Source organism: Gordonia sp. QH-12, from assembly GCF_001578675.1.
Classification (GTDB): Bacteria; Actinomycetota; Actinomycetes; order Mycobacteriales; family Mycobacteriaceae; genus Gordonia; species Gordonia sihwensis.
The window spans coordinates 1-43,561 of record NZ_KQ969305.1 but is presented as its reverse complement, the minus strand read 5'-3'; the positions used below and the strand labels follow the sequence as shown (position 1 = coordinate 43,561).

The 43,561-nt window shown below is 68.6% G+C and carries 34 protein-coding genes, 2 pseudogenes and 1 riboswitch; of the genes and pseudogenes, 18 read left to right on the top strand and 18 right to left on the bottom strand.

Annotated elements, in window-relative coordinates; translation table 11 throughout:
- Both Y710_RS16980 and Y710_RS16975 read right to left on the bottom strand, forming a co-directional pair.
- Positions 1 to 221: pseudogene (locus Y710_RS16980) on the bottom strand (HNH endonuclease); the annotation flags it as partial.
- A gap of 115 nt (positions 222 to 336) precedes the next feature.
- Complete coding sequence (locus Y710_RS16975; protein ID WP_045537523.1) at positions 337 to 1,542, bottom strand: CaiB/BaiF CoA transferase family protein; 1,206 nt, start codon at positions 1,540 to 1,542, stop codon at positions 337 to 339.
- Positions 1,543 to 1,832: 290 nt separating this feature from the next.
- Between Y710_RS16975 and Y710_RS16970 the strand changes: the two genes are divergently transcribed.
- Together Y710_RS16970 and Y710_RS16965 are read left to right on the top strand one after the other, a co-directional pair.
- Positions 1,833 to 3,101: a hypothetical protein gene (locus tag Y710_RS16970; protein WP_045537521.1), complete on the top strand. Its 1,269-nt coding sequence runs from the start codon at positions 1,833 to 1,835 to the stop codon at positions 3,099 to 3,101.
- The gene (locus Y710_RS16965) at positions 3,098 to 4,444 is read left to right on the top strand and encodes a lipase family protein (protein WP_045537519.1); all 1,347 of its coding nucleotides are present in this window, start codon (positions 3,098 to 3,100) and stop codon (positions 4,442 to 4,444) included. The genes Y710_RS16970 and Y710_RS16965 overlap by 4 nt, the downstream gene beginning before the upstream one ends.
- 282 nt (positions 4,445 to 4,726) lie before the next feature.
- Here Y710_RS16965 and Y710_RS16960 read toward each other — a convergent pair.
- The 6 genes and pseudogenes from Y710_RS16960 to Y710_RS16935 form a co-directional block, all read right to left on the bottom strand.
- A pseudogene (locus Y710_RS16960) lies at positions 4,727 to 5,578 on the bottom strand (hypothetical protein).
- Positions 5,579 to 5,583: 5 nt separating this feature from the next.
- Positions 5,584 to 6,744: a galactokinase gene (galK, locus tag Y710_RS16955; RefSeq protein WP_062367990.1), complete on the bottom strand. Its 1,161-nt coding sequence runs from the start codon at positions 6,742 to 6,744 to the stop codon at positions 5,584 to 5,586.
- Complete coding sequence (galT, locus tag Y710_RS16950) at positions 6,737 to 7,873, bottom strand: galactose-1-phosphate uridylyltransferase (protein WP_045537515.1); 1,137 nt, start codon at positions 7,871 to 7,873, stop codon at positions 6,737 to 6,739. Before galT ends, galK begins: the two co-directional genes overlap by 8 nt.
- 100 nt (positions 7,874 to 7,973) lie before the next feature.
- A complete protein-coding gene (locus tag Y710_RS16945) occupies positions 7,974 to 9,521 on the bottom strand; it encodes an MFS transporter (protein ID WP_045537513.1) in 1,548 nt (515 codons plus the stop codon).
- On the bottom strand, positions 9,521 to 10,069 hold the full coding sequence (locus tag Y710_RS16940; protein ID WP_045537511.1) for a TetR/AcrR family transcriptional regulator: 549 nt from the start codon (positions 10,067 to 10,069) through the stop codon (positions 9,521 to 9,523). Before Y710_RS16940 ends, Y710_RS16945 begins: the two co-directional genes overlap by 1 nt.
- A gap of 81 nt (positions 10,070 to 10,150) precedes the next feature.
- Positions 10,151 to 10,708: a TetR/AcrR family transcriptional regulator gene (locus tag Y710_RS16935; protein ID WP_045537509.1), complete on the bottom strand. Its 558-nt coding sequence runs from the start codon at positions 10,706 to 10,708 to the stop codon at positions 10,151 to 10,153.
- A 49-nt stretch (positions 10,709 to 10,757) separates the two neighbouring features.
- On the opposite strand from Y710_RS16935, the gene Y710_RS16930 reads away from it, so the two are divergent.
- The 7 genes from Y710_RS16930 to Y710_RS16900 all read left to right on the top strand — a co-directional run bounded on the left by Y710_RS16930 (position 10,758) and on the right by Y710_RS16900 (position 16,987).
- Positions 10,758 to 11,558, top strand: coding sequence for an acyl-CoA thioesterase (locus Y710_RS16930; protein ID WP_006897939.1), 801 nt, complete (start codon positions 10,758 to 10,760; stop codon positions 11,556 to 11,558).
- Positions 11,559 to 11,596: 38 nt separating this feature from the next.
- Positions 11,597 to 11,783: riboswitch (cobalamin riboswitch) on the top strand.
- Positions 11,784 to 11,810: 27 nt separating this feature from the next.
- Positions 11,811 to 12,776: an ABC transporter substrate-binding protein gene (locus Y710_RS16925; protein WP_197078052.1), complete on the top strand. Its 966-nt coding sequence runs from the start codon at positions 11,811 to 11,813 to the stop codon at positions 12,774 to 12,776.
- A gap of 7 nt (positions 12,777 to 12,783) precedes the next feature.
- Positions 12,784 to 13,824 (top strand): FecCD family ABC transporter permease, encoded by a 1,041-nt coding sequence (locus Y710_RS16920; protein ID WP_045537507.1) that lies wholly within the window; start codon positions 12,784 to 12,786, stop codon positions 13,822 to 13,824.
- The gene (locus Y710_RS16915) at positions 13,821 to 14,633 is read left to right on the top strand and encodes an ABC transporter ATP-binding protein (protein ID WP_006897942.1); all 813 of its coding nucleotides are present in this window, start codon (positions 13,821 to 13,823) and stop codon (positions 14,631 to 14,633) included. Before Y710_RS16920 ends, Y710_RS16915 begins: the two co-directional genes overlap by 4 nt.
- On the top strand, positions 14,633 to 15,367 hold the full coding sequence (locus Y710_RS16910) for a (2Fe-2S) ferredoxin domain-containing protein (RefSeq protein ID WP_006897943.1): 735 nt from the start codon (positions 14,633 to 14,635) through the stop codon (positions 15,365 to 15,367). The genes Y710_RS16915 and Y710_RS16910 overlap by 1 nt, the downstream gene beginning before the upstream one ends.
- Before the next feature lie 86 nt (positions 15,368 to 15,453).
- Positions 15,454 to 16,155 (top strand): hypothetical protein, encoded by a 702-nt coding sequence (locus Y710_RS16905; RefSeq protein ID WP_045537505.1) that lies wholly within the window; start codon positions 15,454 to 15,456, stop codon positions 16,153 to 16,155.
- Positions 16,156 to 16,261: 106 nt separating this feature from the next.
- Positions 16,262 to 16,987 carry a hypothetical protein gene (locus Y710_RS16900; protein ID WP_231650068.1) on the top strand — a complete coding sequence of 242 codons (726 nt, stop codon included), beginning with the start codon at positions 16,262 to 16,264 and terminating at the stop codon, positions 16,985 to 16,987.
- A gap of 61 nt (positions 16,988 to 17,048) precedes the next feature.
- Here Y710_RS16900 and gdhA read toward each other — a convergent pair whose 3' ends face one another.
- Positions 17,049 to 18,392 carry an NADP-specific glutamate dehydrogenase gene (gdhA, locus tag Y710_RS16895; RefSeq protein ID WP_006897947.1) on the bottom strand — a complete coding sequence of 448 codons (1,344 nt, stop codon included), beginning with the start codon at positions 18,390 to 18,392 and terminating at the stop codon, positions 17,049 to 17,051.
- A gap of 229 nt (positions 18,393 to 18,621) precedes the next feature.
- Positions 18,622 to 19,299, bottom strand: coding sequence for an MspA family porin (locus Y710_RS16890; RefSeq protein ID WP_006897948.1), 678 nt, complete (start codon positions 19,297 to 19,299; stop codon positions 18,622 to 18,624).
- 190 nt (positions 19,300 to 19,489) lie between these two features.
- On the opposite strand from Y710_RS16890, the gene Y710_RS16885 reads away from it, so the two are divergent.
- Positions 19,490 to 23,245, top strand: a complete 3,756-nt coding sequence (locus Y710_RS16885) for an NACHT and WD repeat domain-containing protein (protein WP_062367989.1) — start codon at positions 19,490 to 19,492, stop codon at positions 23,243 to 23,245.
- A 10-nt stretch (positions 23,246 to 23,255) separates the two neighbouring features.
- Here Y710_RS16885 and Y710_RS16880 read toward each other — a convergent pair whose 3' ends face one another.
- Together Y710_RS16880 and Y710_RS16875 are read right to left on the bottom strand one after the other, a co-directional pair.
- A complete protein-coding gene (locus Y710_RS16880) occupies positions 23,256 to 23,735 on the bottom strand; it encodes a TY-Chap domain-containing protein (protein ID WP_006897950.1) in 480 nt (159 codons plus the stop codon).
- Positions 23,736 to 23,794: 59 nt separating this feature from the next.
- Positions 23,795 to 24,382 carry a DUF2812 domain-containing protein gene (locus tag Y710_RS16875; RefSeq protein ID WP_006897951.1) on the bottom strand — a complete coding sequence of 196 codons (588 nt, stop codon included), beginning with the start codon at positions 24,380 to 24,382 and terminating at the stop codon, positions 23,795 to 23,797.
- Positions 24,383 to 24,584: 202 nt separating this feature from the next.
- On the opposite strand from Y710_RS16875, the gene Y710_RS16870 reads away from it, so the two are divergent.
- From Y710_RS16870 to Y710_RS16850, 5 genes are all read left to right on the top strand, one after another.
- Positions 24,585 to 25,733: an N-acetylglucosamine-6-phosphate deacetylase gene (locus Y710_RS16870; RefSeq protein WP_062367991.1), complete on the top strand. Its 1,149-nt coding sequence runs from the start codon at positions 24,585 to 24,587 to the stop codon at positions 25,731 to 25,733.
- Between the two features lie 131 nt (positions 25,734 to 25,864).
- A complete protein-coding gene (locus tag Y710_RS16865; RefSeq protein WP_062367988.1) occupies positions 25,865 to 26,428 on the top strand; it encodes a Rho termination factor N-terminal domain-containing protein in 564 nt (187 codons plus the stop codon).
- A 36-nt stretch (positions 26,429 to 26,464) separates the two neighbouring features.
- Positions 26,465 to 27,553, top strand: coding sequence for an S-(hydroxymethyl)mycothiol dehydrogenase (locus Y710_RS16860; RefSeq protein ID WP_062367987.1), 1,089 nt, complete (start codon positions 26,465 to 26,467; stop codon positions 27,551 to 27,553).
- The gene (locus tag Y710_RS16855; protein WP_006897955.1) at positions 27,550 to 28,215 is read left to right on the top strand and encodes an MBL fold metallo-hydrolase; all 666 of its coding nucleotides are present in this window, start codon (positions 27,550 to 27,552) and stop codon (positions 28,213 to 28,215) included. Before Y710_RS16860 ends, Y710_RS16855 begins: the two co-directional genes overlap by 4 nt.
- The gene (locus Y710_RS16850; protein WP_006897956.1) at positions 28,205 to 29,899 is read left to right on the top strand and encodes a SulP family inorganic anion transporter; all 1,695 of its coding nucleotides are present in this window, start codon (positions 28,205 to 28,207) and stop codon (positions 29,897 to 29,899) included. Before Y710_RS16855 ends, Y710_RS16850 begins: the two co-directional genes overlap by 11 nt.
- Before the next feature lie 55 nt (positions 29,900 to 29,954).
- On the opposite strand, the gene Y710_RS16845 is transcribed toward Y710_RS16850, so the two are convergent.
- Together Y710_RS16845 and Y710_RS16840 are read right to left on the bottom strand one after the other, a co-directional pair.
- The gene (locus Y710_RS16845) at positions 29,955 to 31,097 is read right to left on the bottom strand and encodes an SLC13 family permease (protein WP_062367986.1); all 1,143 of its coding nucleotides are present in this window, start codon (positions 31,095 to 31,097) and stop codon (positions 29,955 to 29,957) included.
- Positions 31,098 to 31,183: 86 nt separating this feature from the next.
- Positions 31,184 to 31,576 (bottom strand): YccF domain-containing protein, encoded by a 393-nt coding sequence (locus Y710_RS16840; protein WP_039868053.1) that lies wholly within the window; start codon positions 31,574 to 31,576, stop codon positions 31,184 to 31,186.
- A gap of 34 nt (positions 31,577 to 31,610) precedes the next feature.
- Here Y710_RS16840 and Y710_RS16835 point away from each other — a divergent pair, with 34 nt between their 5' ends.
- Positions 31,611 to 31,874 carry a hypothetical protein gene (locus Y710_RS16835; RefSeq protein ID WP_045538737.1) on the top strand — a complete coding sequence of 88 codons (264 nt, stop codon included), beginning with the start codon at positions 31,611 to 31,613 and terminating at the stop codon, positions 31,872 to 31,874.
- A gap of 40 nt (positions 31,875 to 31,914) precedes the next feature.
- On the opposite strand, the gene Y710_RS16830 is transcribed toward Y710_RS16835, so the two are convergent.
- The 4 genes from Y710_RS16830 to Y710_RS16815 form a co-directional block, all read right to left on the bottom strand.
- Positions 31,915 to 32,478 carry a LemA family protein gene (locus Y710_RS16830; RefSeq protein ID WP_006897960.1) on the bottom strand — a complete coding sequence of 188 codons (564 nt, stop codon included), beginning with the start codon at positions 32,476 to 32,478 and terminating at the stop codon, positions 31,915 to 31,917.
- A 70-nt stretch (positions 32,479 to 32,548) separates the two neighbouring features.
- Positions 32,549 to 34,321: a DUF2207 domain-containing protein gene (locus tag Y710_RS16825; RefSeq protein WP_062367985.1), complete on the bottom strand. Its 1,773-nt coding sequence runs from the start codon at positions 34,319 to 34,321 to the stop codon at positions 32,549 to 32,551.
- Positions 34,322 to 34,403: 82 nt separating this feature from the next.
- The gene (locus Y710_RS16820; protein ID WP_006897962.1) at positions 34,404 to 35,858 is read right to left on the bottom strand and encodes a catalase; all 1,455 of its coding nucleotides are present in this window, start codon (positions 35,856 to 35,858) and stop codon (positions 34,404 to 34,406) included.
- A gap of 129 nt (positions 35,859 to 35,987) precedes the next feature.
- Positions 35,988 to 36,980 carry an alpha/beta hydrolase gene (locus tag Y710_RS16815; protein ID WP_039868056.1) on the bottom strand — a complete coding sequence of 331 codons (993 nt, stop codon included), beginning with the start codon at positions 36,978 to 36,980 and terminating at the stop codon, positions 35,988 to 35,990.
- A 211-nt stretch (positions 36,981 to 37,191) separates the two neighbouring features.
- On the opposite strand from Y710_RS16815, the gene gltB reads away from it, so the two are divergent.
- Positions 37,192 to 41,826, top strand: coding sequence for a glutamate synthase large subunit (gene gltB, locus Y710_RS16810; protein WP_062367984.1), 4,635 nt, complete (start codon positions 37,192 to 37,194; stop codon positions 41,824 to 41,826).
- A complete protein-coding gene (locus Y710_RS16805; protein ID WP_062367983.1) occupies positions 41,819 to 43,273 on the top strand; it encodes a glutamate synthase subunit beta in 1,455 nt (484 codons plus the stop codon). The genes gltB and Y710_RS16805 overlap by 8 nt, the downstream gene beginning before the upstream one ends.
- Positions 43,274 to 43,561 lie beyond the last annotated feature (288 nt).

Here is a 43,561-nt window from a genome sequence, read left to right as displayed (position 1 = left end):
ACCTCCACCAGCAGCGCAGCGGAGATGCCGTCCCAGCGGCGCCGGATGCGTTCGGCGGTCTGTGTGTGGGCCAGCAGTTCCGGTTCGGTCTCCGGTGACAGGGAGGTCTCGGCGAGTTTGACCGCCGCGGCATCGATCAGGGCGAGTAGTTCGGCGGGCTGCTCCGGCAGCGCACCGGTGGCGACGACAGTCGCGATCGGATCGGTGATCGGATCGGTCATCGCTGCCACCTCCCCCGAGTGTTTCAGCTGGTCACACCATGTTTTCTTGACCTACCTGAAAGCTATCACCCACCTATGACAAACAACATTGACGCGATCGACCTACGTTCGATTCTCAGTCGCCGACGCGAACAACACCGGCGGCCGACATCCGCTGCACGTCCTGCTCGTCGTAGCCGAGTTCCGCGAGCAGCGCGGCTGTATGGCGGCCGAGTGCCGGAACGTCGCCCATCGCCGCCTCGACGTCATCGAATGTGACCGGCGGAAGTAGTGCCTTGACCTGCGCGAACTCGGTACCGACAGTGCGCCAGCGATCCCGTGCGGAGAGCTGCGGATGCTCGGCGACCTGTTCGAGCTCGTTGATCTGGGCTGCCGGAACACCCGCGGCGGAAAGCTTCGCGTCGAGCTCCGCAGTGGTCCACAGCCTGGTCCGTTGCGCCACTGCGGCGTCGCACGCCGCCCGGTTCTCGACTCGCTTCATATTGGTGGAGAATCGCGGGTCGGTCGTCAGCTCGGGGACGCCCAACACTGTGGTGAGCGCCTTCCAGCCTCCTTCACTCTGAACGCCGATCAAGATCTGTCCGTCGCTGGTGGGGTACGAGTCGTACGGCGCGATCGACACATGACTCACGCCCATCCGCGGCGGCTGCACGCCCGTGTACATCTGCGTGTAGAGCGAATGTCCCATCCATTCGACGGTCGATTCGAGCATCGAGACCTCGACCGCCGCTCCGACTCCGGTGCGGCAGCGACGCAGGAGCGCCGCGAGAACCGCCTGTGCGCAGTACATACCGGAGGCGATGTCGGCGGTCGGAATCCCGGTCTTGGCGGCATGCTCCGGTGTACCCGTGATGGAGATGAGGCCGCTCTCGGCCTGAATGAGCATGTCGTACGCCTTGCGCTGCTCGAACGGACCGCCTCGGCCGTAGCCCGACAGATCGACCGTGACCAACTCGGGGTGACCCTCGCGCAACTCATCGGCCCCCAGGCCGAGCCGCGCCGCTGCGCCCGGCGCCAGGTTCTGCAGAAAGACGTCCGCGTCGCGGATCAGCGCACGGACCACCTTGCGCCCCTCGTCCGACTTCAGGTCGACGGCGATGGATTCCTTCCCGCGGTTCAGCCACACGAAGTGCGCGCCGGTGCCGTGCACGGCGTCGTCGTAGGCGCGGGCGAAATCGCCGCCGTCGGTCCGTTCCACTTTGATGACGCGGGCGCCGAGATCGGCCAGATGGCGGGACGCGAGCGGCGCGGCGACGGCCTGTTCGAGAGTCACGACCGTGTAACCGGCGAGGGGGAGGAGTTGGTCGGGACGCAGTGCCATACACTCCACTATCGCACCGCGGCGATGGGCGGCTCCGGCGGGCGGCGTGTCACCCGATCGAGCGATTTGTGGTGTGACGACCGGCTCCCGCGACCCGCCCGAATCCGTCGTTCGGGGCCGCTGCACACGGTTTGGACCTGCACCGTTATCAGATTCATCGCGCTCTGACCTGCAGGTCGAGACGGATCGTGCCATTTGTCGTTGTGACAACGCGGTGATTCACTATCCCGGACCAGCGAGCCGGACAGGCTCGCGTGATCGGTGCGGCCTCGAGTCGCAGGAGGTGACCGATGCGTTCAATTCGCACGATCGGCTGGAGGGCCGTCGTTCTGACGGCAGCGGCTCTGGTGGTGGCCCTGGCCGGATCGGCCGTCCTTGCGCCGCCCGCGTCGGCCGCCGGAGAGTTGGATCGGTACCTGGATCTGCCGTTGGTCAATCGCCATGCGGATCACGGTCCCGGCGGGGTCAACCCGGCACTCCCCACCGACCCGAAGGTCCTCAAGAACCTGCTCGACGAGGCGCGTGAACGAGGGGTCGCGCCTACGTCGTACCAGGCCCTGTTGCTTCAGTACTGGCTGGCCGACACCACAGTGGCGGCGGGAATCGACCTCAAGTCGTGGAACCCGCGCGCGGGAGTGACTGCGAACCGCGGAAACCTCACGAAGTCGTACCAGTTCTACAAGAACCTGCAGCTCAAGCACCGCGAACTCCAGTGGGCCGGGATGGGCGGGCTCGTCGGTGCCGATTTCGGCGGCGGGCTCCTCGACTTCGAGCTGGCCACCGACGTCTACGAGTTCACGCGGTTGGCACCGGTGGCGAACGCCATCGTCACCGAGACCAACAGGGCGTTCGGACCGACGATGATCGACAAGCTCCCCAAGGGTCTGCGCGCGCTGGCCCGCGTCGGCGCCACCCTCACGCCGGCCGACCTCCAGTACGTGCAGGGCTCGATCCTCGTGATGCAGAAGAACATCTTCAGCGACCTGATGCCGATGCACCGCGCATACGTGACCGGCGGACTGTCGGCACTGCGAGAGATGTACCGAGCGGGACTCTTCCCCGCCGACGTCATGAAGGCGTGGGAGGATGTCGCGAGCAAGACGCCCGACGGGATCGCGGCGGGCAATGCGCGCCTGCTGAGGCGTGAGCAGGGCGAGATCATCAACGAGCAGTGGGACACGGTCCGCGCCTACCGCGGGGACGTCGGTGAGGCGATGACCTACGCAAGCACCCTCGCCGGGTCGCCGTCGGTGGCCGGAGTCCTTCCGCTGCGCTCGTACAAGCCGCTGAAGCTGACGGGGACCACGCCCGACGGGCGGACCGTCACCGCGACCGTGCCGCTGCCGTCGTGGAACTGGTCGGTCTTCGACGAGCGATGGGATTACATCACCCACGAACTGCTGCCGAAGTACCGATTCCAGGTGGAGAACCGCTGGCCGGACCTGCGCCGAGAACTGGTGATGCCGGCCGATCCGCAGATGGAGCAGCACCGCCCCATCTTCAATCTCCTGCCGATGATGCAGTCGGCGCTCGACACGCTGAAGGTGGAGGTCCGATGAAAGCGCAGCGTTGGATCGTCGCGGCGGTCGCACTGCTGAGCGCCCTGACCGTCGGTGCCTCCCTCACGGCCGCGCCGGCCGCGGCCGGACCGCCGAACCGCACTCCCCAACTCGGCGAGGTCTTCAACGGTTTCGTACTCGGGACCTTCCAGCACGGCAGGATGGGTACGCCCGACGAGATCCTCAAGCCGCTGCAGTCCACCGACCCGTTCTACAAGGAGCCGCGACTCACGGGATCGGAGAAGGCCGGGACGCTGCTGAAGGCCGAGCCCGTGGCCGTCCAGTTCGCCGGCTTCCGCCCGGGCGACGTGGATGCGTACAAGATCATGTACGTCACCACGGCGCTCGACGGTGAGCCCGACATCAGCACCGGGCTGATCATGATCCCGCGCGACGGCCGCAAGAACGCCACGCGGCCGATCGTCAGCTACCAGATGGCCAACGACAGCGTGGGCGCCAACTGCCATCCGTCGGTGATGTGGACCGGTGGCGATCCGATCGACGGCGCCTCGTGGTCGGCCCTCGGGCCGCTGGCACAGTTGTTCGGCAAAGGGTACGCCGTCGTGATGTCGGACGTCGGTAACAACGGCGACCCGCGTCCGCACGGCGTGTTCGCCGGAAAGTACAACGCCCGCACCAGTCTCGACGCGGTGCGCGCCGCGCTCGCGGTCCGCGATGCCGGTCTGTCCGCATCGTCGCCGATCGGCATGTTCGGCATCGCCGGCGGCGGTGTCGGCACCGGTCACGCGTTGGAGATGAAGGATCAGTACGCGCCGGAACTGAACATCAAGGCCGCGGTGCTCGAGGGAATGGTTCCGAACTACCGGAACTTCATCGCGACCGCCGACGGCTCCGTCGGTTCGGGTTTCGCGATGGCGACCCTTCTGGGCCTGGAGCCGCACTACCCGGACATGCGGATCGACGACCACCTCACGGATGCGGGACGCGCCGTGGCCGATTACTACCGGACCCAGTGCCAGACGCCCGCGTACTTCACATTGCCGCTGGTACCGCTGAACACGCTGTTCAAGGGGAATGAGTCGCCTGCGACGATCCCCGCGTTCCAGCGCGCCTACCGGGACAACGTGATGGGGCAGGGGACGGCAGCGAAGGGCGTGCGCACACTCGTCGCGTCGTGCGTGGCCGACGACTCGCCGATGTCGCTGGTACCGGCTGCCGATTCGCGCAAGCTGGTCCGAGCGTGGCGCAGCCGAGGCGCTCGCGTCGACTACCAGCCGACGGACTGCAGCATGGTCAAGTTCATCACCGACATGTACGGCTGGGGCACTGACCTGTTCGGCATGCAGACCGTCGACTGGCTGGCGGCGAATCTGAAGGGGTAGAGGGGGTTTCGACTCGCTTCGCTCGCTCAACGAGCCTGGGGAGGGATGCTCGCTCAACGAGCCTGCGGGGTGCGCTGGGCGGGGTCTGGGGTTTCGACTCGCTTCGCTCGCTCAACGAGCCTGAGGAGGACGCTCGCTCAACAAGCCTGCGGGGGTGCGCTGGGCGGGGTCTGGGGTTTCGACTCGCTTCGCTCGCTCAACAAGCCTGGGAGGGATGCTCGCTCAACGAGCCTGGGGAGGACGCTCGCTCAACCAGCCTGGGGAGGGCCTGGGAGGCGCTCGTCAGGACTTCTTCGACGTACCGGGGAGCACGCCGGCGTCGAGCACCGGCTTGACGAAGGGGCGAGTGCGCTCGATGAGGTCGGCGACGTCGGTGCCCAGACTCGCGCCGGTCAGTAGGTCGGTGCGTGCTTCGATGTCCTGATACAGGTCGAAGCCCGCCGAAGTGAGGCGGTGTCCGTCGTCGCCGATCTCGACGAGACCGCGCCGCGCCAGTCGGTCGACGGAGGCGTCCCAGTCGTCCTCCGACCACCCGCGGGTGAGTAGGAAGAACCGATGCCCCATCACCCGTCGACGGACGGTCGGGTCGGGCAATGCGGCCTCGTGGAAGACGCCGGCGTCGATCCCGTCCAGACCGTGGCCGATCAGCTCGGCGATGTGGTTGTCGCCGCGCCATTCCCGGAGTACCGACAAGTGACGCCAGAGGGCGAGGTGCGGCGCGTCGGGAATCGGGGTGGACGCCCATGCCGCGCCCAGGGGCCGACCGGAGACGGGCAGTCCTCCGACCGCCTTCTCGTACTCGGGCAGCAGCGGCGTGATCCGCTCGCACGCGGCACCCGGATGGCGCGGTACTGCTCGTCGAGCATCGCGTACCGCCGTTCGGCGACCTTCTCGAGGCCGACGGCCCGAGCGCGGTCCCATGCGGATTCGACGAGCGCGGGTGAGAAGTTGTAGAAAGCGGCGGCTACGACCGCTCCCGTGGCATCGCCCATCGGGGCGCCGGTAGAAGGCGTGGCCGTCGAGCCCGAGGTCGGTCTGGGCGTCGCCGAGGCCCGGATTGAAGTAGGCGAGGACGTGGAAGGGTTCAAGAGTCTCGTAGGCGCGGCGCGCGATCGCCGCCTGTTCGGTGCTCATGAGTGTCACTGTGCCATCACCGGACCGGCTCCCGCGCCCGGACGGACACGGATCACCGTCGGACGCGGATCGCCGGCATCGGCGACGAGACCCGGCAACGTGCTCTCGATCCGCATCGCGGCCTCGGCCGGTGCCAGGGCGACGACGCTGCCGCCGAATCCTCCGCCGGTCATCCGGGCCCCGAAGGCGCCGAGGTCGCGGGCGGTCTCCGCGATGCGGTCGATGCGGGGTGTGGTGATCTCGAAGTCGGTGCGCATCGAGTGGTGCGACTGATTCATCAGTTCTCCGAAACGCGTGCAGTCTCCGTCGCGCAACGCCTGTGCTGCGTCCCGGACCCGTCGGTTCTCGGTGAGAACGTGCCTGGCGCGGCGCCGCAGTTCGTCGTCGCGGAGTGCTCGCCAGCCGTCGTCTCGGACATAGCGCAAGCTGGGCGCCGACAGGCGGCGGGCGGCGTCCTCGCACGCCGCTCGTCGCCTCCGGTACTCGCCGTCGGCGTTCCGGTGCGGGGACCGCGAATCGATGACGAGGAGCACCGCGCCGCCCAGAGCCACCGGCACCGGCGTCACCTGCAGTGAGCGGAAGTCGAGGAGCAGAGCGGTGCCGTCGGCGCCGAACAGACTGCTCAACTGGTCGAGCAGACCGGTGGGGGCGCCCACGTATCGGTTCTCGGCGCGCTGGGCGATCAGCGCGAGGGTGCGCCGGTCGACGGTGGCCCCGGCCGCGGCGGCCAGCGCGTGGAGCACCGCGCACTCCAGAGCAGCAGACGACGACAGTCCCGCTCCGACCGGCACATCGGAGCGGATCTCCATGCGCCCGCCGGGCACCCGGACACCGTGTTCGCGCAGCGCCCAGACACAGCCCGCCACATACGACGCCCAGCCGGTCACCCGGGTGCCGTGCGCCGCGTCATCGTCGGGAGCGGTGTCGATGGGCACGCCGGCCCGGCCGGGCGCGAGGTCGGAGGAGACGACGACCGATTCGGCGGCCGGGTCCGGCCGGAAGCTCACCGTGGTCCCGAGCTGCAGCGCGATCGACAGCGCCAGCCCGTCGTTGTAGTCCGTGTGCTCACCGATCAGATTGACGCGGCCCGGCGCATATGCGCGCACCTCCGGCTCCCGCGACCGCGGTCCGGGAGACGAGGTGCTGCCGGCCGATCCCTCAGGCATGTCTGCCATGGTCCGCCTGTCGGCCGAGCGCCGCACGCAATTGCTCGGCGATGTCCTCGGGGGTCTTGTCCGTGATGAAGGCATCGCGCGCCGACTCGGACCCGGCCAGGTATTTGAGTCTGTGGGCGCTGCGGCGGATCGAGAAGATCTCGGCGTGCAGGTAGCCCTCGGCCGCGTCGGCCGGATACTGATGCCACGACGCGACGTAGGGCAGCGGGGCGTCGTACAGGGCGTCGCAGGCTCGAAGGACCGCGAGCTGGGTCCGCGCGAGGTCGTCGGCCTCCCGGTCGGTGAGTTCGCCGAGACCGCGGACGTGCCGGTTCGGGTAGACGTGCACCTCCACCGGCCAGCGCGCCGCGAACGGTACGAACGCAGTGGTGTGCGCGGTCGACAGGAGAATTCGCTCGCCGTCTTCGAGTTCGCGGGCGAGGATCGCTTCGAAGAGGTCTGCGGAGTGCTCGCGCCGGTACCGACCGGCCGACCGCAGCATCGATTCGGTGCGGCGGGTACGGAACGGGTAGGCGTAGATCTGGCCGTGCGGGTGACCGAGGGTCACGCCGATCTCCTCGCCGCGATTCTCGAAACAATGGACCTCGCGCACGCCGTCCAACGCCATGAGCTCGGCGGTCCGGTGCGCCAGAGCGTCGAGGACCAGGCGGGCGCGGCGTTCGGGGAGTGCGCCGAACGAACCGTCGTGGTCGCTGGTGAAGCAGACCACCTCGCAGCGGCCGGTGCCCGGAATCTCGGTCCGCAGCGGATCGTCGCTCGCCGGCGGCGACGCTCCGGCACCGGCAGGCTCCGGTGGTGCGGCGAGCGACGGGAAGCGATTCTCGAACACCGCCACCCCGTAGTCCGACGCTGGGATCTCGCTTCGGAGACCCTCCGGGTCGGGGCACAGCGGGCACTGCCGCCGCGGCGGCAGATGGGTACGGTCCTGGCGCGCGGGCGCCACGATCACCCAGTCGTCCGTGACGGGGTCTCGGCGGACGGTCGTCGCACCGCGATCCGTCGGCAGGTCGCGGCGGTCGGGGCGCAGGACGGAGGCCTCGCCGTCGTCGAACAGCAGTATCTCGCGTCCGTCACTGAGCCGTCCGCGGACCGGTTCGGGGAGAGACCTCGCCGTCGACACGCGGCGAATCTACCATCGGGCTCCGGTCGCGACGACCTTCCGCGACCGGAGGCCGGCACGCGTTTTCAGATCGTCACGGGGAGACGACCCCGGGTCCGGCTCATCCCTCGACCACCTCGGCGTCGATACGCGTACCCGCAGGGACCAGGGCGTACACCGCCGCGGCGACCGCCAGCATGATGAGACCGCCGGTGAGGCTGGTGATCTGCAGCGAATCGGTGAACGCGGTACCGGCTTGCTGTGCCAGGTTCGGCATGTGCAGCTGATCGGCGACGCCCGCCGCGGACCCGATCGACTCGCGGGCCGCGTCGTGCAATCGGGGATCGAGGTCGTCCAGCGCGCCGGACTCGTCGAGCCGGCTGCGATAGAGCACCGCGGCGACGCTGCCGAGGAGCGCGACACCGATGACGCTGCCGAGTTCGTAGGAGGTCTCCTCCATCGCGGCGGCGTTGCCCGCGCGGTTCTCGGGGCTGCCCGACATGATCAGCGCCGAGCCGATCGCCAGCGATCCGATGCCGACACCCACCAGGATCAACGACACGACGGCCGACGCGTAGTGCAGCTCTCCGGGGATCAGGTACACGGCGATCATGCCGATGCCGGCCACCGCGATGCCGCCGGCAATGACGATTCGCGGACCGATGCGTTCGGCCAGACGCGGTGCGGCGAGCGACGCGGCGGCCGAGGCGACAGCGAGCGGGACCAGCTGCAGGCCGGCACGGATCGGTGAACTGCCCTCTACCGACTGCAGCCACTGGGCGAGCAGCAGCAGGGCCGCGGCCATCGCGAACATCGAGCCGAGGGCGCCGGCGATACCGCCGGTGAAGACGCGGCTGCGGAACAGTCCGACGTCGAGCATCGGCCGGTCCTGGCGCAGACTGCGGCGGACGAAGACGGTCAGCAGCAGCACTCCTGCGGCGAACGCGGCCCAGCCCTCGGGGACCAGCAGACTCGATTCGGCACCGAAGTGCTTCACCGACCACATCAGGAGCACCATGCCGGAGAACGAGAGGGCGATGCCCAGCCAGTCCCAGACTCCCGGGTCGGCCGACCGCGACTCGGGGAGCAGGAAGACCCCGGCGACCACGGCCAGCGCCATCAGCGGAGCGTTGACCAGGAAAGCCGACTGCCAGGAGAAGTGCTCCACCAGGAAACCGCCGACCAGCGGGCCGATCGCCGCACCGAGACCGGCGACCGACGACCACACCGCGAGTGCGCGCGCCCGCCGGCGCGCGTCGGTGAACAGGACGCGGATCGTCGACAGTGTGGTCGGCATGATGAACGCGCCGCCGGTGCCGAGGAGGGCGCGGATGGCGATCACCGCGGTCGCCGACTCGGCGACCAGGACGAGCAGCGATGCGGCGCCGAAGACGGCGTACCCGGCCAACAGCATCCGCTTGCGTCCCCAGCGGTCGGCCAGCGATGCGGCCGGGACGAGCAGCCCGGCGAGCACCAGCGAGTAGACGTCGACGATCCACAGCAGCTGGGAGGCGGTGGGCTCCAAGTCGGCCGACATCGCGGGAAGAGCGATGTTCAGGATCGTCATATCCATCACGATCACGAGCAGGCTCGCACTCAACACAGCGGTCGCGAGCCAGGCGCGGACGGTGGAGTAGCCGGTGCTCCCCGTGGTGGGTGAGGCAGTCATCACGGTTGTCTTTTCTGCGCCATGAACGGCGCGACGAGAGTGTGCAGGAAGTCTTTGGAGACGACGGTGTTGTGCAATGCCGCGTGCATCACGACACCGTCGGAGACGATCGCGAGGGCGAGCGCGTTGTCGGGTCCGACGTAATCGCTCAAGATCTCGACGAGATTGGTCTGCCAGCGGAGCGACAGCGCGCGCAACTCGGGATCGAACAGGCCCGCCGATATCAGCGAGACGTCGGCCGCGACGGCGCGGCTGTCGGCGAGGTAGTCGTGAATCTGATCCACCAGCGCTTCCGCTGACCCGCCGGCCGCGACCAGGCTGCTCCGCACGGCGGCCAGGTCTTCGTCGACCTCCGCGGCGAGCCGCTCCAGGGCCTGGGTGCGCAGGTCGTCGATGGAGGTGAAGTACTGGGTCGTCGATCCCAACGGCACACCCGCACGCTCGGCGACGCGGCGGTGCGTCAGCGCGGCCGGTCCGAGTTCGATCACCAGATCCGCCGCCGCGGCGAGAATCGCCGCCCGCCGTGCCTCCGGGTCGTGCTTGGCCATGACTCCATCGCAATTCTGTACGAATGTACATGTACTTTTGTACAGGGTTGGCGGAGGTCTGTCGACCGAATATCGGAGGGCTCAGCCCCACGTCTCGCGGATGTGTGACGACAAGGCGTCGAGCGGTGCGGTGGAACGGGTGGCGCGAGAGGTGATGATGGCGCCTTCGAGGGCTGCCACCAGCATGTCGCCAGCCCGTCGGGCGGCGTCCGCGGCCAGTCCGTCGGCCTCGAAGGATGCGGCGATCTGGCCCGCCAGCGTTTGGAAAGCCGTGGCGGCGCGCTCGGCCGCACCCGGGTACTCCGCGGCGGAGGTGGAGGCGGCAACCAGGGGGCAGCCGAGGCGGTAGTCGTGGCGCACCAGGGTCTGCTTCCACTCGTCCACGATGACGATCAGACCCTCCACAGCGGTCCGGCCGTACAGTGCGGCCGCGAGGCGCGACGAGGCGTGCCTGCCCGCCTCGTCGGTGGCCTGCTCCAGCAGTTGCGCCTTGCCGCGGGGGAAGTGCTGGTACATCGAGCGCCGCGCCACGCCGCTGTGCTCCATGAGCTCCGACATTCCGAATCCGTCGGCTCCCTTGCTCCGGAGCAGCTGAGTCGCCGACAGGAGCAGTCGGTCGCGGACGGGGAGTGTTGCCATGCACTCAGGGTACGCGTGAGTAGAACGATCGTTCTGTTACCGTCGACGCATGACTCACGTTTTCGATGAGGCCATCGCCCTCACGCCCACGGCGTCGGACCATGTGGTCCGCGCGCAGACGCATCCCGCGTACAACAACATGGTCGGCCCGTTCGGCGGCATCACGGCCGCGACCGTCGTCAACGGCATCCAGCAGCGGCCCGACGTCCTCGGCGATCCGCTCGCGCTGACCATCAATTACGCGGCACCGATCGCCGAAGGACAGTGGGATCTCGACCTGCGGCCCGTCCGGACCAACCGCACCAATCAGCACTGGGTGGTGACGATCAGCCAATCCGGACAGGTGGCGGCCACCGGCACCGCGGTCTTCGGCGTCGCCCGTGACACCTGGTCCGACACCGAGCCGACGCCTCCGGCCGCACCGCCCGCCGAGGAGGTCGAGGTCAGCGAGTACGTGGACTTCATCGCCTGGGCCAAGAACTACGACAAGCGGTTCGTCGCGGGCGGCATGGACGGGAGGAACGACGCCGACTCGACGTCGACGCTGTGGCTGCGCGACCGGCCCGAGCGGCCGCTCGACTTCCCGGCGCTCACCGCGATGACCGACGTGTTCTACCCTCGTGTCTTTCTCCGGCACGGAACCTACATGCCGGCGGGCACCATCACCCTGACCACGTATTTCCACGCCACCGCGCAGGAACTCGAGGCGCATGGAACCGGACACGTCCTCGCGACGGCGCGCGCCGCCCGGTTCGGGCACGGTCATTTCGACCAGTACGGACAGCTCTGGTCGGGCGAGGTGCTCCTCGCGACCACGCACCAGCTCGTGTACTTCAAAGACCCCGCCTGATTCGAGGTCGCCCGAGTGTCCCGGCCGTGCCCGGATACACTCGGGCGATACGTCACGGTGCTCGGGAAGTCCGGTGAGAAGCCGGCGCGGTACTCGCCACTGTGAACAGGTCCGGAAGTCGCCGGGAGTGCAGGACTCCAGCCACTGGGTGCTCGTCATCTGGGAAGGTGTGACCGCCGGCAGTCCTGTGTAGCCAGGAGACCGGCCGCGGCGTACCCCGAAGTTCCACGAGTATCTGGAAAGGGGGTCGCATTGCGCACCCTGAAGAACGCGGTGATCCTGGCCGTCGCCGGCACCGTCCTCACCGTCTCTGCCTGTTCCGGCGACGATCCCGCATCCGGCGCCGACGGCTCGGCGATCAGCCTGCAGAACTGCGGCCGCACCGTCACCCTGAAGAAGCCGGCCGACGCGGCCATCACCGTCAACCAGGGGGCCACCGAGTCGGCCCTGGCCGTCGGCGCCGGCGGGCAGCTGGTCGGCACCGCCTACCTCGACAGCGCCATCGCCCCGCAATGGGCCGCAGCCTACGGCGAGATCCCGGTGCTGTCGGAGAAGTACCCCACCCGCGAAGCGGTCCTCGAGAAGCACCCCGACCTGATCGCCGCGTCGTACAGCAGCGCCTTCGACGACAAGGCGCTGGGAAGCCGGCAGTCGTTCGACGACCTCGGTGTGGCGACCTACGTGTCGCCCTTCGGCTGCGAGGACAAGTTGAAGCGTCCGGCCTCGTCCTGGGACGCGGTGGCCGGTGAGACCAGCGACTACGGCGTGCTCTTCGGACGGACGGCCGATGCCGACCGGGTGAACGCCGACATGCGCGCGAAGCTCGCCGACCTCACCGCGAAGTCGGCCGGACGGGGCAAGACGGTTCTGTGGTGGGATTCCTCGACTGACAAGCCCTTCGTCGGTGCCGGCGACGGCGGGCCGCAATTGGTCATCGACGCCGTCGGCGCGAAGAACGTCTTCGGAGATCTCTCCGGCAACTGGGCCGAGACCGGCTGGGAGGCGGTGCTCAAAGCCGATCCGGACGTGATCGTCCTGGTGGACGCCGACTGGGATCCGGCCGCCGCCAAGCGGAAGTATCTGGAGTCCGACCCGGCGCTCAAGGACCTGAAGGCCGTCGCGAAGGGATCGTTCGTGGTGATCCCGTTCGCTGAGAGCACCCCCGGTCCGCGGCTGATCGACGGCGCCGCCAAGCTGTCGGACGCGCTCGCGAAGTAGTCGGCGCGTGCGCGAACGGCTCCGCGGTACACCGGCCCTGGCGGGTTGGCTGGCCGGACTGACGATCCTGCTGCTGATCAGCATGGCGCTCGGAATCGTGGTCGGATCGGCCGATCTGCCGCTGGGCACAGTGGTGCGAGCGCTCGGCAGCAGCGTGGGCATCGGCACGTCCGATGTGCTCGACGAGAACATCGTCGTTCAGCTGCGGCTGCCGCGGGTGGTCGGAGCGGCACTCATCGGTGCGGGCCTGGCGGTCTGCGGCACCGTCCTGCAGTCGTTGACGGGCAACCAGCTGGCCGACCCGTACATCCTCGGGATGTCTGGCGGTGCGTCTCTCGGCGCCGTGGTGGTGTTGAGCACGGGAGTCGGCATGGGCAGCATGGCCGGTGGCTCAGTGGTCTCCGTCGCAGCGTTTCTGGGGGCGATGGGTGCGCTGCTGCTGGTGTTCGCGATCGCGGTCACGCGCGGGGGCGCGCTGCTTCCGGGCAGACTGATCCTGGCCGGCGTCGCCGTCGGGCAACTCGCCGCGGCGCTGAGTTCGGCGTTGATCTACTTCGGCCCGCACGGCACCGCCGACCGCGTCATGTTCTGGTCGATGGGGTCGGTGGCCGGCATCCGCTGGAACACCCTCGCGCTGACCGCGATCGTCACCGTGTGCACGATCGTCGCCGTGCTGGCCCACGCCCGAACGCTGGACGCCTTCGCCTTCGGTGAACGCGCCGCCGCGAGCCTGGGCACTCACGTGGCCCGCACTCGCTGGGTGCTCTACGCGCTGGTGTCGCTGTGCACCGCCGTCCTGGTGGCGCTGTCGGGGATCATCGGGTTCGTGGGGCTCGTGGTGCCGCACATGGTTCGCTTTCTCGTGGGCCCGCTGCACTATCGGGTCCTGCCGGTGGCGGTGGTGCTCGGGGCATTGGTGGTGGTCTGGGCCGACATCATCGCCCGCGGCGTGATGCCGTCGCGGGAACTGCCGCTCGGGCTCGTCACCTCGGTGATCGGCGTGCCCGCCTTCATCTACCTGCTCCGGCGACAGCGAGGCACCGAATGACCGGTACCGAGACCGGGATGCCCGGCATCGAGATGCGGGCGGTGAGCTTCGCCCGCGGCGAGCGGAGAATCCTCGACGACGTCACGGCCCGGGCGCCCGCCGGCCGATTCACCGGCGTGATCGGCCCGAACGGGTCCGGAAAGTCGACCCTGCTGTCGATGGTGATGCGTTGGCAGCGGCCCGACGCCGGACAGGTGCTGCTGGGCGGCACCGACGTCCGGGAGTTGGGCCGCCGCGAGTTCGCGCGCACCGTCGCCGAGCTGGAACAGCACTCGGCGACCGTCCTGGAACTGTCGGTGGAACAGATTGTGGAGCTCGGCACCATCCCGCACGCCGGCGGATGGGCCAGGCCGCTCGGAGACGCCGCGCACGAGGCGCATCAGGCCATCGGAACGCTCGGCATCGAGCATCTGCGGCACCGCACCTGGCAGACCCTGTCCGGCGGCGAACGGCAGAAGGTCCAGATGGCGCGGGCGCTGGCGCAGCGCCCGAAGGTCCTCGTCCTCGACGAGCCGACCAACCATCTCGATGTGGCGGCCGGGCTTCACCTGCTGCAGCTGGCCCGGGATCTCGGCCTCACCGTCCTCGCTGCCCTGCACGATCTGCAACTCGCCGCGATGTACTGCGACCACCTCGTCGTGCTCGACGAGGGCCGCGTCCGTGCGCAGGGCAGCGCCTCCGAGGTGCTGACGCCCGAGTTGCTGGCGGACGTCTACGGCCTCGACGCGCAGGTGCTTCGCCATCCGGTCACCGGCGGGCCACTGATCGTCATGTGCGGCGTGGTTTCGGCCACAGGAGGGGAGAAGTGATGATCGACGCCGACTGGGTGATCGTGACGGCGCCGACGGATCGCGGCGCGGATGTGCACGGCGAACTCGCCCGTGCGCTGGGAGAGCTCGCCGAACGCCATCCGGGCACGGTCTTCCGCTCCGCCGTCCTGGGCGGTGAGTCCGACACCGTCACCGAGGTGCTCGACGAGGCGGCCCGCGAGGGCGCCGACTCGGTGGTGGTGCTGAGCGGTCAGACGCTCGCCGACCGAAAGATGGACGCTTGGTTCCGCCGCGTGATCGGGCACTGGCTGCGGAACCGCCCGGCGGGCTCCGCGCCGGATATCAGAATCGGCGGATCGCTTTGCCAGACAACGGATTACGCGAATCTGATCGAGCGGGCTGCCGCCGACGGCGGGGCCCCGGCCCGCGATACCACCGCCCCGCTCGCGACGAAGGCCTGGGACGCGGTTCCCGGGTTCGCGCGACACGTGCTGGTCTGCCGCGGTCCCCGATGCTCGGCGCGAGGGGGCGCCGAGACGCAGTCGGAACTCTCCGCCGAACTCGACGCCCGGCGGCTCGGCGACGACGACGTCCTCATCACGCTCACCGGGTGCCTGTTCCCCTGCTCGCAGGCGCCGGTGGTCGCGGTCTACCCGGACGACGTCTGGTACGCCGGACTCACAGCGGCGCGAGTCGCCGATGTGGTGGAGCGGCACCTGGTGGGAGGTGAACCGATCCGGGAGTGGTTCGGAGACCGATCGGCGAGCCGGTGAACCGGACGCCCGAGCGGAGACGGCCGGGGACGGCCCGGATGTCCGGCAAGTACATTCAGTACTGAAACCACAGTCGAAGGGGACACATGGCGGGCAGGGCGATCCGGATGTCGGTGGCGATGCTGGCGGGTGGCGCAGTGCTCGCCTCGGTGGGATGCAGCACCGACGGCTCGTCCACCGCTGCCGAGCGCGAGGCCGCCGAGCTGCCGCTGACACAGGCCGAACTGCCCGCCGGTTTCCACACCGCCCGGCTCAGCAAGGACGCCCTCGCGCAGATGACGGAGCAACTCTCCGATTCCACCGCACACGTCGACATCGCACCCGCGCAGTGCGCGGCATCCGGAGCGATGGTCACCACGATCGACCCGAAGAGGGTCGGCGTGATGGCGGCGACCGATGGCGACGATGCGATCAGCGAGTCGGTGCAGCCCGTCGCCGAGATCGACGGCGGCGTCGACCTCGAGGCTGCGCGCAAGCAGGTCACCGGCGACTGCGGCGTCGTCCGGGTGCACGTGAAGGCCGGCCCGGTCAAAGGTTCGGAGATCACCGTCACGCACACCGTGATCGACGTACCGCGCGGGGCCGCCGACCAGGTCCTGGCGGTGGAGAGCCGGAGTAGGACGGTGAACGGTTCCAAATCCGGTGAGACGAGTCTGCTGGTAGGAAACGCCCTCGTCAACGGTTACGCGGTCACCGTACAGATGAGCGCCGTCGACCAGACCGCCGATCTGAATCGTGCAGTTTTCGAGGACGTCTTCGCCAGGGCGATCGCCAAGGCCGCGCGCTGACCGCCGCCTCGACGGGATGCCGGTGCCGCGCCCGGATTCCGCATCGGTCAGGATTGTCCCGTCTACTCAGTATCACCAGATAGGGATGAAGACCGACGTGATGACAATGAAGAGGATTGCCGGCGCCGCCGCTGCCGCGAGCGCGGCATTGCTGCTCGTGACCGGCTGCAGCTCGACCGAGGACGGCGCACCGGTGCCGGGTGCCGCATCGTCGGCCGCCGCACCGTCCGCCGATGCGGGCAAGGCGCCGACGCTGGTGATCGGCAAGGCCGAGTTTCCGGCCGGGTACCAGGTGACCCCGGTTCCGCGAGACCAGATCCAGAAGGTCGCCGATTCCGTCCTCAGCTCGACGAAGAGTGCCAAGGTGACGCCGGCGAACTGCATGCAGCTGAGTGCGTTTCCAGACAAGATCGACCTCGCCAAGACCGGCTTCGTCATCGCGATGAAGGGCACCTCCGTGCTCGCTGAGACCGTCTCCGTGGTCGACCACTCCGTGGAGGACTTCCGCAAGGCCGTGACCGGCGACTGCGGCAAGATCAAGGTCGAGATCACCGAGGGCCAGGCCGCGGGCGCGAAGGGCACGGCCGTCTCGAAGGTGATTCCGGCGCCGAAGACGAAGGCGGACGACGCGATCGTCGTGCAGCAGAGTTCCACGATCGACTTCAAGGGAACCACCACCAAGACGTCGATGATCGTCGGTTACGCGATGGTCAACGGCTACCTGGTCAGCGTGCAGGCCAGCGACGCCTCCCCGCAGTCGACTCCCGACCTGGCAGCGTTCAACAAGGTCTTCACCAAGGCCGTCGATCGGGTGGCCACCGAGACCGCCTGACCACTCCCGGACAATGAGAAAGGCCCGCCGACGGCGGGCCTTTCTCATATGACTGCGTCGGTCAGATGACGCCGAGCGCGTTCATCGCGTCGGCGACCTGAACGAAACCGGCGACGTTGGCGCCCAGGATGTAATTGCCCGGGTCGTTGTACTCGTCGGCGGTCTGCAGGCAGGTGTGGTGCAGGGTGCGCATGATGGAGCTCAGACGCTCCTCGGCGTACTCGAACGTCCAGGAGTCGCGCGAGGCGTTCTGCTGCATCTCCAGCGCGGAGGTCGCCACACCGCCGGCGTTGGCGGCCTTGCCCGGCGCGAAGCCGACGCCCGCAGCGAGCAGGACCTTGGTGGCCTCCGGTGTGGTGGGCATGTTGGCGCCCTCGGCGACCACCTTGCATCCGTTGCGGACCAGTGCCTCGGCGTCCTTCTCATCCAGCTCGTTCTGCGTCGCACACGGCAGCGCGATGTCGGCGGGCACCTGCCAGAGGTTGCCCTCGGTGACCAGGCGGGCACCGCCGCCGCGCAGTTCGACGTACTCGCTCAGGCGGGCCCGGCGGACCTGCTTGACCTCCTTGAGGATCTCCAGGTCGATGCCGTTCTCATCGACGACGTAGCCGGAGGAGTCCGAGCAGGCGATGACCGTGCCGCCGAGCTGGTGGATCTTCTCGATCGCGTAAGTGGCGACGTTTCCGGAACCGGAGACGAGGACCTTCTTGCCCTCGAAGCTGTCGCCCTTGGCCTTCAGCATCTCGTCGACGAAGAAGACAGCGCCGTAACCGGTGGCCTCCGGGCGGACCTGCGAACCGCCCCACGACAGTCCCTTGCCCGTCAGGACGCCGGACTCGTAGCGGTTGGTGATGCGCTTGTACTGGCCGAACAGGAAGCCGATCTCGCGGCCGCCGACGCCGATGTCGCCGGCGGGAACGTCGGTGTACTCGCCGATGTGGCGATACAGCTCGGTCATGAACGACTGGCAGAAGCGCATGACCTCGAGGTCGGAGCGGCCCTTGGGGTCGAAGTCCGAGCCGCCCTTGCCGCCTCCGATCGGCAGGCCGGTCAGAGCGTTCTTGAAGATCTGTTCGAAGCCGAGGAACTTGACGATCGACAGGTTCACCGACGGGTGGAACCGCAGGCCGCCCTTGTACGGGCCGAGGGCCGAGTTGAACTCGACGCGGAAGCCGCGGTTGATCTGGACCTGGCCGGCGTCGTCGATCCACGGCACGCGGAAGATGATCTGACGCTCGGGCTCGCACATCCGGGCCAGGACGTCCTGGTACTCGGGGTGCTTGACCATGACGGGGCTCAGCGACTCGAAGACTTCCTGAACGGCCTGGTGGAACTCGGGCTCACCGGGGTTGCGGTTGATAACCATGTCGTAGCAACCCTGGAGATCGCTGTCCCATGCGGTCATGTGTAGTACTCCCAACTGGTGCGCTGGACGAGGCGGGCTCGGCGCACACCGCAAATTCCGGTCCTCTCGGGCCAATTTCCGTTGGTCACTCTATCGGCGCAGCGGGTGCGGCATGAAACCGGATGCTCGTTTCGTGTGGTTGACCACTGCATTACATGCTTATTACGGCGCAGCCGCCACGACGACGGGGCCGGCGCGCGATGCACCGGCCCCGTCGCGGGAGAGCGGGTCAGATCCGGCTGGTCTTGCCGTACGCGTAGTAGACGTAGACGCCGGTTTCGGTGGTGACGGAGATCTTCGTGAACGGACGCACCGAGATCGGGCCGAGCGCGTTGGTCGCGTGAAGCTCGACGCCGGACAGCACGATGTCGGCCGTCGGCTTGGTGAGCGCGATCTTCGCGAGCGAGACAGTGGTGATCTTGCCCGCGGCCACCTCGAACTCGAGGTCGGTGGCCGGGATGATCGTCGACTCCGCGCCCAGGCTGACACCCACGTCGCCGACCGAGCCGCCGCCACCGGTACCGGAGACGGTGACGTTCGGGTTCACCTTCGCGTCGACGCCGCCGGTGAGCTTGAGATCCGGGGTGTGCGCGGTGATCTTGACGCCACCGGGTGCGATCGAGACCGGATACCCGATCTGGTAGCCGACCTCCAGCGTGGCGCTGACCTTCTTGTCCTTGATGCCGGTCAGCGCGGCGTGCACGTCGGACGAGAGCAGGGCCTCGGCCGAGGTGGGAGAACCGTCCAGCGGCGGAATCCGCTTGGCCGAGAGCTGGCCGGTGGTCAGCTCCACGGTGACACCCTCACGGGTGTGGTGGGTGGCCGCCGTTGCGGTGGCCGGAATCAGTGCGGCGGTCGCGAAGAACGCGACGAGCAGCGTGAACGCTGTGATCAGACGCTTGGTCATGTGTTGATTACCCCGACGGTAGAAGAGAGAGACCCGCCCGGCGGCGAGTCCATATCACAGTAGGAATCCGCGATGTGCCGATTCAACGAATCTCTCGCCGATGTCCGCATCGTCACTGGTCACAGGTGTGGATGAGTTATCCGGACCGGAGAAATTCCCCGGAATCCGGTGCTCGGATAACCTCACAGTCGTGACCTCGACGCCGCCGGAGAGCGAGTTCGGTCCGGCGCTCGCGAGACTCTTCCGCCAAGCCGGTAAGCCGACGCTGCGTGCGGCATCGGAGGGAATGGCCAGATTCGGTCGCGCCGAGGCCACGCCGCAGCGGATCAGCGACTGGCGCAACGGCAGACACGTCCCGCGGGACTTCGACACCGTCCTGCCGCTGATCATGTGGCTCAACCGGCGGGCGCTCGACGCCGGTGCCGACGACCTCGTGTCCATGCCCGAATGGAGACGGCTCTGGGAACGCCACCACGACCCCGCGTCGGGCGCCAGGCTGGACACGCCCTTTCCCGGACTCGCCTCGATGGGTGCCCGCGACCGCGACAGGTACTTCGGACGCGACGACACGATCGCCGCCCTCTCGGGGCTGCTTTCCGAGGCACGGGACTCGGCGGGCAATCGGGTCGTCGTGGTGACCGGAGTGTCGGGGGCGGGCAAGTCGTCACTGCTCGGTGCCGGGCTCGCCCGCGCCGGTGAACCGTGGAACACCGCGATCGCGCTGCGCGTGGGGCCGTCCGGACTCGTCGGAGACGAGGTGGCCGCCGGTGCGGCGCTGGTGGTGATCGACCAGTTCGAAGAGGTCTTCGCGCTCGACGACGAGACGCGGCGACGCGCCGTGCTCGATCGGGTGCAGGAACTCTCGGACGCCGGGAGCGTGGTGGTCCTGGGTATCCGCGCCGACTTCTTCCGCGCCTGCGTCGAGTACCCGATGCTCGCCCGAGCGTGGCAGGACCGTTCGATGATCCTGTCCGAGATGTCCGACGACCAGCTCCGTCAGGTCATCATCGAGCCGGTGCGGATGGCCGGCGGCCGGATCGACGAAGGTCTGGCGGATCTGATGATCGACGATCTGCACCAGGCCTCCACCGAGGGCGATCGCGCGGGACGGCTCCCGCTGCTCGCCCACGCTCTCCAGGTGATGTGGGCGAAACGGACCGGGAACCGGCTGACGGTCGGGTCGTACCGCGCCGCGGGCGGGATCACCTCGGCGCTCGCTGAGACCGCGGAACGCACCTGGGCCGCACTCGACCCGGCCGACCACGAGGAGGCCAGGGCACTGCTGCTGGCGCTGGTCCAGTTCGGTCCTCGCCGGACGCCGATGCGCAACGCCGTCGCCCCGAGTGATCTGCGGGAGCGCTTCCCGGAATCGGCCACGCGGATCATCGACGCCTTCTCCGACGCCCGATTGCTGACGGTGAGTTCGGAATCGGTCACCTTCATCCACGAGGCGGTCATGTCCGCATGGCCGCGGATGGCCGACTGGATCGCGGAAGACGCGGATCTGATCCAGTGGATGCAGCAGTTGGCGGCGGACACCGACGCGTGGAACGAGAGCGGCCGCGCAGCGGACCACCTCTACAGCGGAGCCCGGCTGGCGACCTCGCAGGCCAACCGCGCCGAACTGGGCGCTCACCGTCAGGTCCTGCTGCCGGCCGGTGCCGCGGAGTTCCTCGACGCCGCAGGCAGGCAACGGACCGTCCGCAAGCGCCTCCGGTTCGCTTCGATCACGTTGGTGGTGGTCCTCGGCCTGGCGTCCGCGATCACCGCGATCATCGCCACGCGGCAGGCGAGCGATCTCGCACGGCAGCGCAACAGCGCCGAACACGCGGCCGTCATGTCCAGCATCGAAGGACTGGTGAGTTCGGATCCGTCGCTGGCCGCGCGGATGCTGGCGGTGGCGGATCAGCACTACGCCGACGACACCGAGGTCAGCAGTGGCTTGCTCGCGGCATACACCTCACCGCTCGCACGCTCGCTCGACGGGCACACCGGCGCGGTCTACGACGTCATGTTCTCCCGCGACGGACGGCTGCTCGCGTCGGCGAGCAACGACCGCACGGTCCGCGTGTGGCAGCGCACCGACGGTGCGGTGAAGCCCTTCCGCGAGGTGGCCCGGTTGGGCGGCTTCGGGTCGTTCGTCACCTCGGTGGATTTCGATCGCTCCGGCCGGCTGCTCGCCGCGGCGAGCGGCGACGGCACGGTCCGGCTGTGGAACGTCGCCGATCCCGGGTCTCCTCGGGAGATCGCGACATTGAGGCCCGGCAGCGGCGCGGCGTATCTCACGCGCTTCAGTCCCAGCGGCGCTCACCTGGCGGCCTCGTCCGACGACGGAACGGTCACCGTGTACCGCGTCGACGGCGACCGTCCGCCGACGCAGACCGCGGTGCTGCGCGGCCACACCCGCGCGGTCCGCTCGCTCGCGTTCAACTCCGCGGGCACGGTGCTGGCGACCGGCGGGGAAGACCAGACGGTACGGCTCTGGACGGCCGCCGACACCGACACCCCGCGGCCCGCGGGCGAACCGTTGCGCGGATTCCCCAGCATCACCCACGCGCTGGCCTTCACCCGCGGTGACTCGGTGCTTGCCGTCACCGGCGACAGCGCCAACGTGCAGTTGTGGAACGTCACCGACCCGGCGGCGCCCCGGCCGGACACCACGTCGCTGGCCGGCGTCACCGGCGGCTCGTGGTCCATCGCCGCCAACCCGGTGCGCCCGCTGCTGGCCCGCGCCGGGACCGACGGGATCGTGCATGTCTGGAACACCACGTCGATCTCCGATCCGTTGCCGCTCTGGGAGCTGCAGCGATCGGCCGCACCCGGAGCGGTGCGCATGGTCAGCACCGTGTTCAGCCCCGACGGTCAGGAACTCGCCGTCGGGCGGTCGGACGGCGAGGTGGACCTCTGGACCCTGCCGCCGGGCCTGCTCCCGGACCGCGGCGCACTGATCAGCGGCGTGGGCATGGACGCGTCGGGCCGCCGGCTGGTGACGGTCGGTTCCGACGCCCGGCTGAACGTCTGGACCCGGGACGACGGGCAGTGGCACCAGCGGGGCGGTGTCGACATCGACCGCCGGGCCAACAACCGGCCCAGCGTCGCGGTGACCACCGACGGGATGCTCGCCGCGACGGCCAACAACAACGGCGGCCTGGTGGAACTGTGGGATCTCGGCGATCCCGATCGCCCGCGCCGGGTGGGCGAACTCCGAGTCGGGACCCGATACACCAATGCGCTCGCCTTCGCTCCCGGCACGCGGGAACTCGCCGCCGGGATCGACGACCGGCGCGTGCAACGTTGGGATCTCACCGATCCGGCGGCGCCGCGACCGGTGGGCGATCCGCTCGGCGGGCCGGGGGATCTCATCCGCAGTGTGAGCTATGCGGTCGACGGTTCTCGGTTAGCCGTCACCGCCGACGACGGCAACGGCTACGTGTACCGGCTCGACCGGGCCGATTCCCGACCGCTGGTGCTGCCGATGGGCGAGGAGGTGGCCGACGCGACGTTCGCCCGCGACGGCAGGTACGTGGTTCTGGCGGCCGGTGATCTGGCGGTGTGGCGCATCGACGACGGCCCGCCGACGGTGGTCAGCAGGGTCAGCGACCTGCACGCCGAGTCCATCGGCCGATCGGGAGGCCGGCTGATGATCAGCACGGGGACGCGGGAGGTGGTGGACTTCGCCCTGGGCGCCGACGGCTCGCTCACTCAGGGGGCGGCGGTCTCTCCTGTGCTCGGCGGGTCGCGGACGGTGTCGAACTGGGTGCTGCCGACCGATGCCGGTTCGGGTCCCGGGTATCCGGTCGCCGGCGACGGCACCGGCGTCGTATACTTGCAGACCACCGACCGCGAATCCGCGCGCCGCTGGGTGTGCACTGCCACCGACCCGCTCTCGGGTGCGGAACGCGACCGCTATCTCGGCAGGCTGTCGGCGGACGACGGCTGCCCGTGACCCATCGGGTTCAGCGCATCTTGGGTTCGCGCGCGGCGGCGTCCGACGTGATGAACGTCCGCAGCACGTCGTCCTGGTCCGCCACCAGATAGCTCGGATCGGGCACGCCCCACACCTCCCGCAGGGCGTACTGTGCGGCCATCGCCGCGGCGTCGACTCCGCGCCGGGCGAACTCGACGATGCACGTCTGGTCGCGCAGCGAGCGCCAGCCCCGGTCGGTCAGCATGGCCACCCGCTGCCGGTCCTCTGGCCCGTACGGATACAGATCGCGATGCGCGACGGTCAACCGCAGGCGGGAGTTCAGCGTGTGGGTGAATACGACGGTGGGCTGCGGGCCGAACAACTCGGTCCAGAGTGCGAACACGGTGACGGGGTGGTCGTGACTCATCCGGTCGAGTTGGTCGGCCAACTCACACCGGAATCTGACCCAGACTCGATCGATCGCCGCGTCGAACGCGGCCTCGGAGAAGACGCCGGATGAACTGTCCATCGTGACCTCCTGAGCGGATGGCCCTACGGTAACAGCGGACACCGACAGATCGGGCGCGCTCAGCCGCCGATCTCGGCGCGTTCGCGCGTGGCGGTCTCGCCCGGCGCGGTGCGCGCGGACGCCTTGCGGCCCGAGACCGCGAGCACGACGCCGGCGGTCACGGCGAGCACTCCCACCACGGCTGCTGCGACGGCCGGAGCCCAGAACTCCACCGAGTTCGTCCACTCGAAGGCCGCCAGACCCGCGACGGCGCCGAGAGCCAGGGCCACGGCGAGGGCCAGGACTCCGATCACTCCGAGCCCGATCGCGAGCGCGGAGGCCCGGCGGCCGAGATCCTCGCCGATGAACCCGGCCGGGCGCTCGCCGGTGTACGGGCGCTTCCAGATGTGGAAGTCGGCGGCCTGACCCACGTGCTCCCAGCCCTGCGCTTCGCGGAACCGGAAGTAGTCGACGGGTGCGGGGACGGCGCGCCGCTCCACCGCGTACCGGACCCGGGCCGGAGCGGACTCGGTGAACCGCATTCGCAGCGGACTGAGCAGCGAGTAGTCGGTCAGCACGCGGCCGTCCGCCGCCTGGGCTTCGAGCCACAGTTCGAGATCGGCGGGCGACGGGTGCCGGAGCGCGACGAACCATGATGAGGAGCTCATGAGAACCTCCTGGGGAGAGCTGCCTGAGTAGAGCTTGCACTCCACTGTTCCGCCGGTCGGACGACCCGGTCAAGGAATTTGAGACTGAACTCACCAGTCGTCTCTTCCTGCAGTTTGGCGCCGATCCGCGGCGTCGCCGGCGATACACTCCGAGCCACTGGCGTCGAGTCGATTCGCGGAAGGGAGTCCCTTGAACGAGACGATGATCATCGCCGCGGGCACGCTCGTCGCCGACGGCGTGGTCCACCGGCCGGGCTGGGTGGAGATCGCGCAGGGCTTCATCACCGGTGTCGGCGCGGGTCCGCCGCCGGCCGCGGCGAGTGCGACCTTCGCCGACGGAGTGATCGTGCCGGGTTTCGTCGACATGCACGTCCACGGCGGCGGGGGATCGTCGTACACGGACGGGATCGGCGACGACGTGCGGGCCGCCGCCCGATTCCACCGGGAGCACGGAACCACGACGACGGTGACGAGCACGGTGAGCGCTGGTCGCGCCGAGCTCCGCGACATCGTCGCGCGTCTGAGCGTTCTGGTAGGCGAGGGGATCAGCGCGGGCATCCATCTCGAGGGACCCTGGATCAGCGGTGCGCGGTGCGGGGCGCACGACCCGGACGTGCTGCGCCCGCCGTCGCCGGGCGAGATCGACGAACTCCTCGAACTGGCCGACGGCGCCGTCGTGATGGTGACGCTGGCTCCCGAGCTTCCCGGCGCGATGGAGGCGATCGACCGCTTCGTGAGTGCGGGTGTCACGGTGGCCGTGGGGCACACCGACGCCACCTACGACCAGGTCCGAGAGGCGATTGCGCGGGGAGCTCGGGTCGCAACGCATCTGTTCAACGCGATGGCGCCGCTCGGCCACCGCGAACCAGGACCGCCGCTGGCCCTCATGGAGGATCCCCGCGTGGTGGTCGAGCTGGTGGCCGATGGGGTGCATCTGCATCCGGCCCTGGTGCGCGACGTGCAGCGTGCCGTCGGCTTCGACCGCGTCGCGCTCGTCACCGATGCGATGGCGGCCGCCGGCATGCCGGACGGCGCGTATCGACTGGGTGCTCTGGACGTCTCCGTCGCCGACGGCGTCGCGCGGGTCGCGCGGACCGGCGCGATCGCGGGAAGCACCGCCACCATGGCCGGATTGTTCGCGCGGACGGTCGCGGGCCTGCGCTCCGACGCCCCGGGCGTGCGAGACCGCGTCTCCGACGAGATCCTGCTCGGGGCGGTGGCCATGACCTCGGCCAACCCCGCCCGCGTTCTGGGGCGCGCGGACATCGGCGCCCTGGCATCGGGCCGCCGCGCGGATCTGGTGGTGCTCGACGCCGACCTGCGTGTGGTTCACGTTCATTCCGCACGCTGACCCCGCTGTTCGGATCTGCGGCGACGCATGCTACCTGCGAGTCGCATCGCGGGGTTTGCTCACAGTAGGGTCACAATTGGCCCGGTCGGGCACTCCGGCTGGAGCCACAGACATATGGAGGTACACCAGTGATGAGTGGCAAGAAGAGCTTGATCAAGCGACTGGAGAAAGAGGTCAAGCGCCTCTCCGCCGAAGTTGTCGCGCTCCGCGACACGATGCTCGCCCGTTCTCCGATGCTGCCGAAGAAGCCTGAGATGCCCGCGCCCGCGTCCAAGGCACCGACCGCCGTGAAGCCGGCGCAGCCCAAGCCCGCCGAGCCGAAGGCTGCTGAGCCCAAGTCCGCCGCGAAGCCGGCGACTGCGAAGCCCGCGACTGCGAAGCCCGCCACCCCCAAGACCGCCGAACCCGGCGCCAAGACCACCGGCGCCACCGCCAAGCCGGCCACCGCCAAGCCGGCCGCCGCGAAGGCCGCCACCGCCAAGTCCGCCACCGCCAAGTCCGGTGCTGCCAAGCCGAGCGCCGCGAAGACCGCCGCCAAGTCCGGTGCCACCAAGCCGGCTGCTTCCGCCAAGCCCGCGCCGAAGTCGGGAACCGCGTCGAAGACGGTGGCGGATCTGCGTGCCGAGGCCAAAGCGGCCGGAATCAAGGGATACTCGACGATGAAGAAGGCAGAACTCATCGCCGCTCTCGGCTGAACGCGTCGAAGTGCGGCCGTCCGACTAGGAGAACACGTGCCCATCGTCGTCAAGGGAGTCGTCTCCCGCAGCAAGAACGCGCCTACCGAACTGGTCGACATCACGATCCCGGATCCCGGACCCAATGACGTGGTGGTCAAGATCAAGACGTGCGGCGTCTGCCATACCGACCTCGCCTACGCCACCGGCGGCATCAACGACGAGTACCCGTTCCTGCTCGGACACGAGGCGGCGGGCATCGTCGAGACGGTCGGCGACGCGGTGACCCACGTCGCGGCCGGCGACTACGTGATTCTGAACTGGCGTGCCGTGTGCGGCGAGTGCCGCGCCTGCAAGCGCGGTCGGCCCTGGTACTGCTTCGACACCTTCAACGCCAGTAAGCCGATGACCCTCGCCGACGGCACCGAACTGACTCCGGCGCTGGGCATCGGCGCCTTCGCCGAGAAGACGCTCGTCCACGAGGGACAGTGCACCAAGGTCGACGAAGCCGCGGATCCAGCCGTCGCCTGCCTCCTGGGCTGCGGGGTGATGGCCGGGCTCGGCGCCGCGATGAACACCGGGGAGGTCGGTCGCGGCGATTCGGTAGCGGTGATCGGCTGCGGTGGAGTCGGCGACGCGGCGATCGCCGGGTCGCGCCTGGCCGGTGCCACGACGATCATCGCCGTCGACCGCGACCCGAGCAAGCTCGACTGGGCCAGAGAACTGGGCGCCACCCACACCATCGACGCGTCGGCGATCGACGACGTCGCCGAGGCCGTCAAGGAACTGACCGGGGGATTCGGCGCCGACGTGGTGATCGACGCCGTCGGCCGCCCCGAGACCTACCGGACGGCGTTCTACGCCCGCGATCTCGCCGGTGTCGTGGTGCTGGTCGGTGTGCCGACGCCGCAGATGCGCCTCGAGATGCCGCTGGTCGATTTCTTCAGTCACGGCGGGGCGCTCAAATCGTCCTGGTACGGCGACTGCCTGCCCGAACGCGACTTCCCGATGCTCATCGACCTGTTCCTGCAGGGCCGTCTTCCGCTCGACAAGTTCGTCACCGAGCGCATCGGCATCGACGGTGTGGACGACGCCTTCAAGGCCATGGAGGAGGGCCGCGTCCTGCGTTCGGTGGTGGAGCTGTGAGCACCGAGTCCACCGGACCCGAAGGATCGGTCCCCGCCGGTCTGCGGATCGACCGAGTCGTCACTTCCGGAACGTTCTCGCTCGACGGCGGCACCTGGGACGTCGACAACAACGTCTGGGTGGTCGGCGACGACGACCAGGCCGTCATCATCGATGCCGCGCACGACGCGGCGCCGATCCTGAAAGCCGTCGGCGACCGCGACGTGGTGGCGATCGTCCTGACCCACGCGCACAACGACCACATCGGAGTCGCCCCGGAACTCGCCGAGGCGACCGGCGCACCGATCCTGCTGCATCCGGCCGACGAGATGCTGTGGGACCGGACTCACCCGGGAGTGGCCCACGACGAACTCTCGGACGGACAGCGGATCGTGGTCGGCGGCCACGAACTCGAGGTGATCAACACGCCGGGCCATTCCCCCGGCTCGTGCGTGGTGTGGGCGCCGTCGGCGAACGTGCTCTTCAGCGGCGACACCCTGTTCCAGGGCGGACCGGGCGCCACCGGGCGTTCGTTCTCCAGTTTCGACGACATCATCGCATCCATCCGCGACCGAATCCTGGTGCTCGACCCGCAGACGCGCGTGTGCACCGGGCACGGCGACGAGACCACCGTCGGTGCCGAGGCAGGTGACCTCGACGAGTGGATTCGTCGTGGCCATTGACCGGCTGACGCGTCTTCGCCCGCCCGCGCTGAGCGGCTATCAGCGCTCCTGGCTGCGGGCCGACGTCCTCGCCGGGGCGTCGCTCGCAGCCGTCGCGATCCCGGAGGCGATGGGCTACAGTTCCATCGCCCATGTCCCGATCGGCGCCGGCTTGTACTCGCTGATCGTGCCGGCGGTGGTCTTCGCGCTGATCGGTGCGTCTCGGCTGCTGGTGGTCGGAGCGGATTCGGCCACCGCGGCGCTGCTCGCCTCGGGCATCGCGGGTCTCGGAGTGGTCGGGTTGCGGCCCGACACGGAGCAGTGGCTCGCCTGGGCCGGCCTCATCGCACTGGTGACCGGCGTGATGCTGCTGGTCGCCCGAGTTCTGCGCCTGGGCTTCCTGGGCGATTTCCTGTCGACCTCCGTGCTCGTCGGCTTCCTGGCCGGCGTCGGCGTGCTCGTGGTGACCGAGCAGATCCCCGGTATGCTCGGCGAACCGAAGCGCGACGCCGGCCACACTCTCGAGAAGTGGGCGCACGTGATCGGGGACGTCGACCGAGTGCACTGGCAGTCGATGCTGTTCGCCGCGGTGACGCTGGCCGGCCTGCTCGGCGTCCGACGGCTGCGGCCCAGCCTGCCGACGCCGATTCTGATCGTGATCGGGTCGATCGTCGCCGTGGCGGTATTCGGCCTCGATCGCTGGGTGCCGACGGTCGGGCCCGTCGACGCCGGTCCGCCGTCGATCGACTTTCCACCGATGAGCGAGGTGCTCGGGCGCCTTCCCACCGTTCTCACGGTCTCTTTCGGGTGCGTCTTGGTGATCTTGGCGCAGAGTGCGGCGACGGCACGCAGCTTCGCTCAGCGCCACGGAGATCGGATCGACGTCAACCGCGACATCCTCGGGCTGTCGGCGGCGAACGTCTCCGCGTCTCTCACCGGCTCGTTCGTGGTGAACGGCAGTCCCACCAAGACCGCGATCCTCGACCGTCAGCGCGGCCGCACTCAGGTCGCGAACATCACGACCGCCGTTGTGACGCTCGTGGTGGTGGTTGCCGCGTCCGGTCCGCTCGGTGATCTCCCGGAGGCGGTGCTGGCAGCGATCGTGTTCATGGTCGGACTCGATCTGATCGACTGGGCGGGGTTCGCGCACATCTGGCGGATCCGGCGCGTGGAGTTCGCCATCGCGGTGCTGACGACCGTGATGGTGGTGGTCTTCGGCGTGTTGACCGGCATCGTCGCCGCGATGGTGATGTCGGTGCTGCAGATCATTCACCGTCAGTACCGCCCGGAGCGGTTCGTCGTCGGGGTCGGCCGGAACGGGCAGCGCGAGTACGAGAGCGCCCGACCCGGGCATCAGACCCTGCCGGGACTCATCGTCTTCCGTTACGACGCGGACCTCTTCTATGCCAACGTCGGACGGTTCACCGACGACGTGACCGCGCTGATCAAAGCTGCGCCCGACCCGGTGCGATGGCTGGTGCTGGACTGTTCGGCGATCTCGGACGTCGACTATTCGGCGGCGAAGGCACTGCGCGATCTCATCGACTACGTGCATTCGGTGCATGCGAGGTTCATCCTCGCCGGTGTGACCCCGGAATTGCGGGGCGCACTCGAGACCGCGCAGTTGCTCGCCGATCTGGCACCCGACAGCGTGTATCCGAGCGTCGGCTCGGCGGTTCGCGCGTTCGAGCAGTCACCGCACTGAGCCGGTCCGGGCCGAGTCGTCACGCCGCGCAGGCGCCGTTCCGCCGGCCGCCCAGTCAGGATGTCGCCGACAGCGTCAGCGTGGCCGCCGCGACGATGGCCGGAGCGGCGACAGCACCGACGAAGACGTATCTGCGCCAGCCGAACTCGACTCCTTCGTCGACCAGCCGCTGATGCCAGAGCAGCGTCGCCAGCGAGGCCCACGGCGTCACCAGAGGTCCCGCGTTGACTCCGATCAGCAGTGCCGCCAGGGTGATCGGCGAGGTGGTCGCCGGTTCGAGGAGCAGGAAGCCCGGCAGATTGTTCACCAGGTTCGCGCCGACTGCGCCCGCCCCCGCGAACGCCCAGACACTCGCCGTGCCGTGTTCGGAGAGCCGACCGAGGGGGTCGAGCAGGCCCGAGGCCTCGACCGCGCCCGCCACCAGGAACAGGCCGCCGGCGAACAACAGAAGCCACCACGGAATCAGGCCGAACTGCAGCGCCTCGGGTCGGCGGAGGGCGAACGTCGCCGTGAGGGCGAGCGCGGCGAGGCAGGCAGGCACCCACGGTGCGGGCATCACCACCAGCAGCGGGATGAGAAGCAGGAGTATCGACGAACAGATCCGAAACAGTGTCTGGTCGCCGACGTACGGGACCGGCGACGCACGGAATCGGCCGCGGAGCTCGCGTCGATGCAGCAGCCACAGGACCCCGACCGTCGCGGCCGTTGCGCACACGGCCGGCAGCCCGAGCAGGGAGACGAAGCCCGCGGCGCCGTGAACGTTCAGACGGTCCAGTGCCAGCAGATTCGTCAGGTTGGAGACGGGAAGCAACAGCGAAGCGGTGTTTGCGAGCCACACCGTGGTCAGCGCGAACGGTGCGGGCGCGACGCCCGCGACGCGCGCCAATGCGAGTACGACCGGTGTCAGCAGGACCGCGGTGGTGTCGAGCGACAGGAAGGCCGTGCAGACCACGGCCAAGAGGACCGTCAGCAGCCACAGGCCGAAGACCCGGCCGCGGGCCAGAACACCGAGCCGCGCCGCGACCACTTCGAACACCCCGGCTTCCGCGGCCAGTTGCGCGACCACCGTGATCGCTACGACGAACAGCAGCACCGGCCACGCTCGGTCGAATGTCGCGGCGGCGTCCGCGGCGGGCAGAGCTCCCGTCACCAGGGCCGTCGCACCGGCGAGCACCAGTGCGCCGCCGATCCACGCCATCGCCACGGATCAATGATGCCCGGCCGAACAGCGACCCGCGGGACCGGACACCGCCGGCCGCCTGCACCGCCCCGTCACCGGTCGGTTCAGTACGCCGCGCGCGGATCGTTGGTCGAGACGATCTCGGCGCCGAGCGGTACCAGGGAGATGGGGATCATCTTGAAGCTCGCGACACCCAGCGGGATGCCGATGACGGTGATGCACAGGGCGAGGCCGGTGGTGAGGTGGCCCAGCGCCAGCCAGATACCCGCGACGATGATCCAGATGACGTTGCCGACCGTCGACGCGGGGCCCGCGGTCGGCTTGCGGACCACGGTGCGTCCGAAGGGCCACAGCGCGTAGTTCGCCATGCGGAACGACGCGATACCGAAGGGGATCGTGATGATGAGGATGCAGCAGACGATGCCGGCCAGTACATAACCGATCGCCATCCACAGTCCGCACAGGACCAGCCACAACACGTTCAGTATCGTCCTCATGGCCCCATTGTCCTGCGTCGCCTACGCTTTCGGAATGGGTATTGACCCCGAACCCGGAGCCGGTCGCCGAGCGATCTGGTCGGCGGCCGCGCTCATCGTCCTCACCGTCCGAGTCCTGGCGACCATCGCGACCGTCTTCTTCACGATCGCCTGGCTGGTCGCCGCGGTGCGTTCGAGCCTGCTCAACGGCTGGCTGTGGTGGGCCGCCGGCGCGGCCATCGCCATGGCGATCAGTTGGTATCTGTACAGCTACCTGCGGGTCCGCTATCCGAGCACGAGCCGCCGGTGGGAGCCCTGATGAGGCCTTCCCTCCCGGCGGCTCGCGAGTGCGCTGCTGCTCAGAACTGAACCTGCGGCGGCTGCTCCTGTCCCGCCGGGGCCTGGTAGAACTCGCGGACGCGAACCCCGGCCATGCCGGAGAACAGCATCCACGGGATGGTCTGCACCGCCTGGTTCAGGCGCGAGACGGCGTCGTTGTAGTACTGGCGCGCGAACGAGAGCTTGTTCTCGGTTTCTCCGAGTTCGGTCTGCAGCGCCATGAAATTGGGCGCTGCCTGCAGCTGCGGGTAGTTCTCAGCGACAGCGAACAGCCGCCCGAGGGCTCCGCTCATCTGCGCCTCAGCGGCGGCCTTGTCGGCCACTGACGCCCCCTGCGCCGCCTGCTGCATGTGAGCGCGGGCCTCGGTCACCGCCTCCAGCACGCCCGACTCGTGGGCCGCGTACCCCTTCACCGTATTCACCAGGTTGGGGATCAGATCGGCGCGCCGAGTGAGCTGGACGTCGATACCGCCGAGCGCTTCCTGAGCGGTGATGTCCGCCTTGCGGAGTTTGTTGAAGCCGACCATCACGAAGACGGCCAGCAGGACGAGCAGGACAACGATGACGATCAGTGCCCAGATCACGATTGGTGCCTCTTTCTATTAAGGGACGTGCACAGAGAATGGCATGGAGGGACGGCCGGCCGCGACGGGCTCACCACGAACCGCCTCCTCCGCCACCGCCGCCTCCGCCGCCGAAGCCGCCGCCGAATCCTCCGCCGCCGCCTGAGGACGACTGCGACGAGCTGTACGCCGACAGGGACGACGAGAGGCTCGATTCGAAGCTGTCCATGCCGGAGCCGGCGCCGCCGAACAGGGCATGCGAGCTGCCGATGTAGAAGCCGGGGAACCAGATCGGGTCGGGCGGTTCCTGCCCGGTCGCATAGCGATACTTGGCAGCCCACGCGTCGGCGCAGTCGAAGGCCATCGCGTACGGAATGTAGCTGGTGAAGAGGTCCTTGCGGGCGGAGAAGTCGAGTCTTTCCCGGTTCGACGTAGTCGACAGGAGCCGCTCGAAACCGCCGGCCCGCGACCACACCTCACGGCCCAGCCGCGTACGCCGGGTGCCGACCCCCGCCACGTAGAGTCCGGCGCCGCCGACCGCGAACGCTGCGAACGGCAGCGCCATGATCGTGCCCGGGAGGAGTTGGAAGATCATCAACACGGCTGCGACGACCACCGCCGCCGCTACGACCACGCGCCCAGCGAGTTCCGAGCGGCTGACCCGCAGCGCTCCGCTCCCGGTGCCCCAGTTGGCGGTCGCGGCGTCCATCTCCTTGGTCGCCGTGGACAGCCGCAGTCCGGCGTTCTTGGATCCGTCGGCGGTGAAGGTCGAGCCCTCGTGCGACAGGCCCAGTGCCGCGACCACCGCGTTGGCGGCGGGATCGAGTGAGGCGAACCGCTCCGGCGTGAGCTGCGAGATGACGGTCCAGTCCTTGTTCGACGTCCGGTCGAGCCGGACGTGTCCCTGCTCGGCGAGGTGGAAGAGGGTGGAGACCAGCGCCTTCTTGGGCATGTCCTCGTATGCGACGTAGTAGGTCTGGACCGGTCCGAGCTTGCGGCTCTGATTCTGCGGGTCGGCCGGCGGCTCGTACATGACCGGCAGCAGCGGCGCGTGCTCCCGGCTGCGCCACATCCAGTAGAAGCCCCCGGCGAACGTCAGAAGCGAGAGCAGAACGATGACGATCGGCATGGCCTTCGAGGTGCCCAGAATCGGGTCCATCGACACCGACCACGGCAACTGTGCGCGGCCGGGACCGGGGAAGGGCAGGTCGGCCTTCACCGCGACGCCGACGTTCGGTTCCAGCGGGCCGGTGGTGACCACTCGCGTGGCCGGGTCCGGTTCCGACACCTGGCACGCGGTTCCGTTGTTGGTGCTGCACGCGAACGACGTCGGCGCCTCGGGGAAGTGGACGGTGCTGGTGGAGCGCTCCATCCGCATCCGCCAGCCGTTGCCCACCACGCGCCAGATGAAGCGGCCCGGGTCGCCGTCCGCGATGGTGTCTGCGATCCGGTACGACACCCGGTACACGTGCTCGCCGGGTGAGACGAGGGTGTCGGCGTCGCCGATCCGTGCCGTCTCGAACTTGCCGCCCTCCTCGGAACCCAGCTCGAACGGAACCGCCTGCCCGTCCATCGTGATCCGGATGTCGCGGGGTTCGTAACGCACGCCCTTGTTCTCCGGGTCCGCGTCGGAGACATCCCAGAATTGGAAGATCCCGTGCTTGCCCTCCGGCAGATCGACCGTCAGCGTCTCGTCCACGGCCAGTTCGCCGTCGCGCGCGAGGGCGTAGTCGGCGCGGTAATCGGTGATCACGGCCGTGTCGACGGTCTCGTCGCCCGACGACGCCGAGTTCGCGACCAGCGGCCAGAAGACGCCGATCACGGTGGCGATGAGCGCCACCAGCGACAGCAGGAATCGTTTCATGCGGCGATCCTATGCGCCGCCGGCCGAGTTCTCTGTTCGATGAATGACTCGGCCGGCGACGCCCAGGATTACCGCGACGGCATCACTGTGCCGCGCGCACTCCCGCCTCGATCGCCGCACCGGTGTCGGCGTCGATGTTCCGCCAGTACTCGAAAGCCCTGGACAGGACCGGCTCGGAGACACCGTCGAGCAGGTGACCGACCACGTTGTCGACCAACCGGCTTCGCGCGGCGTCGTCCATCACGTCGCGGACGAGTGTTCCGGGCTGCGTCACATCGTCATCCTCCGGGTGATCGACGTAGGCGCTGCGCACGATCTCACCGTCGGCCGCCCACTGCGGTTCGGCCTGTCCGGGGTACACCGCGGCCGGACCGCCCTTCGAGTTGGGCGCGTACACGGGGTCGGTGACCGGATCGATCCGCATCGCCCCGTCCTTCGAGTAACTGCGCACCTCGTTGCGCGGACGGTTGACAGGGATCTGCTTGTAGTTGGCTCCCAGCCGTGCGCGGTGTGCGTCCGAGTACGAGAAGACCCGGCCCAGGAGCATCCGGTCGGGGCTGAAACCGATTCCCGGGACCACGTTGCTCGGCTCGAAGGCCGCCTGCTCGATCTGCGCGTGATTGTCCGTCGGATTGGTGTGCAGGGTCATCTTCCCGACCTCGTGCAGCGGATAGTCGCCGTGCGGCCACACCTTCGTCAGATCGAACGGATTGAAGCGGTAGCCCGCGGCGTCGTCGAACGGCATCAGCTGCACCTTCAACGTCCACGTGGGATGATCGCCGCGATCGATCGACTCGTACAGATCCCGCATGTGGTAGTCGCTGTCCTGCCCGGCGAGCCGGTCGGCCTCCTCCTGGGTCAGGAACTCGATGCCCTGATCGGTGATGAAGTGGTACTTCACCCAGTGCTTGACGCCCTCGGCGTTGACCCACAGGTACGTGTGGGAGCTGTAGCCGTTCATGTGCCGCCAGGTGCGCGGGATGCCGCGATCGCCCATCAGCCAGGTGACCTGGTGTGAGGACTCGGGCGACAGCGTCCAGAAATCCCACTGCATGTCGTGGTCGCGGAGATTGTTGTCGGCACGCCGCTTCTGCGACCGGATGAAGTGCTGGAACTTCATCGGGTCCTTGATGAAGAACACCGGCGTGTTGTTGCCGACCATGTCGTACACACCCTCGTCGGTGTAGAACTTCAGGGCGAATCCGCGGGGGTCGCGCCAGGTGTCGGGGCTGCCCCGCTCGCCCGCGACGGTGGAGAAGCGCGCGACCATCTCGGTCTTCACTCCCGGCTGGAACAGCGAAGCGCAGGTGTAGGGCGAGACGTCGGCGGTGGTCTCGAAAGTGCCGAACGCGCCGCTTCCCTTGGCGTGGGGCTGGCGCTCGGGGATGCGTTCACGATTGAACTGGGCCATCTGCTCGAGCAGATAGTGGTCGTGCAGAACGATCGGCCCTCCGGGGCCGACGGTGAGCGAGTGCTCATCGCTGCCGGCCGGAGCGCCGGAGTCGGTAGTCGTGTAGTTGGTGGTCTCCTCGGACATATCACCCTCCCAGGAAGGTTGAGTGCGGGCTGTACGGGGCTCGGCGCCTGCCGAGGCCCCGCCTTCGACACTATCGCCCGTCCGGCAGACGTGCCCGACAAACGGACATCGGTCGCCGCGTGGCGTCCGCTATCGGCGGCGCTGCCGCGAGATGAACTCAGCGGCCGCGCCCACGGCCCGCTCCGACTCGGGGGAGAAGTACGGGAACATCTGGAAGACGTGCCCCTGACCAGGCCACTCCTGCAGCTCCGACAGTCCACCGGCGTCGAGCAGCCTGCGGTGGACGGTGCGGGCGTCGTCGGCCATGATCTCTCGCGCGCCCACCTGGATGAGGGTCGGTGGCAGGTCCATCGCGGGGGAGAGCTTGATCCGCATCCGCGGATGGTCGGGATCGGCGCCCGCGGTGTAGAGACCGAGGAAGGTCACCGCCGCGCCGACGTCGATGATCGGGTCTCGGACGCCGCGGTCGGCCAGATCTCGTGCGAGCTGGAAAGTGGGGTCGTACAGCGGCGAGAACAGTGCCATCGCCCGCGGTTGCGGCACGCCGTCGGAGTGATTGGCGGCCAGGAGGTCGAGCGCCAGGTGGCCGCCGGCCGAGTCGCCGGCCACGATGATCTGCCCGGCGTCGAACCCCTGATCGAGCAGCCAGCGGTATCCGCGGACGGTGTCGTCGCCGCCGCTGGGCCAACGATGCTCCGGACCCAACCGGTAGTCGAGGCTGAACGCGCCGATCCCCGCGCGCCCGGCGAGCCGTGCGACCAGCCCGCGATGGGTGCGCGCCGAGCAGATCACGTATCCGCTTCCGTGCAGGTAATAGAGAATCGTGTCGTCGGTCGACGGTGCCGGGACGTCGGCTCGCCCGCGCCCGTGAACCCACTCGCCGCGGACCTGCCCGGAGTCGGTGAGTTCGCGGACCGGGGTGATGCGGGTGCCGCGCGGAACCGGGCTCAGCAGCGACAGGCCGCGGTTGACGCCCGGGCGGGTCATCGTCAGGAGCCGCGGACTGGCCAGGACACTCCGCCCCGCCGCGGCCATCAGCGGTCGCGAGGCGAACGTCGACCTCGAGAAGGCGCGGGCACGCAGTGACGCGCGACTTTCACCCGCGTGTGACGTGGTGTACACAGTGGGACTGTATCCACTTTTTGCCTCAGCCGGGCCCGAGTGGAATACTTGAAGTACTGCGCTTTGCGTCGAGGGGTCACCCCCTGCGACCTGAGCGGGCCAGCAATGAAGCTGAATCCCCGGGCGGTGCGCTGGTTCGCACTGACCTCTGACCCGGGACTCTCTCCAGTACGTATCAGTACGCAGCGTCGCGTGCGGAGTAGGCAGATTCATGAAGCACTTGCCGGGGCCCGTCGGGCTCTACGATCCGATCAACGAGCATGACGCGTGCGGCGTCGCGTTCGTCGTCGACATGCACGGTCGCCGCAGCCGCGACATCGTCGAGAAGGCCATCACCGCCCTGGTGAACCTCGAGCATCGCGGTGCGGCCGGTGCCGAGCCCAACACGGGCGACGGCGCGGGCATCATGATTCAGGTCCCCGACCGCTTCCTGCGCGAGGTGGTGGACTTCGACCTCCCCGCCGAGGGCTCGTACGCCACCGGCATCGCCTTCCTGCCCCAGTCGGCCGGCGACGCCGCCGAGGCGGTCGAGGGCGTCGAGGAGATCATCGCCGCGGAGGGGCTCACTCTCCTCGGATGGCGCGACGTGCCGGTGGACGAGAGCTCGCTCGGCGCACTGGCGCGCGATGCGATGCCGACCTTCCGGCAGGTCTTCCTCGCGCTCGCCGGGAGCGAGGCGAGCGGGCGCACACCGTCCAGCGCGGAGATCATGGAACTCGAGCGCAAGGCCTACGTGGTCCGCAAGCGCGTCCAGTACGAGCTCGGCGAGAAGGGCGCCGGCCAGGACGGCCCCGGCCGCGACACCGTCTACTTCCCGAGCCTGTCGGGGCAGACGTTCGTCTACAAGGGCATGCTGACCACTCCTCAGCTGCGTGACTTCTACCTGGACCTGCAGGACGAGCGTGTGGAGAGCGCGCTCGGCATGGTCCACAGCCGCTTCTCGACGAACACCTTCCCGTCGTGGCCTCTCGCCCACCCGTTCCGCCGAGTCGCGCACAACGGCGAGATCAACACCGTCAGCGGTAACGAGAACTGGATGCGCGCCCGCGAGTCGCTCATCAAGACCGACGTCTTCGGCGACAGCCTCGACAAGGTGTTCCCGGTCTGCACTCCCGGCGCGTCGGACACCGCACGGTTCGACGAGGTCCTCGAGCTGCTGCACCTGGGCGGACGCACCCTGCCGCACGCAGTGCTGATGATGGTCCCGGAGGCCTGGGAGCGCAGCGAGGACATGAAGCCCGAGCATCGGGCGTTCTACGAGTACCACTCGGCACTGATGGAGGCATGGGACGGACCGGCGTCGGTCTGCTTCACCGACGGCACTGTCATCGGCGCCGTCCTGGACCGGAACGGACTGCGTCCGTCCCGCATCTGGGTCACCAAGGACGGGCTCGTGGTTCTGGGGTCGGAGGTCGGCGTCCTCGACATCGACCCCGCCGATGTGGTCGCCAAGCAGCGACTCCAGCCCGGAAAGATGTTCCTGGTCGACACCGCGCAGGGCCGCATCGTCGCCGACGAGGAGATCAAGGACTCGCTGGCCGGCGAGCAGCCGTACCGGGAGTGGCTCGACGCCAACCAGGTCGCACTGTCCGACCTGCCCGCGCCGCCGCACAAGCACATGGCGCACGATCGCGTGACGCTGCGTCAGCAGATGTTCGGCTACACCACCGAGGATCTGAAGCTGCTCATCTCGCCGATGGCCGCGACGGGCGGCGAGGCGCTGGGCTCGATGGGCACCGACACCCCGGTCGCCGTCCTGTCGAACCGGCCGCGGATGCTCTTCGATTACTTCCAGCAGCTGTTCGCCCAGGTCACGAACCCGCCGCTCGACGCCATCCGCGAGGAGGTGGTCACCAGCCTCGGCGGCCGCATCGGCGGTGAGCGCGATCTGCTGAACCCGGCCGCGGGTTCGGCCAAGCAGATCGTGCTGAGCCAGCCGATTCTCGACAACGACGATCTGGCGCGGCTCGTGGAGATCGACCCGGCCACCGGCTTCCCCTCCGTGCACATCCACGGTCTGTACCCGGTCGCCGAGGGCGGCGAAGGTCTGCGTCGGGCACTCGACGGAGTCCGCAGCAAGGTGTCGGCGGCCATCGCCGACGGCGCCCGCATCATCGTGCTCTCCGACCGCGAGTCGGACGAGACCCTCGCGCCGATCCCGTCGCTGCTGCTGACCGCGGCGGTTCATCACCACATGGTGCGTGAGCGGACCCGGACCCGGGCCAGCCTCATCATCGAGTCGGGCGACGCCCGCGAGGTGCACCACATGGCGCTGCTCGTCGGCTTCGGCGCCAGCGGCATCAACCCCTACATGGCCTTCGAGACCATCGAGGACATGCTCGAGTCGGGCAGCCTCGACGTCCCGGGGACCGAGGACATGAGCCACGAGGCCACCTTCGCCGTCGCGCGCGCCAACTACATCAAGGCGGCGGGCAAGGGCGTCCTGAAGGTGATGAGCAAGATGGGCATCTCGACGGTGCCGTCGTACACCGGCGCTCAGCTGTTCCAGGTCATCGGCTTGGGGCAGGAGGTCGTCGACGAGTTCTTCACGGGTCTGAACAGCCAGCTCGACGGCATCGGGCTCGACGAGATCGCCGACGAGGTGGCCCAGCGTCACGCCCTCGCGTTCACCAAGCGTCCCGCCGAGCGCGCTCATCGCGAACTCGAGGTCGGTGGCGAGTACCAGTGGCGCCGCGAGGGCGAATACCACCTGTTCAACCCGGACACGGTGTTCAAGCTTCAGCACTCCACCCGCACCGGTCAGTACTCAGTGTTCAAGGAGTACACCAAGCTGGTCGACGACCAGGCCGCCAAGCTGGGCACACTGCGCGGTCTGTTCGACTTCAACTTCGGCGACCGCGACCCGATCCCGATCGACAAGGTGGAGCCGGCCAGCGAGATCGTCAAGCGTTTCTCGACGGGCGCGATGAGCTACGGCTCCATCTCGGCGGAGGCGCACGAGACGCTCGCGATCGCGATGAACCGTCTGGGTGGCCGGTCGAACTCGGGTGAGGGCGGCGAGGACCCGCGCCGCTTCGTCCACGACGAGAACGGCGACTGGCGCCGCAGTGCGATCAAGCAGGTCGCCTCCGGCCGCTTCGGTGTCACCAGCCACTACCTGAGCAACTGCACCGACATCCAGATCAAGATGGCGCAGGGCGCCAAGCCAGGCGAGGGCGGCCAGCTGCCTCCGCACAAGGTGTACCCGTGGGTCGCCGAGGTGCGCGGCAGCACGCCCGGCGTCGGCCTCATCTCGCCGCCGCCGCACCACGACATCTACTCGATCGAGGATCTCGCTCAGCTGATCCACGACTTGAAGAACGCGAATCCGCAGGCGCGGATCCACGTGAAGCTGGTGTCGGAACTGGGTGTCGGCACCGTCGCCGCGGGCGTCTCCAAGGCGCACGCGGACGTCGTCCTGATCTCCGGACACGACGGCGGCACCGGTGCGAGCCCGCTGACCTCGCTGAAGCACGCCGGCGCCCCGTGGGAGATCGGCTTGGCCGAGACCCAGCAGACACTGCTGCTCAACGGTCTGCGCGACCGCATCGTGGTGCAGGTCGACGGTCAGCTGAAGACGGGCCGCGACGTGATGATCGCCGCCCTGCTCGGTGGTGAGGAGTTCGGTTTCGCGACCGCTCCGCTGGTGGTCTCGGGCTGCATCATGATGCGCGTGTGCCACCTCGACACCTGCCCGGTGGGCGTCGCCACGCAGAACCCGCTGCTGCGTGAGCGGTTCTCCGGCAAGCCGGAGTTCGTCGAGAACTTCATGCTCTACGTCGCCGAGGAGGTGCGCGAACTGCTCGCGCGCCTGGGTTTCCGCACCCTGCAGGAGGCCGTCGGACGGTTCGAGGCGCTCGATACGCGCAAGGCGCTCGAGCACTGGAAGAACCACAAGGCCGGCAAGCTCGACCTGACGCCGATTCTGACGATGCCCGAGTCGCCGTTCATGAACCAGGACCTGTACTGCTCCGGCACGCAGGACCACGGCTTGGACAAGGCCCTCGACAACGAGCTGATCGAGAAGGCCCGGGCCGCGATCGAGTCCGGCACCCGCGTCACGCTGGCGTCCCCGATCAGCAACGTGAACCGGACGGTCGGAACCATGCTGGGCCACGAGGTCACCAAGGCCTACGGTGCCCAGGGACTGCCGGAGGGGACGATCTCCATCGACTTCACCGGTTCGGCGGGCAACAGCTTCGGCGCCTTCGTCCCGCGCGGTATCACCATGCGCATCGAGGGCGACGCGAACGACTTCGTCGGCAAGGGGCTCTCGGGCGGCAAGATCGTCGTTCGGCCGCCGCGCACCGCGCCCGCCGAATTCGTGGCCGAGGACAACATCATCGGCGGCAACGTGATCGCATTCGGCGGCACGGCGGGCAAGATCTTCCTGCGCGGTGTGGTCGGCGAGCGGTTCTGTGTCCGCAATTCGGGTGTCCAGGCGGTCGTCGAAGGCGTCGGCGACCACGGATGCGAGTACATGACCGGCGGTACCGCCGTGATTCTGGGACGTACCGGACGGAACTTCGCGGCGGGCATGTCCGGCGGCGTCGCATACGTCTACAACCCGCACGGTGAGTTCGAGGCCGATCTGAACACCGAACTGGTGGAGCTCGAAGAGCTCGACGCCGACGATCTGACCGTGCTGTCGGGCCTGCTCACCGAGCATCGCGACGAGACCGGTTCGCCGGTCGCCGCGGCGATCCTCGACGACTGGGACGTCGCCCGCGGGCACTTCGTGAAGGTGATGCCCCGCGATTACAAGAAGGTGCTCGTCGCCATCGACGCCGCCGAGCGCTCCGGACGAGATGTGAACGAAGCGATCATGGAGGCGGCACGTGGCTGATCCGAGAGGTTTTCTCAAGCACCCCGAGCGGGAGACGCCGGTCCGCCGGCCCGTCGAACTGCGGCTGCTCGACTGGAAAGAGGTGTACACCGAGTTCGACAAGGGCACCCTGCAGACGCAGGCGAGCCGCTGTATGGACTGCGGAATTCCGTTCTGCCACAACGGATGCCCGCTCGGTAACCTGATCCCCGAGTGGAACGGTCTGGTGTACCGCGACCAGTGGGACGCAGGCATGGACCGACTCCACGCCACCAACAACTTCCCGGAGTTCACCGGGCGGCTGTGTCCGGCGCCCTGCGAGGCGTCGTGCGTGCTGGGCATCAATCAGCCCGCCGTGACCATCAAGCAGGTCGAGGTGGAGTTGATCGAGAAGGCCTGGGGCGACGGGACGGTGACTCCGGTGATCCCCACGCAGCGCACGGGCAAGAAGGTGGCCGTGGTCGGTTCGGGACCCGCCGGACTGGCGGCCGCACAGCAGCTCACGCGTGCCGGCCACGATGTGACCGTCTTCGAGCGCGCGGACCGGATCGGCGGTCTCCTCCGATACGGGATTCCCGAGTTCAAGATGGAGAAGCGGTTCATCGACCGCCGGCTCGCGCAGATGGAGGCCGAAGGCACCGTCTTCCGTACCGGAGTCAACGTCGGTGTCGACGTCACGGTGGAGCAACTCCGCGGCGACTTCGATGCGGTGGTCCTGGCCAACGGTTCCACCATCGGCCGTGACCTCCCGATTCCGGGACGCGAGCTCGACGGCATCCATCAGGCGATGGAGTTCCTGCCGCAGGCCAACCGCGTCCAGCACGGTGACGTGGTGGACGGCCAGATCACGGCGGAGGGCAAGCACGTCGTGATCATCGGCGGCGGAGACACCGGCGCGGACTGCCTCGGCACCTCGCTGCGCCAGGGTGCCGCGCAGGTGCACCAGTTCGAGATCATGCCCAAGCCGCCGATCGAGCGTGCCGAATCGACTCCGTGGCCGACGTACCCGCTGATGTACCGGGTCTCGTCCGCTCACGAAGAGGGCGGCGAGCGCGTGTACAGCGTGAACACCGAGGAGTTCGTCGGAGAGAACGGCAAGGTCACCGCGCTCAAGGCCCACGAGGTCAAGATGACCGGCGGCCGCTTCGAGAAGGTGGAGGGCACGGACTTCGAATTGAAGGCGGACCTGGTGCTGCTCGCGATGGGCTTCGTCGGCCCGGAGCGCGGCGATCTGCTCGACAAGCTCGGAGCCACCTACGACGCTCGAGGCAATGTGGCCCGCGGAGGCGATTTCGGTGCGGTCGGACTCCCCGGCGTGTTCGTCGCGGGCGATGCCGGACGCGGACAGTCGCTGATCGTCTGGGCGATCGCCGAGGGACGGTCCGCCGCCGCCGGCGCCGACGCGTACCTGATGGGTTCCACCCAGCTCCCGTCGCCGATCCTCCCGACGACGGTCGCGCAGCGGTAGCGACGCGGGGCCGGTCATACGTCCAGACTCATCGAACTTCTCCGAGGCTCGTCGAATCTCCTTCCAGGCCCATCGAATGTCCTTCTAGGCTCATCGAGTAAGCGGAGGAGCGAAGCGGGGGAGCGCATCGAGATTCCCCCACCAAAACACCCCCACAGGGCGGTCCGGCCGAAAGCCGGGCCGCCCTGCGCCGTTCCCACCACCACTGCGCCAAGTACTTGTCGCAGGTCACACCTGCGCCGATTTGACCTCACGTCCATCTGTGCGTAACTTATTCGGAGTCAGAGC

What these genes read in the sequence shown, in the direction of transcription:
- Y710_RS16975 (WP_045537523.1), bottom strand. Translation starts at nt 1,542, where the DNA reads ATGGCACTGCGTCCCGACCAACTCCTCCCCCTCGCCGGTTACACGGTC.
- Y710_RS16970 (WP_045537521.1), top strand. Translation starts at nt 1,833, where the DNA reads ATGCGTTCAATTCGCACGATCGGCTGGAGGGCCGTCGTTCTGACGGCA.
- Y710_RS16965 (WP_045537519.1), top strand. Translation starts at nt 3,098, where the DNA reads ATGAAAGCGCAGCGTTGGATCGTCGCGGCGGTCGCACTGCTGAGCGCC.
- galK (WP_062367990.1), bottom strand. Translation starts at nt 6,744, where the DNA reads ATGCCTGAGGGATCGGCCGGCAGCACCTCGTCTCCCGGACCGCGGTCG.
- Y710_RS16945 (WP_045537513.1), bottom strand. Translation starts at nt 9,521, where the DNA reads ATGACTGCCTCACCCACCACGGGGAGCACCGGCTACTCCACCGTCCGC.
- Y710_RS16940 (WP_045537511.1), bottom strand. Translation starts at nt 10,069, where the DNA reads ATGGCCAAGCACGACCCGGAGGCACGGCGGGCGGCGATTCTCGCCGCG.
- Y710_RS16935 (WP_045537509.1), bottom strand. Translation starts at nt 10,708, where the DNA reads ATGGCAACACTCCCCGTCCGCGACCGACTGCTCCTGTCGGCGACTCAG.
- Y710_RS16930 (WP_006897939.1), top strand. Translation starts at nt 10,758, where the DNA reads ATGACTCACGTTTTCGATGAGGCCATCGCCCTCACGCCCACGGCGTCG.
- Y710_RS16915 (WP_006897942.1), top strand. Translation starts at nt 13,821, where the DNA reads ATGACCGGTACCGAGACCGGGATGCCCGGCATCGAGATGCGGGCGGTG.
- Y710_RS16910 (WP_006897943.1), top strand. Translation starts at nt 14,633, where the DNA reads ATGATCGACGCCGACTGGGTGATCGTGACGGCGCCGACGGATCGCGGC.
- Y710_RS16905 (WP_045537505.1), top strand. Translation starts at nt 15,454, where the DNA reads ATGGCGGGCAGGGCGATCCGGATGTCGGTGGCGATGCTGGCGGGTGGC.
- Y710_RS16900 (WP_231650068.1), top strand. Translation starts at nt 16,262, where the DNA reads ATGAAGAGGATTGCCGGCGCCGCCGCTGCCGCGAGCGCGGCATTGCTG.
- gdhA (WP_006897947.1), bottom strand. Translation starts at nt 18,392, where the DNA reads ATGACCGCATGGGACAGCGATCTCCAGGGTTGCTACGACATGGTTATC.
- Y710_RS16890 (WP_006897948.1), bottom strand. Translation starts at nt 19,299, where the DNA reads ATGACCAAGCGTCTGATCACAGCGTTCACGCTGCTCGTCGCGTTCTTC.
- Y710_RS16880 (WP_006897950.1), bottom strand. Translation starts at nt 23,735, where the DNA reads ATGGACAGTTCATCCGGCGTCTTCTCCGAGGCCGCGTTCGACGCGGCG.
- Y710_RS16875 (WP_006897951.1), bottom strand. Translation starts at nt 24,382, where the DNA reads ATGAGCTCCTCATCATGGTTCGTCGCGCTCCGGCACCCGTCGCCCGCC.
- Y710_RS16870 (WP_062367991.1), top strand. Translation starts at nt 24,585, where the DNA reads ATGATCATCGCCGCGGGCACGCTCGTCGCCGACGGCGTGGTCCACCGG.
- Y710_RS16865 (WP_062367988.1), top strand. Translation starts at nt 25,865, where the DNA reads ATGAGTGGCAAGAAGAGCTTGATCAAGCGACTGGAGAAAGAGGTCAAG.
- Y710_RS16845 (WP_062367986.1), bottom strand. Translation starts at nt 31,097, where the DNA reads ATGGCGTGGATCGGCGGCGCACTGGTGCTCGCCGGTGCGACGGCCCTG.
- Y710_RS16840 (WP_039868053.1), bottom strand. Translation starts at nt 31,576, where the DNA reads ATGAGGACGATACTGAACGTGTTGTGGCTGGTCCTGTGCGGACTGTGG.
- Y710_RS16835 (WP_045538737.1), top strand. Translation starts at nt 31,611, where the DNA reads ATGGGTATTGACCCCGAACCCGGAGCCGGTCGCCGAGCGATCTGGTCG.
- Y710_RS16825 (WP_062367985.1), bottom strand. Translation starts at nt 34,321, where the DNA reads ATGAAACGATTCCTGCTGTCGCTGGTGGCGCTCATCGCCACCGTGATC.
- Y710_RS16820 (WP_006897962.1), bottom strand. Translation starts at nt 35,858, where the DNA reads ATGTCCGAGGAGACCACCAACTACACGACTACCGACTCCGGCGCTCCG.
- gltB (WP_062367984.1), top strand. Translation starts at nt 37,192, where the DNA reads ATGAAGCACTTGCCGGGGCCCGTCGGGCTCTACGATCCGATCAACGAG.